This window comes from Tenacibaculum retecalamus (assembly GCF_027941755.1).
Lineage (GTDB): Bacteria > Bacteroidota > Bacteroidia > Flavobacteriales > Flavobacteriaceae > Polaribacter > Polaribacter haliotis_B.
Map to the genome: position 1 here is coordinate 1478017 of NZ_CP115916.1, position 57671 is coordinate 1535687.

At 29.7% G+C, this 57671-nt stretch carries 60 protein-coding genes, 1 other RNA gene and 2 pseudogenes (1 of these 63 running past the window's edge); 35 read left to right on the forward strand and 28 right to left on the reverse strand.

All coding sequences use genetic code 11. The features are described from left to right. Positions 1-234: 234 nt before the first annotated feature. The 4 genes from PG912_RS07035 to PG912_RS07050 form a co-directional block, all read right to left on the reverse strand. Entirely contained in the window at positions 235-699 is a 465-nt protein-coding gene (locus PG912_RS07035; RefSeq protein WP_275686959.1) for a cold-shock protein, read from the reverse strand. A gap of 251 nt (positions 700-950) precedes the next feature. Further along, entirely contained in the window at positions 951-1142 is a 192-nt protein-coding gene (locus PG912_RS07040) for a cold-shock protein (protein WP_275686960.1), read from the reverse strand. Between the two features lie 136 nt (positions 1143-1278). After that, positions 1279-2607: a DEAD/DEAH box helicase gene (locus PG912_RS07045; protein WP_275686961.1), complete on the reverse strand. Its 1329-nt coding sequence runs from the start codon at positions 2605-2607 to the stop codon at positions 1279-1281. A 121-nt stretch (positions 2608-2728) separates the two neighbouring features. Then, complete coding sequence (locus PG912_RS07050; RefSeq protein WP_275686962.1) at positions 2729-3280, reverse strand: 1-acyl-sn-glycerol-3-phosphate acyltransferase; 552 nt, start codon at positions 3278-3280, stop codon at positions 2729-2731. Between the two features lie 103 nt (positions 3281-3383). Between PG912_RS07050 and rmuC the strand changes: the two genes are divergently transcribed. Beyond that, positions 3384-4727 carry a DNA recombination protein RmuC gene (gene rmuC, locus PG912_RS07055; protein WP_275686963.1) on the forward strand — a complete coding sequence of 448 codons (1344 nt, stop codon included), beginning with the start codon at positions 3384-3386 and terminating at the stop codon, positions 4725-4727. Between the two features lie 89 nt (positions 4728-4816). Here rmuC and glyA read toward each other — a convergent pair whose 3' ends face one another. After that, the gene (glyA, locus tag PG912_RS07060) at positions 4817-6091 is read right to left on the reverse strand and encodes a serine hydroxymethyltransferase (protein WP_275686964.1); all 1275 of its coding nucleotides are present in this window, start codon (positions 6089-6091) and stop codon (positions 4817-4819) included. 191 nt (positions 6092-6282) lie between these two features. Here glyA and fahA point away from each other — a divergent pair, with 191 nt between their 5' ends. Then, positions 6283-7566 (forward strand): fumarylacetoacetase, encoded by a 1284-nt coding sequence (gene fahA / locus PG912_RS07065; RefSeq protein WP_275686965.1) that lies wholly within the window; start codon positions 6283-6285, stop codon positions 7564-7566. A gap of 179 nt (positions 7567-7745) precedes the next feature. Here fahA and fabG read toward each other — a convergent pair whose 3' ends face one another. From fabG to PG912_RS07110, 9 genes are all read right to left on the reverse strand, one after another. After that, entirely contained in the window at positions 7746-8492 is a 747-nt protein-coding gene (fabG, locus tag PG912_RS07070; RefSeq protein ID WP_275686966.1) for a 3-oxoacyl-[acyl-carrier-protein] reductase, read from the reverse strand. 92 nt (positions 8493-8584) lie between these two features. Continuing rightward, complete coding sequence (locus PG912_RS07075; protein WP_275686967.1) at positions 8585-11554, reverse strand: M16 family metallopeptidase; 2970 nt, start codon at positions 11552-11554, stop codon at positions 8585-8587. A 104-nt stretch (positions 11555-11658) separates the two neighbouring features. Further along, positions 11659-12537: a succinate--CoA ligase subunit alpha gene (gene sucD / locus PG912_RS07080; RefSeq protein WP_275686968.1), complete on the reverse strand. Its 879-nt coding sequence runs from the start codon at positions 12535-12537 to the stop codon at positions 11659-11661. A 65-nt stretch (positions 12538-12602) separates the two neighbouring features. Next, a complete protein-coding gene (locus PG912_RS07085) occupies positions 12603-13529 on the reverse strand; it encodes a UDP-3-O-(3-hydroxymyristoyl)glucosamine N-acyltransferase (RefSeq protein WP_275686969.1) in 927 nt (308 codons plus the stop codon). 37 nt (positions 13530-13566) lie between these two features. After that, positions 13567-14133: an elongation factor P gene (gene efp / locus PG912_RS07090; RefSeq protein ID WP_260586008.1), complete on the reverse strand. Its 567-nt coding sequence runs from the start codon at positions 14131-14133 to the stop codon at positions 13567-13569. 64 nt (positions 14134-14197) lie between these two features. Beyond that, positions 14198-14983, reverse strand: coding sequence for an acyl-ACP--UDP-N-acetylglucosamine O-acyltransferase (gene lpxA / locus PG912_RS07095; protein WP_275686970.1), 786 nt, complete (start codon positions 14981-14983; stop codon positions 14198-14200). 4 nt (positions 14984-14987) lie between these two features. Continuing rightward, on the reverse strand, positions 14988-16379 hold the full coding sequence (locus PG912_RS07100) for a bifunctional UDP-3-O-[3-hydroxymyristoyl] N-acetylglucosamine deacetylase/3-hydroxyacyl-ACP dehydratase (protein WP_275686971.1): 1392 nt from the start codon (positions 16377-16379) through the stop codon (positions 14988-14990). Continuing rightward, on the reverse strand, positions 16372-17412 hold the full coding sequence (gene lpxD / locus PG912_RS07105) for a UDP-3-O-(3-hydroxymyristoyl)glucosamine N-acyltransferase (RefSeq protein ID WP_275686972.1): 1041 nt from the start codon (positions 17410-17412) through the stop codon (positions 16372-16374). The genes PG912_RS07100 and lpxD overlap by 8 nt, the downstream gene beginning before the upstream one ends. Before the next feature lie 61 nt (positions 17413-17473). Continuing rightward, on the reverse strand, positions 17474-18706 hold the full coding sequence (locus PG912_RS07110; protein WP_275686973.1) for an HD domain-containing protein: 1233 nt from the start codon (positions 18704-18706) through the stop codon (positions 17474-17476). A 150-nt stretch (positions 18707-18856) separates the two neighbouring features. On the opposite strand from PG912_RS07110, the gene porX reads away from it, so the two are divergent. The 4 genes from porX (at position 18857) to PG912_RS07130 (ending at position 22468) form a co-directional block, all read left to right on the forward strand. Then, positions 18857-20404 carry a T9SS response regulator signal transducer PorX gene (gene porX, locus PG912_RS07115; RefSeq protein ID WP_275686974.1) on the forward strand — a complete coding sequence of 516 codons (1548 nt, stop codon included), beginning with the start codon at positions 18857-18859 and terminating at the stop codon, positions 20402-20404. 38 nt (positions 20405-20442) lie between these two features. Next, positions 20443-20787, forward strand: coding sequence for a tRNA (adenosine(37)-N6)-threonylcarbamoyltransferase complex ATPase subunit type 1 TsaE (gene tsaE / locus PG912_RS07120; RefSeq protein WP_333780641.1), 345 nt, complete (start codon positions 20443-20445; stop codon positions 20785-20787). A 73-nt stretch (positions 20788-20860) separates the two neighbouring features. After that, complete coding sequence (locus PG912_RS07125; protein WP_260586015.1) at positions 20861-22057, forward strand: alanine dehydrogenase; 1197 nt, start codon at positions 20861-20863, stop codon at positions 22055-22057. 39 nt (positions 22058-22096) lie between these two features. Further along, positions 22097-22468, forward strand: a complete 372-nt coding sequence (locus PG912_RS07130) for a DUF4258 domain-containing protein (protein WP_275686975.1) — start codon at positions 22097-22099, stop codon at positions 22466-22468. Here PG912_RS07130 and PG912_RS07135 read toward each other — a convergent pair. Beyond that, a complete protein-coding gene (locus PG912_RS07135) occupies positions 22465-23058 on the reverse strand; it encodes a YdeI/OmpD-associated family protein (RefSeq protein WP_275686976.1) in 594 nt (197 codons plus the stop codon). The two genes, PG912_RS07130 and PG912_RS07135, sit on opposite strands and share 4 nt — an antisense overlap. Before the next feature lie 12 nt (positions 23059-23070). Further along, positions 23071-25269, reverse strand: coding sequence for a DNA helicase RecQ (gene recQ, locus PG912_RS07140; protein ID WP_275686977.1), 2199 nt, complete (start codon positions 25267-25269; stop codon positions 23071-23073). A 143-nt stretch (positions 25270-25412) separates the two neighbouring features. Here recQ and PG912_RS07145 point away from each other — a divergent pair, with 143 nt between their 5' ends. The 4 genes from PG912_RS07145 (at position 25413) to lptB (ending at position 27563) form a co-directional block, all read left to right on the forward strand. Next, positions 25413-25598, forward strand: a complete 186-nt coding sequence (locus tag PG912_RS07145; RefSeq protein ID WP_260586019.1) for a hypothetical protein — start codon at positions 25413-25415, stop codon at positions 25596-25598. Position 25599: 1 nt separating this feature from the next. After that, positions 25600-26424 carry a twin-arginine translocase subunit TatC gene (gene tatC, locus PG912_RS07150; protein ID WP_275686978.1) on the forward strand — a complete coding sequence of 275 codons (825 nt, stop codon included), beginning with the start codon at positions 25600-25602 and terminating at the stop codon, positions 26422-26424. Then, positions 26399-26746, forward strand: a complete 348-nt coding sequence (locus PG912_RS07155; RefSeq protein WP_260586021.1) for a carboxymuconolactone decarboxylase family protein — start codon at positions 26399-26401, stop codon at positions 26744-26746. Before tatC ends, PG912_RS07155 begins: the two co-directional genes overlap by 26 nt. A 76-nt stretch (positions 26747-26822) precedes the next feature. Continuing rightward, entirely contained in the window at positions 26823-27563 is a 741-nt protein-coding gene (lptB, locus tag PG912_RS07160; protein ID WP_275686979.1) for an LPS export ABC transporter ATP-binding protein, read from the forward strand. A gap of 172 nt (positions 27564-27735) precedes the next feature. Here the strand turns inward: lptB and PG912_RS07165 are convergent, their stop codons facing one another. After that, entirely contained in the window at positions 27736-28470 is a 735-nt protein-coding gene (locus PG912_RS07165) for a CDP-alcohol phosphatidyltransferase family protein (protein ID WP_275686980.1), read from the reverse strand. A 100-nt stretch (positions 28471-28570) separates the two neighbouring features. Here PG912_RS07165 and PG912_RS07170 point away from each other — a divergent pair, with 100 nt between their 5' ends. Further along, positions 28571-29548: a YheT family hydrolase gene (locus PG912_RS07170; RefSeq protein WP_275686981.1), complete on the forward strand. Its 978-nt coding sequence runs from the start codon at positions 28571-28573 to the stop codon at positions 29546-29548. 83 nt (positions 29549-29631) lie between these two features. Continuing rightward, on the forward strand, positions 29632-30816 hold the full coding sequence (locus PG912_RS07175; protein WP_275686982.1) for a lipoprotein N-acyltransferase Lnb domain-containing protein: 1185 nt from the start codon (positions 29632-29634) through the stop codon (positions 30814-30816). Here PG912_RS07175 and aroQ read toward each other — a convergent pair. Together aroQ and PG912_RS07185 are read right to left on the reverse strand one after the other, a co-directional pair. Continuing rightward, entirely contained in the window at positions 30793-31209 is a 417-nt protein-coding gene (gene aroQ, locus PG912_RS07180) for a type II 3-dehydroquinate dehydratase (RefSeq protein ID WP_275686983.1), read from the reverse strand. The two genes, PG912_RS07175 and aroQ, sit on opposite strands and share 24 nt — an antisense overlap. Positions 31210-31306: 97 nt before the next feature. Beyond that, positions 31307-31828 (reverse strand): hypothetical protein, encoded by a 522-nt coding sequence (locus PG912_RS07185; RefSeq protein ID WP_275686984.1) that lies wholly within the window; start codon positions 31826-31828, stop codon positions 31307-31309. A 198-nt stretch (positions 31829-32026) separates the two neighbouring features. Here PG912_RS07185 and PG912_RS07190 point away from each other — a divergent pair, with 198 nt between their 5' ends. Then, positions 32027-32944 carry a tyrosine recombinase gene (locus tag PG912_RS07190; RefSeq protein WP_275686985.1) on the forward strand — a complete coding sequence of 306 codons (918 nt, stop codon included), beginning with the start codon at positions 32027-32029 and terminating at the stop codon, positions 32942-32944. A 97-nt stretch (positions 32945-33041) separates the two neighbouring features. Here the strand turns inward: PG912_RS07190 and ffs are convergent. After that, positions 33042-33140, reverse strand: an RNA gene (gene ffs / locus PG912_RS07195) — signal recognition particle sRNA small type. A gap of 172 nt (positions 33141-33312) precedes the next feature. Between ffs and PG912_RS07200 the strand changes: the two genes are divergently transcribed. The 4 genes from PG912_RS07200 to PG912_RS07215 all read left to right on the forward strand — a co-directional run bounded on the left by PG912_RS07200 (position 33313) and on the right by PG912_RS07215 (position 38445). Further along, the gene (locus PG912_RS07200) at positions 33313-33834 is read left to right on the forward strand and encodes a DUF4199 domain-containing protein (protein WP_260586030.1); all 522 of its coding nucleotides are present in this window, start codon (positions 33313-33315) and stop codon (positions 33832-33834) included. A gap of 79 nt (positions 33835-33913) precedes the next feature. Continuing rightward, the gene (locus PG912_RS07205) at positions 33914-34870 is read left to right on the forward strand and encodes a glycosyltransferase family 2 protein (protein ID WP_275686986.1); all 957 of its coding nucleotides are present in this window, start codon (positions 33914-33916) and stop codon (positions 34868-34870) included. 32 nt (positions 34871-34902) lie between these two features. Beyond that, complete coding sequence (locus PG912_RS07210; RefSeq protein ID WP_275686987.1) at positions 34903-36612, forward strand: phospho-sugar mutase; 1710 nt, start codon at positions 34903-34905, stop codon at positions 36610-36612. Beyond that, positions 36613-38445 carry an ABC transporter ATP-binding protein gene (locus tag PG912_RS07215; RefSeq protein WP_275686988.1) on the forward strand — a complete coding sequence of 611 codons (1833 nt, stop codon included), beginning with the start codon at positions 36613-36615 and terminating at the stop codon, positions 38443-38445. A 52-nt stretch (positions 38446-38497) separates the two neighbouring features. On the opposite strand, the gene PG912_RS07220 is transcribed toward PG912_RS07215, so the two are convergent. The 6 genes and pseudogenes from PG912_RS07220 to PG912_RS07245 form a co-directional block, all read right to left on the reverse strand. After that, complete coding sequence (locus tag PG912_RS07220; RefSeq protein ID WP_275686989.1) at positions 38498-39919, reverse strand: CCA tRNA nucleotidyltransferase; 1422 nt, start codon at positions 39917-39919, stop codon at positions 38498-38500. A 4-nt stretch (positions 39920-39923) separates the two neighbouring features. Further along, positions 39924-40467, reverse strand: a pseudogene (locus PG912_RS07225) (L-threonylcarbamoyladenylate synthase). Continuing rightward, positions 40460-41119, reverse strand: coding sequence for a hypothetical protein (locus PG912_RS07230; protein WP_275686990.1), 660 nt, complete (start codon positions 41117-41119; stop codon positions 40460-40462). The pseudogene PG912_RS07225 and the gene PG912_RS07230 overlap by 8 nt, the downstream one beginning before the upstream one ends. Position 41120: 1 nt before the next feature. Beyond that, entirely contained in the window at positions 41121-42071 is a 951-nt protein-coding gene (locus PG912_RS07235) for a Stealth CR1 domain-containing protein (protein WP_275686991.1), read from the reverse strand. Positions 42072-42075: 4 nt separating this feature from the next. Continuing rightward, complete coding sequence (locus tag PG912_RS07240; RefSeq protein WP_275686992.1) at positions 42076-42969, reverse strand: ATP-grasp fold amidoligase family protein; 894 nt, start codon at positions 42967-42969, stop codon at positions 42076-42078. A gap of 9 nt (positions 42970-42978) precedes the next feature. After that, positions 42979-43794 (reverse strand): 2,3,4,5-tetrahydropyridine-2,6-dicarboxylate N-succinyltransferase, encoded by an 816-nt coding sequence (locus PG912_RS07245; RefSeq protein WP_275686993.1) that lies wholly within the window; start codon positions 43792-43794, stop codon positions 42979-42981. A gap of 117 nt (positions 43795-43911) precedes the next feature. Here PG912_RS07245 and ruvX point away from each other — a divergent pair. The 12 genes and pseudogenes from ruvX (at position 43912) to PG912_RS07305 (ending at position 51991) form a co-directional block, all read left to right on the forward strand. Further along, positions 43912-44321, forward strand: a pseudogene (gene ruvX, locus PG912_RS07250) (Holliday junction resolvase RuvX). 54 nt (positions 44322-44375) lie between these two features. Next, entirely contained in the window at positions 44376-44963 is a 588-nt protein-coding gene (gene def, locus PG912_RS07255) for a peptide deformylase (RefSeq protein ID WP_260586046.1), read from the forward strand. Positions 44964-44990: 27 nt separating this feature from the next. Further along, positions 44991-45413: a DUF5606 family protein gene (locus tag PG912_RS07260; RefSeq protein ID WP_275686994.1), complete on the forward strand. Its 423-nt coding sequence runs from the start codon at positions 44991-44993 to the stop codon at positions 45411-45413. 3 nt (positions 45414-45416) lie between these two features. Next, the gene (mazG, locus tag PG912_RS07265) at positions 45417-46196 is read left to right on the forward strand and encodes a nucleoside triphosphate pyrophosphohydrolase (RefSeq protein WP_275686995.1); all 780 of its coding nucleotides are present in this window, start codon (positions 45417-45419) and stop codon (positions 46194-46196) included. A 143-nt stretch (positions 46197-46339) separates the two neighbouring features. After that, positions 46340-47065: a (S)-benzoin forming benzil reductase gene (locus PG912_RS07270; RefSeq protein WP_275686996.1), complete on the forward strand. Its 726-nt coding sequence runs from the start codon at positions 46340-46342 to the stop codon at positions 47063-47065. Positions 47066-47302: 237 nt separating this feature from the next. Further along, positions 47303-48052 carry a hypothetical protein gene (locus PG912_RS07275; protein ID WP_275686997.1) on the forward strand — a complete coding sequence of 250 codons (750 nt, stop codon included), beginning with the start codon at positions 47303-47305 and terminating at the stop codon, positions 48050-48052. Positions 48053-48121: 69 nt separating this feature from the next. Beyond that, positions 48122-49177 (forward strand): sensor histidine kinase, encoded by a 1056-nt coding sequence (locus PG912_RS07280; protein WP_275686998.1) that lies wholly within the window; start codon positions 48122-48124, stop codon positions 49175-49177. Then, positions 49170-49943: a LytR/AlgR family response regulator transcription factor gene (locus PG912_RS07285; protein WP_275686999.1), complete on the forward strand. Its 774-nt coding sequence runs from the start codon at positions 49170-49172 to the stop codon at positions 49941-49943. Before PG912_RS07280 ends, PG912_RS07285 begins: the two co-directional genes overlap by 8 nt. A 59-nt stretch (positions 49944-50002) precedes the next feature. Further along, on the forward strand, positions 50003-50581 hold the full coding sequence (locus PG912_RS07290; protein ID WP_275687000.1) for a hypothetical protein: 579 nt from the start codon (positions 50003-50005) through the stop codon (positions 50579-50581). Positions 50582-50585: 4 nt separating this feature from the next. Then, complete coding sequence (locus PG912_RS07295) at positions 50586-50864, forward strand: phosphatase PAP2 family protein (protein WP_275687001.1); 279 nt, start codon at positions 50586-50588, stop codon at positions 50862-50864. 7 nt (positions 50865-50871) lie between these two features. Then, entirely contained in the window at positions 50872-51255 is a 384-nt protein-coding gene (locus tag PG912_RS07300) for a hypothetical protein (protein ID WP_275687002.1), read from the forward strand. Next, positions 51233-51991 carry a hypothetical protein gene (locus PG912_RS07305; RefSeq protein WP_275687003.1) on the forward strand — a complete coding sequence of 253 codons (759 nt, stop codon included), beginning with the start codon at positions 51233-51235 and terminating at the stop codon, positions 51989-51991. Before PG912_RS07300 ends, PG912_RS07305 begins: the two co-directional genes overlap by 23 nt. A 243-nt stretch (positions 51992-52234) precedes the next feature. Here the strand turns inward: PG912_RS07305 and PG912_RS07310 are convergent, their stop codons facing one another. Continuing rightward, a complete protein-coding gene (locus PG912_RS07310) occupies positions 52235-52963 on the reverse strand; it encodes a LytR/AlgR family response regulator transcription factor (RefSeq protein ID WP_275687004.1) in 729 nt (242 codons plus the stop codon). A 6-nt stretch (positions 52964-52969) separates the two neighbouring features. Further along, the gene (locus PG912_RS07315) at positions 52970-54001 is read right to left on the reverse strand and encodes a sensor histidine kinase (protein WP_275687005.1); all 1032 of its coding nucleotides are present in this window, start codon (positions 53999-54001) and stop codon (positions 52970-52972) included. A 226-nt stretch (positions 54002-54227) separates the two neighbouring features. On the opposite strand from PG912_RS07315, the gene PG912_RS07320 reads away from it, so the two are divergent. The 6 genes from PG912_RS07320 to PG912_RS07345 all read left to right on the forward strand — a co-directional run. Continuing rightward, positions 54228-54857, forward strand: coding sequence for a hypothetical protein (locus tag PG912_RS07320; RefSeq protein WP_275687006.1), 630 nt, complete (start codon positions 54228-54230; stop codon positions 54855-54857). Continuing rightward, positions 54824-55726: a serine hydrolase domain-containing protein gene (locus PG912_RS07325; protein ID WP_275689026.1), complete on the forward strand. Its 903-nt coding sequence runs from the start codon at positions 54824-54826 to the stop codon at positions 55724-55726. Before PG912_RS07320 ends, PG912_RS07325 begins: the two co-directional genes overlap by 34 nt. Positions 55727-55760: 34 nt before the next feature. Further along, positions 55761-56294 carry a GNAT family N-acetyltransferase gene (locus PG912_RS07330; RefSeq protein ID WP_275687007.1) on the forward strand — a complete coding sequence of 178 codons (534 nt, stop codon included), beginning with the start codon at positions 55761-55763 and terminating at the stop codon, positions 56292-56294. 119 nt (positions 56295-56413) lie between these two features. Beyond that, on the forward strand, positions 56414-56863 hold the full coding sequence (locus PG912_RS07335; RefSeq protein WP_275687008.1) for a GNAT family N-acetyltransferase: 450 nt from the start codon (positions 56414-56416) through the stop codon (positions 56861-56863). A 171-nt stretch (positions 56864-57034) separates the two neighbouring features. Then, positions 57035-57388 (forward strand): DoxX family protein, encoded by a 354-nt coding sequence (locus PG912_RS07340; RefSeq protein ID WP_275687009.1) that lies wholly within the window; start codon positions 57035-57037, stop codon positions 57386-57388. 56 nt (positions 57389-57444) lie between these two features. Further along, a protein-coding gene (locus tag PG912_RS07345) for an SDR family oxidoreductase (RefSeq protein ID WP_275687010.1) crosses the window boundary here: on the forward strand, positions 57445-57671 show its start. The gene runs 529 nt beyond the window's last position; 227 of the gene's 756 nt are visible here — the first part of the coding sequence; it begins with the start codon at positions 57445-57447; its stop codon lies beyond the right edge, outside the window.

The window sequence follows — 57671 nt, forward strand, 5'->3', positions numbered from 1 at the left end:
CTTCGATATCTAGGTTATAGCTTTAAAATAAAAATCTCTGCTATACTCTTTATATCTAGGCGCGAAATTACCTATTTTTAATGAATTTATTTTATCTATTAAAGAATAAAAAATACTTTATAACAGCTATTATTTAATGCTAAAATCAAAAAAAGAGATTTACCAATATTGGTAAATCTCTTTTTATATTTATAGTTGCTCTTAAAAAAGCAATAATCATTAAAGTAAGATTAATTATTTAACCAATGTTACTTTTACAGCATTCATACCTTTCATCCCTTTTTCAAGTTCGAAACTTACTTTATCGTTTTCTGAAATCTGATCAATAATACCACTAACGTGTGTAAAGTATTTTTCTTGATCTGCAGAATCGATGATAAATCCAAATCCTTTAGATGAATCGAAAAAAGAAACAGTTCCTTTTCTAACAGGATCAAATGCTTCTTTATCTCCTTCTAAAGTTTTAGGTACACTTACTTGAATATCCTCTAAACTGATTTCTTCTATTACTTGATCTGGATCAGGAGGAGTAGCACTTAAATTTCCATAAGCATCTGTATATGCAAATTCAATTCCAGTTGATCCATTTTCCCTTATATCAGCCTTTCGAGCTTCCATTTTCTTTCTTTTATCTTCACGTTTTTTTAAACGCTTTTTCTCTTTTTCATTCTTATTAAATGATTGCTGAGATTTTGCCATAAGATTAATTAATATATAATTTTAATACTAGTTATAATTTAGAGTATTGATAAATACCTTTCATTGGAGATTATCATAATCGCCCCAATATAATCCTAAATTACGTATTTTTTTTGATTTTTTTTGATTTTTTCACTTAAAAATTCTTTTAAACCTAAATTTAAAAGAAAAAGTATTACTTCTAATTACATTCTATGAAAATAAAAAGTCCATCAAAGAATGATGGACTTTTAAAACTTAAAGTATATTTTTTAGATAACTTTTACGTTAACCGCATTTGATCCTTTCTTTCCTTCTTCTAAATCAAATTCTACTTCGTCTCCTTCGCGAATTTCATCGATTAAACCTGAAACGTGTACGAAATGATCTTTTGTTACTCCTTCTTCAGTGATGAAACCAAATCCTTTAGTGTCATTGAAAAACTTTACTATTCCTTTACTCATTGTAATGTAATTAAATTTATAATACTTATTCAGTTTGCAAAGATGGTGCCATATTTTTGATAAAATACATATTAATTGATTTATTTTTAATAAATCTTATATGTCATATTAGTTATCGCTCATTTAAACCAACTTATTATTTTCTTTTTTTATCTTTTTCCACTTTCGTAGTATTAGATTGTGCTAAATAATTAGCTAATACTTTATCTACTAATTCGTCTTTTGTTAAATGATGAAAGATTGTTTTTATTTTTGCTTTAAAATCTTCTGAAACGTTACGGTTAGGTTTGGTTTTAAATATTTTATTAGCCCATATTAAGCCATTATTTTCTTCAATACTTTTAGCATCTGCCTTTTTAAATGGCTTGAAACTAATCCCTAGTTCCTTTTCAAAATCTGCAATATCTTTTACTTCTTCCTCTTGCAATATAGTTAACGAAAGTCCGGTTGCTCCTGCCCTAGCCGTTCTACCACTTCTATGTACGTAAACATCATAAGTATCTGGTAAATGATAGTTTACTACATAAGAAACTTCTTTTACATCAATACCACGAGCTGCTAAATCGGTAGCAACTAATATATCTATATGTCCTTCTCTAAATTGCCCCATAATTCGATCACGAATTCCTTGTGTTAAACTACCATGAATGGCTCCTGAAGAGAATTTGTTTATCGCTAAATTCTTAGCCAATTTGTTAACTGCAGCTTTCGTTTTACAAAAAATAATACCTCGCTGACCAATTTTTGAATTTAAAAAATGAAGTAATACTTCTAATTTTTCTATTGGTGCTACTACAACATATTGATGATTGATACCTTGGTGACCAACTGTTGTCATGTCTGCTTCAACATTAATTACATGTTTTGACATATAATTTTGCACCAATTGTTTTATCGTTCCAGGCATTGTTGCCGTAAACAATAATGTTCTTCTCGATTTCGGAATTTCTTTAATAATACTATCTAATCCTTCTTTTAAAGCACTTACCATTTCATCAGCTTCATCTAAAATAAAATGCGTTATATGTTTAACATCTATCGCGTTTCTTTTTATTAAATCGGCCAAACGACCTGGTGTTGCCACAACAACATGTGTATCAGACTGTAAACGTTCTATTTGTGGTTTAATAGGTATTCCTCCACAAACTGCTGCGATTGATATTTTTGGACTATTAGCTGAAAATGATATAAGATTATTATATATCTGTTGCCCTAATTCTCTCGTAGGAGCAAGCACAATTGCTTGTACTTTAGATGAAGTTACATCAATTAATTGTAATAAAGGTAAACCAAAAGAAGCTGTTTTACCTGTTCCTGTTTTTGCCAATACAACTACATCTTCTTTTTGATTTAGTATCACAGGAATTGCCTTTTCCTGTACATCTGTTGGTACAGAAATTTGTAAATCGGCTAAACTCTGTTGTAATTCTGTATTAATTCCTAAATCTGAAAACTGTTTTGGCATAAAATATTTTTTATGCAAAGATAATCACACTTATAAGAAATACTATCAATTAATATTCTTATTCCTTTTATTCCAATAACTACTTATAAATAGTGTTATTATTAAAAATAAAAACCTGCTTTTAAAGCAGGTTTTTGTTATTAAATAGTTCGGGTTTTGCACCTTTAATGTCTTTATAAAATTCATAAAAATGAGCAAAATCAGCTTTTATATCATCCGTTACATAAAACGGCTTTGATAACTTTACTTGCTTATTTTCAAAATCGAAACCAAGCATTACAATTGGTATATTAGCACCTTTAGCAATGTAATAAAATCCTGTTTTCCATTTATCTACATATTGCCTTGTACCTTCAGGAGAAATTGCTAATTTAAATTCTTCTTTTGAATTAAAAATATCAATAATTGCATCAACAACATTTGTACTTTTAGTTCTGTCTATCGGCGCTCCACCTAAAGCTTTAAAAAAAAAGCCAAAAGGAGGTTTGAATAATGATTTTTTTCCTACAAAATTAAGTTTGGTTTTTGTGATGTTTCTAGAGAATAAACCCACATAAAAGTCCTCCCAACTAGTGTGTGGTGCTCCTATTAATACGTATTTTTTAAGTTCTTTCGGAAACTCTCCGTCAAACTTCCATCCTAAAATTTTTGTAAATATAAATTTAGATATCATCTATTAATTATAAAGTTCAAAATTACGCTTTTCTATATAAAGTTCAAACAAAATTAACCAATCTTACGTTATATTTGTTAGCATATAAACTTACGAAATTCTAATGAATACTTCTCTTTTAATTGGCATTGTTGCCTTGTGCACCTTAATTTTTGGTTTTGTTATCGGTTATCTTTTATCAAAATTAAAAGTTAAACAACAGTTTGCAGATTTAGAAAAAAAAATAACAACTCAACAAATAAATTCTTCTAATTTAGAAATTCAAAAAACTGAAATTCAAGGTCGTTTCACTGATAAAGCAAAAGAAACGGAAGAAATCCGCAGAGAAAAAGAATTCTTAAATATTGAGTTAGCTAGAAAAAATGAGGAATTAAAAAACCTTCAAATAAAGCTTAACGAAAACAAAATTGAAGTAGAAAAACTACAAGATAAATTTACCAAAGAGTTTGAAAACTTGGCTAATAAAATTTTAGAGGAGAAGTCAAGTAAATTCACAGAACAGAATAAAGAAAATATTAAAAACATCTTACATCCGCTTCAAGAAAAAATTAAAACTTTTGAAGATAAAGTTGATAAAACACATAAAGAAAGTATCGACTATCATTCAGCTTTACGTCAACAAATTGTAGGTTTAAAAGAGATGAACCTACAAATGAGTAAAGAAACTATCAATTTAACAAAAGCCTTGAAAGGTGATAATAAAATTCAAGGAAATTGGGGGGAGTTAGTACTAGAACGTGTTTTAGAAAAGTCTGGATTAGAGAAAGATAGAGAATATTTTGTGCAACAGTCTTTTGTAAATGATGAAGGTAAACGTGTTTTACCCGATGTGGTGATTCATTTACCTGATAATAAAAAAATGATTGTCGATTCGAAAGTTTCACTAACCGCTTATGAACAATATGTAAATACAGATGATGATTTAGAGAGGGAACGTTTTTTAACAGCACATATTAATTCTTTAAAAAGGCATGTAACCCAACTATCTGAAAAAAAATATGAAGATCTTTATAAGATAGAATCTCCTGATTTTGTATTATTATTTGTACCGATAGAACCAGCATTTGCCATTGCTTTAAATCAGGATAATTCATTGTATAATAAAGCATTTGAAAAAAATATTGTTATTGTTACGCCAACTACGTTATTAGCTACTTTACGTACTATTGATACCATGTGGAATAATGAAAAACAACAGCGAAACGCATTAGAAATTGCCAGACAAGCAGGTGCTTTATATGATAAATTTGATGGATTACTACAAGATTTAATAGGCATAGGAAAAAAAATAGATGCCTCTAAAGATGATTACAATGCTGCTATGAACAAGTTAGTAGATGGTCGAGGTAATCTTATAACGAGTGTCGAAAAACTGAAGAAAATGGGTGCGAAAGCTAAAAAAACATTGCCCGAAAATATTGTTGAGAGAGCTCGAGAAAATGAATAAAAAGCAACATTCTTTTTTATAAAAATTAAACACAAAAAAGTCCACCTAAATCGGGTGGACTTTTTTATATCTAATAACCACTTAGTGGTTTACATTACGAATAATCTTTTGTCATGCATTAAATCGTATACCTTCTCTCCTACTTGCTTTAAAACATCGTCGTTTCCAACATTCATTAACGCTTCGTCAATTAAATCTACAATAGTTTGCATATCTTCTTCAACCAAACCACGAGTAGTTACAGCAGCAGTACCTACACGAATACCAGAAGTTACAAACGGACTTTGAGTATCGAAAGGAACCATGTTTTTATTAACTGTAATATCTGCTTTCCCTAAAGTATCTTCCCCTTCTTTACCTGTAAGATTTTTATTACGTAAGTCAATTAGCATACAGTGATTGTCTGTTCCTCCAGAAATAATATCGTATCCTTTAGCAACAAAAGCTTTCGCCATAGCTGTTGCGTTTTCTTTTACCTGTAATTGATATTCTAAAAACTCATCAGTTAATGCCTCTCCAAAAGCAATTGCTTTTGCTGCAATAACATGTTCTAATGGTTCACCTTGATTTCCTGGGAAAACCGCAGAGTTTATCAAAGTTGACATTTTCTTTAATTTTCCTGATTTTAATTTTAATCCAAACGGATTTTCAAAATCTTTCCCAATCATAATCATTCCACCACGCGATTCACGTAACGTTTTGTGCGTTGTTGTAGTAACAATATGACAATGTGGTAAAGGATCAGATAAAATACCTTTTGCAATTAAACCTGCCGGATGCGAAATATCTGCCATTAAAATAGCACCAACACTATCAGCAATCTCTCTAAATTTTTCAAAATCCATATCACGAGAATATGCCGAAGCTCCTGCAATAATTAATTTTGGTTTATGTTCTTTTGCTTGCTGCTCTAAATGGTTATAATCAATTTTTCCAGTTGCTTTATCTACACCATAAAAAACTGGATTGTATAATTTACCCGAAAAATTTACAGGAGATCCATGAGTTAAATGCCCTCCATGAGATAAATCAAAACCTAAAATAGTATCTCCAGGATTTAAACACGCTGCAAATACAGCGGTATTTGCTTGTGAACCAGAGTGTGGTTGCACATTTACATATTCAGCGCCAAATAATTCTTTAGCTCTATCAATTGCAATTTGCTCTACAATATCTACCACTTCACATCCACCGTAATAACGTTTACCAGGATATCCTTCAGCATATTTATTAGTTAAAATAGAACCTTGCGCTTGCATTACTTGTTCGCTCACAAAGTTTTCAGAAGCAATCAACTCTAAACCATTTAGCTGACGTTCTTTCTCTTCTTGAATTAAATCGAATATTTGATGATCTTTTTGCATCTTATGTGTTGTTAAATAAGTAACCAAAAGTACTAATTTTATTAATTAATTTTTATGCAATTCTTATCTTATTTTAAACAGAAATTAACTTCTTAATTATTTCTATAAAATTTATAAATTCTTATGCTGATATTGGTTTTAATTGAAAAAAATATGTAGGTTTGATTCTAAAATTAAACACAACTACTTCGATGAAAATAACTGCAAATAATCCTAATAGAAAATCTTGGTTAAATGTTGAAAAAAACTCTGATTTTCCTATACAAAATATTCCTTTCGGAGTATTCATTACGAAAGATGATATTATAACAATTGGTACAAGAATTGGTGATTTTGCTATTGATTTAGGTGCTTTACATCAATTAGGTTACTTTGAAGGTATCCCTTTAACAGATGATATTTTTTTACAAGATACCTTAAATGATTTTATTGCTGACGGACGTAAAACTTGGCGTTTAGTTCGTAATAGAATTGCGGATATTTTTGATGTTACTAATGGTAAATTACGTGACAATGCCGAACATAAAGCCGAAGTAATCTTTAGAATGGATGAAGTTGAAATGCAGCTTCCTGTTTCTGTTGGTGATTATACCGATTTTTATGCAAGTAAAGAACATGCAACCAATGTTGGTTCTTTATTTAGAGATCCTGAAAATGCATTGTTACCAAACTGGTTGCACATTCCTATTGGGTACCATGGTAGAAGTTCTTCTATCATTCCATCAGGAACACCAGTACGTCGTCCTGTTGGACAACAACGCCCTAGTGAAGGAAGTACAACGCCTAACTTTGGACCTTCAAAATTATTAGATTTTGAATTAGAAATGGCTTTTATTACAACGGTTGCTAATGATTTAGGAGATAGAATTCCGATTGAAGATGCAGATGAATATATTTTTGGATTAGTTTTATTTAATGATTGGTCTGCTCGTGATATACAAGCTTGGGAATATGTTCCTTTAGAGCCTTTCTTAGGTAAAAACTTTGCTTCTACAATTTCACCATGGATTGTTACTTTAGATGCTTTAGAGCCTTTTAGAGTTGATAACCCAAAGCAAGTACATGAACCTTTACCTTATCTTAAGAAAGAAGGTAAAGATAGTTTAGATATTAATTTACAAATGGCTATTCAACCAGAAGGTAAAGAAGAAACAGTTGTTTGTAATTCTAACTTTAAGTATATGTATTGGACTATGGCGCAACAATTAGCGCATCATACCGTAAACGGATGTCCTATTAATGCCGGAGACATGATGGGTTCTGGTACTATTTCTGGATCTACAAAAGATAGTTTTGGTTCGATGTTAGAATTAACTTGGAGAGGTCAAAATCCTATAAAAATGAATGATGGTTCTGAGCGTAAATTTATCAACGACCACGATACTGTTATTATGCGTGGTTATTCTCAAAATGATGATGTTCGTATCGGATTTGGAGAATGTACTGGTAAAATTTTACCTGCCACTGAATTATAAAATCTATTTTTGATCTTAAATAAATTAGGCCTGAATAATAAAATAATTATTCAGGCTTTTTTATATATCTTCCAAAAAACATTTTGGCTTTTTAATAAATCTTGCCTCAGAAATAAAGCTCATAAAAACAAAAAAGCAGCAATTTAAAATTGCTGCTTTTTTGTTTTAATATGTATATCTTAAGTTAACATTCCACCATCTACAGATAATGTTTGTCCTGTAATATATGCACTCATATCAGAAGCTAAAAACACACAAGCATTTGCAATATCTTCTGGAGTTCCTCCTCTTTTTAAAGGAATTTCATTACGCCATCCTTCCACTACTTTTTCATCTAATTTTGCGGTCATTTCTGTTTCAATAAATCCAGGAGCAACTACGTTACTTCTAATATTTCTTGAACCTAACTCTAATGCTACTGATTTAGAAAATCCTAAAATACCAGCTTTTGATGCTGCGTAATTAGCCTGGCCTGCATTTCCTCTTAATCCAACAACAGAACTCATATTAATAATAGATCCTTTACGTTGTTTCATCATTGGGCGAATAACAGCTTTTGTTAAGTTGAAAACCGATTTTAAATTCACTTCAATTACTTTATCAAAATCATCTTCAGAAATACGCATTAACAAATTATCTTTTGTAATACCAGCATTGTTTATCAATACATCAATACTTCCAAATTCTGTATGTACTTCTTTCGCTAATTCCTGAGCTGCATCAAAATCTGCTGCGTTTGACTGATATCCTTTCGCTTTTACACCTAAATCTGTCAATTCTTTTTCTAATGCATTTGCCGCATCAACTGAAGAACTGTATGTAAAAGCAATATTTGCACCTTGTTTTGCAAATTCTAAAGCTATTCCTCTACCGATTCCTCTAGAAGCTCCGGTTATAATAGCTGTTTTATTTTCTAATAATTTCATTATCTAGTTGTTTTGATAGATCAAATATAAAAATAAAAATCCTGCTAAAGAATACTCTTTAGCAGGATTTTAAATAGTTATAAATTATTTTATTAAGATTTTATCTTTTTCTCATTTACATAATTAAATAAATAGTCGATATCTAGTTCTTTAATTTTACCTAATTTCTGCAAAGACTCAACATTTAAATCTTTTTTATTACCAATTACCATTACGTTATAAGATTCACCTTTTACATTTTTATCAAAAAATGCTTTTAAATCTTCCATTTTCATGTTCTTAATGGTATTGTACATTGCTTCTCTATGGTCATTGTCAATTCCACGTTTCTTTAAACCTTCATAAGTCCAAAAAATGTTTGATTTAGTAATACGTTGCGCTGCTAACTTTTTTAATGTAGATTCTTTTGCTGCATTAAATTGCTTTTCAGCCTCTGGCATGTTGTTCATTAAATCCATCATAGCATCTACAGCTTGCTCTAATTTATTAGCTTGTGTACCAACATATGCCATAACATAATTAGAATTTCCTTTTTTAGAAGCGTTACTATACGATGCAAATGCAGAGTATGCTAAAGATTTAGATTCTCTAATTTCTTGAAAAACGATTGATGATAATCCGCTACCAAAATAGGTATTAAACAATGTTGAGGCTGCTAAATTTTCAGCTTTAAAAGGTGCTCCTTTTGCTAAAAAAATCAATTCAGTTTGCACCATATCATAATTTGTAAAGAAAACATTTCCACCTGTTTCAGTTTCTTTGTATTCTTTTGCTACTGGATATTCTTTTAATTCACCATATAATTTATGATTCGTATTTAAAGAAGCTACTGCAGCATTTACATCTTTACCGTAGTAAAAAATACGTTGCTTATAGTTTTTCATGTCTTTAACTATTGCAACTAACTCTTCAGGATTTATAGCTTTTAATTCATCAACTTGCATGATGTCTCTTAATCTTGAGTTTTCACCATACTTACCATAGTTCATTAAACCTGTAAATAAAATATTCCCTTTTTGAGTTTTTCCATTTTCACGACCTTTCTGAATTTTTGCTACATATTTATCATATGCTTCCGGATCTGCTTTTGCATTGTCCCATAAATGCTCTAGCAACTCTAACCCTTTAGATAAATTTTCTTTTAAACCATTTAAACCTACGTAAGTTTTATCGTTTCCGGCATTTACATAATAAGAAATACCTAATTTATAAAACTCTTTTTTAATTTCTTCATTCGTATATTTATCAGTACCAACATATTCTAAATATCCTGCAGCTAAAGATAATTTCTTATCATTATCACTACCCATATCAAAAATAATATTCATATCAAATAAATCATTATTTTCATTTTCTACATAAGAAACTTTAATTCCGTTTTCAGTTGTAGTTTCTTTAATTGCAGTCTTATAATCTACAAATTTAGGTTGTAATGGTGCTGATTTAATTTTATTAAATTCGGTGATAAATTCAGAACTCTTCCCTCTATTTAAATTTACTGGTGTAATTCCTGGATTAGAAACTTTTACAATATTTTCATCTTCTCCTTTACGCTTATAAGTTACCACGTAATTATTTTGATAAAATTTATTTGCAAAATCAACCAATTCTTGTTTAGATATTTTTTTTAAATCATCTAAAAAACGCACTTTATTATCCCAATTTTCATGGTGAATAAATGCATTAAAATAAGCGCCTGCCAAAGCAGTATTATTTTCATACTGACGTGTTTGACTTAATTTTAAATCATTTACAACAGCATCAATCATCCATTCATCAAATTCTCCTTTTTTTAATTTTTCAATTTGCGCTAACAATAAATCCTTAACTTCATCTAAAGTTTGACCAGATTTAGGTGCACCTGAAAAAGAATGATATCCGTAATCATTTAAAAATGTTGGAGAACAACCAGCATATTGTACAGCTTGTTTTTGATTTAAATTTAAATCGATTAAACCAGCATTACCGTTTGCCATAATCATATCACAAAGTGTTACAAACTTCTCATCTTCAGTATTTACACCACCAGAACGGTATGCTATAGAAATACTTTCTGATGTTGGTCCGAAAACTTCGCTCATAATAGGAGTTGTAATCGCTTCTTCTTTAGGTAATGTTGGATGTGTTAATTCTTTCTTTTCGAATTTACCAAAAGTAGCATCAATTTGTTTCATGGTTGCATCAAAATCTAAATCACCTACTAAAACAATTGCCATATTATTTGGCACATAGTATTTGTTAAAATAGTTATGAATATCAACCATTGACGGGTTTTTTAAATGTGCAGCTGTACCAATAGTAGATTGTTGCCCATATGGATGTTTAGGAAATAAATCTTTTAACATCATTGCATAACGCTTTCTTCCATCGTTATCCTGCCCTCTATTAAATTCTTCAAAAACAGCTTCTAATTCTGTATGAAATAAACGTAATACTAACGTACTAAAACGCTCAGATTCTAAGTTTAACCATTTGTTTAATTCGTTTGCAGGTATTTTATTTTTGTATACCGTTTCTTCAAACCAAGTGTGTGCATTGGTACCTGTAGCACCTAAAGATGATACCATTTTATCATATTCATTAGCTATTGAATAATTAGATGCTTCTAAAGAAATTTTATCAATCTCTTTATACAATGCTAATTTTTTATCAGCATCTTTTTCTGCTCTGTGTTTTTCATATAAATTAGAAATAGTATCTAAATAGCTTTTTTCTTTTTCCCAGTCGGCAGTACCAACCTTATGTGTTCCTTTGAACACCATGTGTTCTAAATAATGTGCTAATCCTGTTGATTCTTTAGGATCGTAATTAGATCCTGCACGAACAGCAATATAGGTTTGAATTTTAGGCTCATCCGTATTTTTACTTAAATATACTTTTAAACCATTGTTTAAAGTATATAAACGTAATCCTGTTGGATCATTTGTAACCGTTTCGTAATTGTAACCGCTAGCATCTGACTGTTGCTCGGTTTTAATTTCTTTTTCTGAAGTTTTTGTTTGCTTACATCCTACTGCGATAGTAAGTAACATACTAATAAATAGCAATTTAATTGTTTTCATGAAGGTTTATTTTTTTATTAAATGTAAAAATCCGTTGAATTTACAAATTCAACGGATTAAAAAATAATATATTATGAAAATTTAACAGTTTTTATACTGATAAATTATTTAGATAACACTTTTGCTACCATTTCACCAATCTTAGCTGGAGATTCAACAACGTGAACTCCGTTTTCAGCTAAAATTTTCATTTTTGCTTGAGCAGTATCATCATCACCACCTACAATTGCACCTGCATGCCCCATTGTTCTACCAGCTGGTGCAGTTTGTCCTGCGATAAAACCAATAACTGGCTTACGGTTACCGTCAGCTTTAATCCAACGAGCAGCTTCTGCTTCTAAGTTTCCACCGATTTCACCAATCATAACGATTGCTTCAGTTTCTTCATCGTTCATTAATAACTCAACAGCTTCTTTTGTTGTAGTTCCAATAATTGGATCTCCACCAATACCAATTGCTGTAGTAATACCAAATCCTTGTTTTACAACCTGATCAGCAGCTTCATATGTTAACGTTCCTGATTTAGAAACAATACCTACTTTACCTTTTTTGAAGATAAAACCTGGCATAATACCAACTTTAGCTTCATCTGGAGTAATAACTCCTGGACAGTTAGGATCAACTAAAGTACAACCTTCTAATTGATCGATATAAGATTTAACTTTTACCATATCAGCAGTAGGAATTCCTTCAGTAATACAAATAATTACTTTAATTCCTGCTTCAGCAGACTCCATAATAGCATCAGCAGCAAATGCTGGTGGTACAAAAATAATAGAGGTATCTGCTCCTACTTTTTGCACAGCTTCATCAACTGTATTAAAAACTGGTTTACCGATATGCTCTTGACCTCCTTTACCTGGTGTTACACCTCCTACGACATTTGTACCGTAATCGATCATTTGACCAGCGTGAAAAGTACCTTCACTACCTGTAAATCCTTGAACTATAATTTTTGAATCTTTATTTACTAAAACACTCATTGGTATATTTTTATTTAATTTTAAGCTTCACAAAAATAGTTTTTTGTAATCGATTTGTAAAGCTTTTATTTCTTTTTTTGTTCTCTAAGCAGATGTTTAATTCCTGCTAACTCTTTTAACTTTTCTCTTGATTCTGAAATTGGTGTACCAAAATACGATTTTCCTCCTACTACAGATTTTGTTACGCCTGTTTGTCCGAGTATTACAGCGCCTTTTCCTATTGTAATTCCGCTATTGGTTCCTACTTGTCCCCAAATTGTTACTTCATCTTCAATAATAACACAACCTGCAATACCTGTTTGAGATGCGATTAAACATTTTTTACCGATAACCGTATCATGACCAACATGTACTTGATTATCTATTTTTGTTCCTGCACCAATTCTAGTATCTCCTGTTACTCCTTTATCTATGGTACAAGAAGCTCCTAAATCTACATTATCATTTAAAACAACTCTTCCTCCTGAAATTAATTTATCAAATCCTTCTGGTCTGTTTTTATAATAAAAAGCATCAGCTCCTAAAACAGTATTTGCATGAATTGTTACATTATTACCTATTACTGTATTGCTATAAATGGTAACATTAGGATGAATAACACAATTTTTTCCGATAGTAACATTATCTCCAACAAAAACATTTGGTTGAATAATTGTTCCTTCTCCTATAATGGCAGTGTTAGAAATACTTTCTTTTGATGCTATAAATGGATTAAAATGTTTGATAATTTTATTAAAATCACGAAAAGGATCATCAGAAATTAATAAAGATTTTCCTTCAGGGCAAGCTACTTCTTTGTTTATTAAAATAGTGGTTGCCGCCGAATTTAACGCTTTATCATAATATTTAGGATGATCTACAAAAACAATATCACCATGTTCTACAACATGAATTTCATTAATTCCTTTAACAGGAAAATTTCTATCACCAACAAATTCAACCTTTAATAAGGTTGCTATTTGTTCTAAGGTTTGTGTTTGTTTAAATTTCATTGTAAAAAAGAAATTCCCGCAAAAGCGGGAATTGTTATTATTCTTTAACTCTTTCTTGGTACGTTCCTTTGGTAGTTTCTACCTTTATTTTATCTCCTTCATTAATAAATAGTGGCACATTTACAATTGCTCCAGATTCCATCGTAGCTGGTTTTGTCGCGTTTGTTGCTGTATTTCCTTTAACTCCTGGCTCTGTATGCGTAACTTCTAAAATTACACTCGCAGGCATATCTACAGATAGAGGCATATCGTCTTCAGAGTTTATGATAATAGTTACCACTTCACCTTCTTTCATTAAATCAGGTGAATCTAAAGCACTTTTCTCTAATGTAATTTGAGAATAATCAACTTGATTCATAAAATGAAACGTTTCTCCTTCTCTATATAAATATTGAAATTTATGTGTTTCAACTCTAACATCATCAATTTTTCTTCCTGATGGAAATGTATTATCAACTACTTTACCGTTAGTTACACTTTTTAATTTTGTTCTTACAAAAGCAGGTCCTTTACCTGGTTTTACATGTAAAAATTCAACAACTTTATATATATCGTTGTTGTATCTCATGCATAATCCGTTTTTAATATCTGATGTTGTAGCCATTCTTTAATTTATTTTTATGTTGAAATAATTATTTACTAACTTTTCAACTATTTAATTTTTATGCTTAATTTGATTTAAAGTATCCTTTCATAATACCACGATGCGAATCTTTTATAAACTGTATAATTTCATCACGTTCAGAAGTTGCTCCCATTTCTGCTTCTATAATATCAATCGCTTGTGAATAATTATAGTTTTGTTGGAATAATATTCTGTATATATCTTGAATTTCTCTTATTTTCTCAATTGCATAGCCTCTTCTTCGTAAACCTACCGAATTAATACCTACGTATGATAATGGTTCACGAGCTGCTTTTACATATGGCGGAACATCTTTACGAACCAAAGACCCTCCGGTTACAAAAGCATGATTTCCTACTGATGCAAATTGGTGTACTGCAACCATACCTGCTAATACTACATTATTGCCAATAGTAACATGACCTGCTAAAGTAGTATTATTAGAAAAAATACAATTCTTACCAACAAAACAATCGTGTGCAATATGACAATATGCCATTATTAAACAATTGTCTCCAATAACAGTTTTCATTCTATCAGAAGTACCTCTATTTATAGTAACACATTCTCTTATAGTAACATTATCACCAATTACAACAGTTGTTTCCTCATCATCAAATTTTAAATCTTGAGGAATTGCTGAAATTACTGCTCCTGGAAAAATTCTACAATTTTTACCGATGCGAGCTCCTTCCATAATTGTTACGTTAGAACCTATCCAAGTTCCTGAACCAATTTCAACATTAGAATGTATGGTTGTAAAAGGCTCTATTACTACATTTCTAGCAATTTTAGCTTGTGGATGTACGTATGCAAGTGGTTGATTCATAAAACTATTGTTTTTTTGCTATTTGTGCCATTAATTCTGCTTCTGCCACTACCTTTCCGTTTGCATAAACATAAGCCTGCATATGACAAATACCTCTTCTAATAGGTGTTATCAACTCACATTTAAAAGTTAATGTATCACCTGGTAATACTTTTTGCTTAAATTTAACTTTATCCATTTTCATGAAGTAAGTTAAGTAATTTTCAGGATCTGGTACCGTATTTAAGACCAAAACCCCACCACATTGCGCCATTGCCTCTACTTGTAAAACCCCTGGCATTACTGGTGCTCCAGGAAAGTGACCTGTAAAAAAAGGCTCATTCATAGTAACATTTTTCATACCAACGACATGCGTGTCTGACAATTCTAAAATGCGATCTATCAATAAAAATGGAGGCCTGTGAGGTAGTATGTCCATTATTTGGTGAATATCCATTAATGGCGGAAGATCTAAATCATATTTAGGAACGTTATTACGTTTCTCTAATTTAATAATTTTAGCCAGTTTTTTAGCAAATAATGTATTCACTAAATGTCCTGGTTTATTAGCTATAACTTTACCTCTTATACGAGTACCAACTAATGCCAAATCACCAATTACATCTAATAATTTATGACGTGCAGCTTCGTTTGCCCAATGTAATTCTAGGTTATCTAAAATTCCGTTAGACTGTATTTTAATATCTTCTTTATTAAAAGCTTTCTTTAATTTTTCAGTTGTGCTTGCTGATAATTCTTTATCAACATATACAATTGCATTATTTAAATCACCTCCTTTAATAAGATTATGCTCTAATAACATTTCTATTTCATGTAAAAAACTAAAAGTTCTTGCTGCTGAAATATGCTCTTTAAAGTCAGAAATTTTATCTAAAGTTGCATTTTGAGTTCCTAAAATTTTAGTTCCAAAATCAACCATTGTAGTAACTTGATATTCATCCGAAGGCATTAAGATAATTTCACTCCCCGTAACTTCATCTTTATATGTTATAATTTCTTTTACAACATATTCTACAATGTCAGCATCTTGCTCTACAATTCCTGCTTCTTCTAACGCTTTAATAAAAAACTTTGAAGAACCGTCCATAATAGGTGGTTCAGATGCATTAATTTCTATAATTAAATTATCAATATCTAAACCTACAGCAGCTGCTAAAACGTGCTCTGATGTTTGAATTTGTACACCTTTGTTCTCAATATTTGTTCCTCTTTGAGTATTGGTTACAAATTCTGCCTTTGCCTGTATTATAGGTGAACCTTCTAAATCAACTCTTACAAATGCAAATCCGTGATTTATTGGAGCTGGTTTAAATACCATTGTTACTTCATTACCTGTATGCAATCCTACACCAGATAATGTAATTTCGTTTTGTATCGTTCTTTGTTGCTTACTCATTTTCTATTTTTTGAGCATTTAACTCTTTTTCAATTTTATATACTGTTGACGCTAGCTTTGGTAAGTTTTTAAAATTAACGTATGATTTACTATAATCTGAATATCCAAAAGCTGGTGTTCCTTGAACTACATCATTATCTTTAATACTTTTACCTATTCCTGATTGTGCTTGTATTCGTACATTACTACCTATTGTAACATGTCCTACAATACCTACTTGGCCACCAATCATACAACTCTCACCAACTTTTGTTGAACCTGCAATACCTGTTTGTGATGCTATTACGGTATTTTTACCTATTTCTACATTATGAGCAACCTGTATCTGATTGTCTAACTTCACTCCTTTTCTAATAATTGTAGCCCCTAATGTAGCTCTATCTATGGTAGAATTTGCTCCGATATCAACATTATCTTCAATAATAACATTTCCTATTTGAGGTATCGTTGTATATTCTCCGTTTTCTGTAGGTGCAAATCCAAATCCGTCAGAACCAATAACACTTCCTGAATGAATTTTACAATTCGATCCTATTATTGTCTCTGAATAAATTTTTACTCCTGCAAAAATAGTCGTGTTATCTCCTATTTTAGTATTGTCTCCAATATACGAATTCGGGTAAATTTTCACATTCTCTCCTAAAACAACATTTTCTCCAATATAAGCAAAGGCTCCGATGTATTCATTTTCTCCTACAGATGCAGAATCAGCTATGAAATGCGGATTTTCTCTACCTTGTTTGTTGTTTTTTACTTCATTGTAAAACTCTAATAATTTAGAAAATGAAGCATAAGCATCATCAACCTTAATTAAGGTTGTAGTTATTTCACTTTCTAATTCAAAGTTTTTGTTTACTATTGCAATACTTGCATTAGTAGTATATATGTATGAATTATATTTAGGATTAGATAAAAAAGTAAGAGAACCTTCTGTACCTTCTTCTATCTTTGAAAGTTTAGATACTTCTGCATTAGAATCACCTACAATTTCTCCTTCTAAAATATCTGCTATTTGTTCTGCTGTAAATTTCATTGAATGCAAAAGTAATTATTTTTGTTTAATTACCTCTTGTTAGAATTACTTAACAATTAAATTAAACTATTTTTTTAGGGTAACACAAATAATATTTTATAACTGGTTTAGATAATGCTTTCAAATTTAATTGATCTGAAGCCTTTGCTATATCTTCTAACTCTCCCTTTTTTGTATAAATTTTAATTGGTTTATTTGTGTTATATGCCTGATGTTTAATGCTGTTTGATAAAACAAAATAATTTAACTCCTCTTTTTTTATAGTATTCTCTACTGAAGTTTTTTTGTAAATTTCATTTTTATAAAACTCCGTAAAAGGTTCATCCTGAATTTCAATCTTTAAAAGGTTTCTATGGATAATCATTTTTGCCAAAGAAGAAAGTACAAAATCTTCATGATGTATCCATTCTTTTATTGCTGACATTACATCATAATCATCTAGTTCAGAAAATGTTTTTAAGGTATCGTCTGTAAAATTATTTTCAGTAATGGGGTTGTATAGAAAATATTTTAATGCCTTTCCTGCTGGTAAATCAACGCCTTTTTGCGCTAGTTCTTTTGCTCTTTTTAATATATTAACCAACGTGTTTTCGGCAACCAAACCTGTTTTATGCAAGTAAACTTGCCAATACATTAAACGACGCGCAATAATAAATTTTTCGACAGAATAAATTCCTTTTTGTTCAATTACTAATTCATCTTTTACAACATTCATCATTGCTATTAAACGATCTGACGAAATATTACCTTCGGTAACACCTGTGTAAAAACTATCTCTTTTTAAGTAATCTAACCGATCAATATCCAATTGACTTGATATTAATTGATATAAAAATTCTCGGTGATATTTTCCTTCAAAAATTTGGATAGCTAAACTTAATTGTCCGCCAAATTCATCATTTAAAGCACGCATAAATTTTAATGAAATCTCCTCGTGTGAAACTCCATTTACAATACTATGTTCTAATGCATGAGAAAAAGCTCCATGCCCAATATCATGCAATAAAATTGCAACATACAATGCATTTGCTTCTTCATCAGAAATAACCACATTTTTATTTCTTAAAACATAAACCGCTTTTTGCATTAAATGCATACAACCAATTGCATGATGAAAACGGGTATGATTAGCACCAGGATACACCATATTAGACAATCCCATTTGTGCAACCCTTCTTAATCTTTGAAAATATGGATGCTCTATAATATCAAATATTAAAGAATTCGGGATGGTTATAAATCCGTAAATAGGATCATTTATAATCTTTAATTTATTCGTTTTTTGGTTGTTCAAAATGTATAAATACTTCAATTCTAAACAAAATAATCATAATTTATCTACAAAACCAAATTAACAAAAGCTTTATTAACGTATTTTTAGCTTTTAGAGATACAACAAATACATTTTTGAACGTTATTTTTAGTGTAAACACGTGAAATTATTATGAGAAATATAGATATACTTTGGGTTGATGATGAAATAGATTTGTTAAAACCACACATTTTATTTTTAGAAAAGAAAAATTATGTCGTAACTACCTCTACAAATGGTGCTGATGCTATAGATTTAGTTGCTGAACAAAATTTCGATATTGTCTTTTTAGATGAAAACATGCCCGGAATTACAGGTTTAGAAACCCTGGCTGCAATCAAACAAAAAAATGCAAATCTTCCTGTGGTGATGATTACAAAAAGTGAAGAGGAATATATAATGGAAGAAGCCATTGGATCTAAAATAGCTGATTATTTAATAAAACCTGTAAACCCTAATCAGATATTATTAAGTTTAAAGAAAAACTTAGATCATTCTCGTTTAATTTCTGAAAAAACAACTTCTAATTATCAACAAGAATTCAGAAAAATATCGATGGATTTAGCCATGGTAAATTCGTATGAAGAATGGGCTGACTTATATAAAAAACTTGTGCATTGGGAATTAGAATTAGAAAATATTAATGATACGGGAATGTTAGAGATTTTAGAATCTCAAAAATCCGAAGCAAATTCTCAGTTTTATAAATTCATCAAAAAAAACTATCAAAAATGGCTTACTAGTGATGATAAACCTACTTTTTCGCACACTCTATTTAAAGATTATGTAGTTCCTACGCTATCAAAAGAGCAAGGAGTTTTATTGGTGGTTATTGATAACCTTCGTTACGATCAATATCGTGTTTTAGAGCCTTTTATCAATAATTATTATAAAAAAGAAGAGGAACATTCTTATTATAGTATTTTACCTACTGCAACACAATATGCTCGAAATGCTATTTTTTCTGGATTGATGCCTTTAGAAATGGAAAAAAAACATCCTGATTTTTGGAGAAATGATACAGATGAAGGTGGAAAAAATTTATTTGAACCCGATTTTTTAGATGCTCAAATAAAAAGATTAAAATTAAACATTAAACACGAATATTATAAAATAGTTTCACTTAAAAGTGGTAAAGAATTAGCCGATAATTATAACGGTACAAAGCAAAACGATTTAACAGTGGTTGTTTATAATTTTGTTGATATGTTATCGCATGCTAAAACCGAAATGGAAGTTATTAAAGAGCTTGCTGGTGATGACAAGGCATATAGATCATTATCTGTTAGTTGGTTTAAAAACTCGCCTTTATATGATATTATTAAGAAAGCACAAAAACTGGGACAAAAATTGATTATTACTACCGATCATGGTACTATTAATGCTAAAAACCCAACAAAAGTAGTTGGCGACAAAAATATCAGTTCTAATTTACGTTACAAAACTGGCAGAAGTTTAAGTTATGAAGATAAAGATGTGTTTGCTGTTAAAAATCCGAAAGATATCTTTTTGCCTAGTATTGCTATAAATAGTCCATTTATTTTTGCAAAAGAAGATTTGTTTTTTGCGTATCCTAACAACTATAATCATTTTGTAAAATATTATAAAAACACGTATCAACATGGCGGTGTATCGCTAGAAGAAGTTATTATTCCATGCGCTGTTTATAGTCCGAAATAATTTCATAAACATATTATAGTTTTCTATTTTTGCTTTCTATGAACAAAAATTATTATTTAGACGAATTAACACAAATAGCTGAAGACATTGTTAAAAATGCTCAGAATAAAGTATTGCTTTTTTATGGTGATATGGGTGTTGGTAAAACAACTTTAATCAAAGAAATTTGCAAAGTTTTGGGTGTTGAAGATGTAGCGCACTCACCTACTTTCTCTTTAGTAAATGAGTATCAGACAATCAATAATGATATTGTTTATCATTTTGATTTTTATCGAATCGAACATGAAGAAGAAGCTTACGATATGGGCGTTGAAGATTATTTATATAGCAATAATTGGTGCCTAATTGAATGGCCGAAAATGTTAAAAATTTACTACCTTTAGATGCTGTTGCTGTAAAAATTAATCTTTTAGAGAACGGTCAACGTAATATTCAACTAACAAACAACTAGTTATAATGAGTTCTATTTCGCCTTTTACCAAAGAGCAATTAATGCCACAACCTGAAATGCTTGAAATAAAAAGACAAAAAGGCGAATTATTTATCGGTTTACCTAAAGAAACTCATTTTGAAGAAAAACGCATTAGTTTATCTCCCGATGCTGTTTCTGCCTTGGTTGAAAATGGCCATAGAGTGGTTGTTGAAACAGGAGCAGGTGATGGTGCTAATTATAGTGATAAAGAATATTCTGATGCAGGTGCAAAAATAGCCTACAATACCAAAGAAGCTTTTGGGTGTACCATTGTTTTAAAAGTTGCACCACCTTCCTTGGATGAAATTAAAATGTTAAATCCGCAAACAGTTTTAATATCAGCATTACAACTAAAAACTCAGGATAAAAAGTATTTCGAAGCATTGGCAAGAAAACGAATTACTGCCGTTGCTTTTGATTATATAAAAGATGAACACGGAGTATACCCAATTGTAAAATCATTAAGTGAAATTGCAGGAATTGCTTCTATGCATATTGCAGCCGAATTAATGACAACATCTAACGGCGGTAATGGATTATTACTTGGTAATATTGGTGGTGTGCCCCCAAGTGATGTGGTAATATTAGGTGCGGGTACTGTTGGTGAATTCGCAGCACGTTCTGCCATCGGATTAGGAGCTCGTGTAAAGGTTTTTGACAATTCTATTACCAAACTAAGAAAACTACAACACTGTGTACAATCGCCTATATACACCTCTACTGTTCAGCCCAAAACATTAACAAAAGCGTTAATGCGCTGTGATGTTGTTATAGGTGCTATTAGAGGTAAAGATCGTTCGCCTGTAATTGTTACAGAAGGCATGATTGAACAGATGAAAGATGGTGCTGTTATTGTTGATGTTAGTATTGATCGTGGTGGATGTTTCGAAACTTCTAAAGTTACCACACATAGCAAACCTACTTTTACAGAACACGGTGTAATTCATTATTGTGTACCAAATATACCTTCGCGATATGCACGTACTGCTTCCGTTTCTATTAGTAATATATTTACACCATACTTATTAAATATTGCAGAAGAAGGCGGATTTGAAAATGCGGCGCGTTTTGATAGAAGCCTGCGTAATGGAATGTATTTTTATCACGGAATTCTAACAAACAAAACAGTAGCTGATTGGTTTGACTTGCCTTATAGAGATATTAATTTATTAATTTTATAAGCTGTTTTTTACTTACTTTTGCCATCACAAAATTTCACTATGCAGTTTTTAAAACGTTTTGGGTATTATGCAATCGGATTAGGTTTCGGTTCTTTAATTGTATTATTTATATGGAAAGGTAAAGATGTTTCTTTTGACTACGGAATGGATGCGCGTACCTTAAAAACAATTAGAGTTAGAGAAAGGTTATTTTCTGATACTGCTAAACAAGTTTTAACAAATTCGGCTATTGATACTGCAACGGTATCTGCAATTTTAAATAATGGTGATGTTGATTTCGGAAAAAGTAAACCCCGTATAAAACCTTGTCCTGAATATTTTATTACAGGAAAAGACAGTTTAAAACATATCGATTTATATGTTGTTAGATGTGATTCTACCACAACTATTGATAAAATTACAATTAACTAGCAATTTTTATACTTATCGTAAAGTCCTATTCCTTTTGTAATCATCGGGATAATTTTTTGCACTCTTTTATACTTGGTTGCTTCTCTTTTTGCTTCAAAAATATAATTAGCGTATTCTCTTTTTTTACTGAGTGAAAACTGAGTAAAACTTTCTCTTAAAGCTTCATTGCTATCTATTTCAGATTGTAGTTCCGTTGGAATTATTAAAGGTTTTGTATTTTTAACAGGTTTTAATTCTTTTCCGTTTTCAGAATTCTGAATAGCTTCTAAAATATATTCTCTAACTAAAACGATATCAATATCATTTAATGCATAAAATCGCCATTGGCGCATTGCATGTGTTTTTTCTTCTTGAGCATTTTGCAACTTTTTTTTATCATCATTTAAAAATATTCCTTGAAAAAACCAAAGTCCGCAGTAATTTTTAAATGCAGATAACCCTACGATGTTTTTATTATTGTAAACATAAACTGGCGCTCCCCATTTTATAGTTTCTTCTAAAGGAAGTTCTAATAAAACAGAACGCAAGAGCTTTAACTCTTGCGTCCATTTATTCTTTGTAATAATGTAATCTAATACTTTTGCGTTCATTAACGAATTATCTTAATTTGCTATTTCGCTCGTAAATTTAATACGCATTAAACGCAGTTCATCTTCGTCATAATCACCATCAAATTCATCTAATGCTTCTTGAATTTTATCTGTTTCAGATTCCATAAAATAATCATGTATTTCTTCCTGTTGATCTTCATCTAACAAGTCTTCAACCGCATAATCAATATTTAATTTTGTACCAGAAAATACAATTGCCTCCATCTCTTTAATTAATTCAGAAATGTTTAATCCTTTTGATTTTGATATGTCTTCTAATGGTAATTTTCTATCTGTATTTTGAATAATAAATAACTTTAATCCTGAATTTACACCTGTACTTTTAACAATTAAATCATCTGGTCGTGTAATATCATTTTCAGTTACGTAACTACTTATCAGTTTAACAAAATCTTTACCAAATTTTTTAGATTTCCCTTCTCCAACACCATGAACTTTAGATAATTCTTCTAAATTTACAGGGTATTTTAACGCCATATCATCTAAAGAAGGATCTTGAAATACGGCAAAAGGAGGTACACCTAAACGCTTACCAACACTTTTACGTAAATCTTTTAACATGGCAACCAACTTCGTATCTACTCCACCACCTGTTGACTTCGTATTTGCTATAATTATTCCGTCATCATCTGTAGCATACACATGATTTTCAGTCATCATAAAAGATACCGGGTTTTTTATAAATTCTTTACCTTTTTCTGTTAGTTTTAAAACACCATATTGTTCAATCTCTTTCTTAATTAAATCGACTACTAATATTTGACGAATTAACGCCATCCAATAATGGTTTATTTTATCTTTTCCTATTCCGAAAAAAGGTTGTGCTGTGGTTTTATGAGATTTTAATAAGGCATTTTCAGCCCCTATTATAGTATTTACAACTTCTTTAGGCTTATACATTTCATTAGTATCTTTAATAACAGATAGTAATGTTTTTACTTCGTCTTTTGCTTCGTGTTGTTTTTTAGGGTTTTGCATGTTATCATCTAACATTGCGCCTTCTCCTGTTTTTGCATCAAACTCTTCACCAAAATAGTGTAGAATATACTTTCGTCTATTCATTGACGTTTCGGCATAACCAACAACTTCTTGTAATAATGCATGCCCCACTTCCTGTTCAGCTACAGGTTTGTTTGCCATGAATTTCTCTAACTTCTCAATATCTTTATATGAATAAAAAGTTAAGCAATATCCTTCTCCTCCATCACGTCCTGCTCTACCTGTTTCTTGATAATAACTTTCTAAACTTTTTGGAATATCATGGTGAATTACATAACGAACATCTGGTTTATCAATTCCCATCCCGAAAGCTATTGTTGCAACAATAACGTCACAATCTTCCATCAAAAACATGTCTTGATGTTTTGCGCGTTTTTTCGCATCTAATCCTGCATGATAAGGAAGTGCATTAATGCCGTTAACTTGTAAAACTTGTGCTATTTCTTCTACTTTTTTACGACTTAAACAGTAGATAATTCCTGTTTTTCCCATTCGTTGTTTTATAAAACGAATGATATCTTTTTCTATCTCTTTTGTTTTCGGTCGTACTTCATAAAATAAATTAGGTCTATTAAAGGATGCTTTAAAAACATTTGCATCACTCATACCTAAAGTTTTAAGAATATCTTCCTGTACTTTTTCTGTGGCTGTAGCTGTTAAACCAATAATAGGTACATTATCAATTTGTTTGATAATAGTACGTAAATTTCTATATTCTGGTCTAAAATCATGTCCCCATTCAGAAATACAATGCGCTTCATCAATAGCTACAAAAGAAATTGTTTGTTCTCTTAAAAACGAGGCATATTCTTCTTTTACTAATGACTCTGGGGCTACATATAATAACTTTGTTATACCGTTTTCGATATCTGATTTCACTTGCGCTACTTCAGATTTGTTTAACGAAGAGTTTAATACATGGGCTATTCCATGTTCCTCAGAGATACCTCTAATAGCATCTACCTGATTTTTCATCAATGCAATTAATGGCGACACTACAATCGCTGTACCTTCTTTCATTAAAGCTGGCAACTGATAACAAAGAGATTTCCCTCCACCCGTAGGCATTATAACAAAAGTATTCTCGTTGTTTAAAATACTTTTTACAACTTCTTCTTGTAGGCCTTTAAATTGGTTAAAACCAAATATTTTTTTTAATGCCTCATACAATTCTGACTGCTCCATATTCATCTTCTAATATCAAAAATTAAAAATGTAAACTAATTTACTAAAAAACTTTACACAAACTCACGTAAACTTTATTTTTATTAAAAAGTTTTTCTTCTTAAATATTCTTATTTTTACACTTTAAATTTACTTAAAACTTTTTTAACTTGAAAGACGCAAGCGCAATTCTCTCAACAGCAAAAGAAACTATACTTTTAGAAAGTAATGCTATTGCTAATTTAACAAAATTATTAGATAGTTTGTTTGTTGATGCTGTAAATTTTATACTCAATTCGAATAATTATATTGGAATTGCTCATTTTCATGGTTTAACTAAACAAAAAGTATTTTAAGATGGCTGTAAAAGAAATGTCTTTTTTAGACCATCTTGAAGAATTAAGGTGGCATTTAGTGAGAAGTTTTGCTGCTATTTTTTTTGTAGCTATAATCGTTTTCGCTAATATAAATTTTGTTTTTGATGAGTTTTTATTAGCGCATTTAAAACCAAACTTTAGTACTTATCAATTTTTTTGTAACGTCTTTACAGCAATCGGTATAGATAGCAGTTTTTGTAATATTGAGTTTGCAAGAGAATTACAAGTACTAAACCCTACAGAAGAATTAATGACAGGAATTTGGTCTTCATTGATTTTAGGATTTATTATTTCTTTTCCTTATATATTATGGGAATTTTGGCGATTTATAGCTCCCGGATTACATAGTAGTGAAAGAAAAAAATCAAGAGGATTTATTTTTACCTCTTCTTTCTTATTCTTTTTAGGAATAGTTTTTAGTTATTACGTTATTTTACCAATGTCAGTATTTTTCTTTTACAACTTTTCGATTGGTGATGCTATTGTAAAAAACTTTAAATTAGGTGCTTATATCAGTTTAATAACAAATACGTTGTTAGGGGTTGCTATATTTTTCGAACTACCTGTAGTTATCTTTTTTCTTACTAAAATAGGATTGATAACTCCAGATTTTTTACGTAAATATCGTAAACACGCGTTAGTTGTTGTTTTAGTTTTATCTGCAATTATAACTCCACCAGACGTTGCTAGTCAAGTAATCGTTTCGGTACCAATTATGATACTTTATGAAATAAGTATTTATGTTTCTCAATATGTCTTAAAAAAACAAAATAAAAAGAATGTCTCAAAAAGTCCAAGAGTTTAACGACTACCGCGCTAAAATGAATGATAAAATTTTAGCAGGTGATAATAAAATTATCAAGCGTATTTTTAATTTAGATACCAATGCATTTAACGAAGGTCATTTGCCTAAAAAAACAAAAGAGCTATTAGGTTTAGTTGCCTCTGCTGTTTTACGTTGTGATGATTGTATTGCATATCATTTAGAAACGGCACATAAAAATGGTGTAACCAAAGAAGAAATGATGGAAACGATGAGTATTGCTACGTTAGTTGGCGGAACCATTTTAATTCCGCATTTACGTCGTGCTGTTGAATTCTGGGAATCATTAGAAGAAAATAGTTAACAAACTATTAAGGAATCGGTTTGTAGTTTTCCTGTATTTTAGTGGAATCATTTATCAAAAAAAGTAATAATCATCAATGAAATTAAGAGCAGATAACATACAAAAGCTTTACGGTAGTAGAAAAGTTGTAAAAGGTATTTCGTTAGAAGTAGAACAAGGAGAAATCATTGGTTTACTTGGGCCAAATGGCGCTGGAAAAACAACTTCTTTTTACATGATTGTTGGAATGGTAAAACCAAATTTTGGGAATATTTATTTAGATGATGAAGAAATTACTGACGATGCAATGTACAAACGTGCTCAAAAAGGAATTGGGTATTTAGCGCAAGAAGCCTCCGTTTTTAGAAAACTATCTGTAGAAGACAATATCATGTCGGTTTTAGAATTTACTGACAGATCTAAAACAGAAAGAAAAAAACGCTTAGAAGAATTAATTGATGAATTTAGTTTAGATCACGTTCGTAAAAACCGTGGAGATTTACTTTCTGGAGGAGAACGTCGTAGAACTGAAATTGCGCGTTGTTTAGCTTCTGACCCTAAATTCATTTTATTAGATGAACCTTTTGCAGGTGTAGACCCCATTGCAGTTGAAGATATTCAGGGAATTGTAGCCAAACTTAAAACGAAAAATATTGGTATTTTAATTACCGATCATGATGTACAAGCTACACTTGCCATTACCGATAGAACTTATTTAATGTACAACGGAAGTATTTTAAAAGAAGGAACTCCCGAAGAATTAGCAGAAGATGAAACTGTACGTAGGGTATATTTGGGGAAAGATTTTGAGTTAAAAAAAGAAGAAGTTTTAAAATAAATTCATCAACCTGAACTCGTTTCAGGTTCTCATTATAATTAACAACTTTTATCGTTAGATGTAATTCCTAAATAAATTCGGAATGACACTAAAAAATAATTCTACACAAGAATAATCTATACAGAAAAAGGAGCTTAATAGCTCCTTTTTATTGTTCTTTATTTTAAATAAATTACACTTTCTTCAAATTATTAAATACTGATAATCCCACATATAATATTATAACTAAAGGAACTGCCACAAATTTTAATACAACTAATAATATAATAGCTAGTAGTAAGAAAATATATTTTAACGCATTTTCTTTTAATCCGAAGGTTTTAAATTTTAAGGCAAACAACGGAATTTCAGCATTCATTAAAAAAGTTAACAATAATGTAATTACTATTAAAAAATACTGATTTTTTATAAGCTCAACAAAAAATAATTGATTCGAATATTCTGCTATTATTGGTAAAGAAATTACAAATAATGTCATTGCAGGTGTTGGTAATCCAATAAACGAGTCTGACTGACGTGTATCTATATTAAATTTTGCCAACCTATAACACGCTCCTAAAGTTAAAAACAAGCCGATATATGGTAAATTACTTCCTATAGCTCCATACATATCAATTCCAAAATAACTTGCAGCATCTACATTTAAAGCACTTATTAAAAGTTGTAACATCACAATACCTGGTACTACACCACTTGTTACCATATCGGCCAAGCTGTCTAATTGCTTACCTAATTCACCCTGTACATTTAACATTCGAGCAGCAAAACCATCAAAAAAATCAAAAACAATTCCTGTAAATACTAAAATAGCCGCTCCTACAAAATCGCCTTTAACAGCAAAAATAGTTGCTATGGTACCACATAATAAATTTCCTAAAGTTAATAAATTCGGAATATGTCTTTTCATTCTTATCAATATTTATAACAAAAATAAGAAATCCTTTTATCAGTTTTATGTTTTACTTTTTTTTATCATATTTGTTAGCACTCGTTATAAACTAAAAAACATGCCTATTCTTACTTCGGATTTCAATCCTAGTTTACCTTTTAAAAGTGCACATTTTAATACGATGTATCGTCCTTTATTTATGAAGGATACTATTAAATACAAACGAAAAAGAATTACGACTTGGGATGCCGACTTTATAGATTTAGATTTTTCTTGTATCGGTTCAAAAACATTGGTTTTATTAATTCATGGCTTAGAAGGAAGTGCTCAGTCTAATTATATGATTACAACTTCTAACCACTTAAACAAAACTGGTTTCGATACAGTTTGTATGAATTTACGTAGCTGTAGTGGTGAAGATAATTTGATATTAGAAACCTATCATAGCGGAAAAACAGATGATGTAACTTTTATTATTAAACATCTTACAACCCATTACGAGTACGAAAATATAATTATTGTAGGTTTTAGTCTTGGCGGAAATTTAACGTTAAAATATTTAGGGGAATATGATACTATTCCTACTGAAGTTAAAGGCGGAATTGCAGTTTCTGTTCCTATTGATTTAACAAGCTCACAGGCAGAATTATTAAAATTAAAGAACAAAATTTATTTAAACGAGTTCCTGAAAACTTTAAAACTAAAAATATTGGAGAAAGCAGAAAAGTTTCCTGATTTTGAGTTAAATAAAGAATTACTATTCAAAGCGACAAAGTTTCGTCATTTAGAAAAACAATACACAGTGCCTGTCTTCGGATTTGAAAGTTCGGAAGATTATTGGATAAAAGCAAGCGCAAAACCTTATATACCCAAAATAAAAGTACCTTCTTTATTGATAAACTCATTAGATGATAGTTTTTTATCAAAAGAATGTTACCCTTTTGCTGAAGCTAAAAATTCCACTAATTTTCATTTATTAACACCAAATTACGGTGGTCATGTTGGTTTTATAAGTTCATTTAATGATAAAGAAGGTAAATGGCTAGAGAAAAATATTACTCGTTTTATTCAAGAAAACCTGAAAATTAGTTCTTAAAACAATACTTTTATAAACAGCATTTATTTTAATCATAATTAAGATATTTGTAAAACTTAATTATCTATTTTTTGATGCAAGTTATGATAAAAAAATACGCTAGTACCTTCCTCCTTTTATGTTGCCTAAATACTGTTTTATCACAAGTATCTAAGCCAACAACTTTATCTGAATTATCACATATAAGTATTATTACCTCAGGATCTGGAGAGGTTTTATATGAAAAATTTGGGCACACCGCAATACGCGTTAAAGATCCTGCTACGCAACTAGATTTAATATATAATTATGGAATTTTTGATTTTGACAATCCCACTTTTTATGTAGATTTCACCAAAGGATATATGAAATACAAATTAGCTAAATACCCGTTTTATTTAGCTTTAAAAAGCAGTCAACAAGATAAGCGTTGGGTAAAAGAGCAAATTTTAAATTTAACCCAAAATCAGAAGAATCAATTTTTTACTATTTTAGAAACAAATGCACTTCCAAAAAATGCAGGTTATTTATACGATCCTTATTTTGATAATTGCGCTACCAAACCTCGTGATATTATAAAAGAAGTGTTAGGAGATCATTTAATTTTTAAAGATAGTTTTATTGCTGAAAATTTATCATTAAGACAATTAATGAATAAAGAAATTCATCAAAATACTTGGGGAAGTTTAGGTATTAATGTTGCTTTAGGAAGCAGATTAGATAAAATTGCTACTGCAAGCGAATATTTATATTTGCCTGATTATGTTTTTGAAGCCTTAAATTATTCCAAAGTTTTAAGAGACGGAAAAGAAGTGAATTTAGTATCAAAAACAATTATTTTATTAGATTTTGACGAGAAAAAATCAGAAAATGATGTTGTTAGTCCGTTTTTAATAATTTTACTACTTTCTTTAATTGGCTTATTTATTACTTATAACGATTATAAAAAGAAAAAAAGAACTAAGTGGTTAGATTTTTCTTTGTTTTTTACAACAGGAATCATAGGATTATTAATTGTATACTTATGGTTTTTCACCAACCATTCTACCGCGCCTAATAATTTTAATTTTCTATGGGCATTTTTTCCAAACTTAATTATTGCTTTCTTTTTGATAAAAAAAACCACACCACAATGGATTGCAAAGTATTGTTTAGTACTACTCTTTTTTTTAGCAATCGCATCTATTATTTGGATTACTAAAACTCAGTTATTCTCTATTACTATAATTCCGTTATTAATTTTATTGGGAGTTAGATATTGGTTTTTACAAAAAACTCTGAATCGCTAACTTATAACTCTGTAAACCAAAACCAGTAATTACTCCTTTTGCATTGGGCGCAATATAGCTTCCATGACGAAAATTTTCGCGCGCATGCACGTTTGAAATATGTACTTCTACAACCGGAGTTTCAATACCTTTTACAGCATCAGCAATACCAATTGAGGTATGTGTATAAGCGGCTGCATTTAAAATAACACCATCATATTCAAAACCAACTTCGTGAAGTTTATCAATTATCTCACCTTCTATGTTAGATTGATAATAACTTAACGCTACTACTTTATATTCTTTTTTTAATTCTTTAAAAAAATCTTCAAAAGAATTAGCTCCATATATTTCTGGCTCACGTTTTCCTAATAAATTTAAGTTAGGATCGTTGATTATAATTAGTTTTTTCATTGTATCATTTTCAAAAAAAGTAAAAGTAAGTTTTTAATTTTTAAGCATAAAAAAAGGGAAGCAAAAATGCTTCCCTTTTTAGTAACTAATTTATATATTAGATATGTAAAGCAAATCCAACCATAAATTGTAAATTATTATTACCATCAGAATCTCCTAAACCTAAGTTATATCTTAATCCTGGCTCAACACTTACCATATCTCCTAAAAAGATAGCATAACCTGCTTGTAATCCTAAAAATGATGCATCATTGTTGTTTCCTGCATAATCTATTTGAACAGGAATCATACTACTAATGTAATATTTAGCTCCAATTTTATAAGAAAAAGTAGAGTCAACACCGTCAACACTAGAACCTCCAAAACCTAAACCTAATTTAATAGCTAAATCATCCATGATAAAATAACCACCTTCTAAACCTAAGTTATAAGTTGTTACAGAATCATCAACACCTTCTTGTGATCTTGAATTTAAAGAAAATCCAGTACTAGCTGCATGAGCTTCACCAAAACCAGTGTTTCCTTCAATTAAAAACTTCCCTTTAGCAGTTTGACCGTCTTGTGCGTTAGCAGTAAATCCTGCAGCAACGATAGCAATAAGTAATAATACTTTTTTCATAATTTAAATTTTAATATTTATTAATTTGTTTGGCAAAAGTATTCCTTTTTTTAATGTTCGCAAATATATTAACTAAAAAAAATGTTAAAACATATATTTAAAAATAGCATAATATCTAATTTACTTAAATTAAAATTCATCAACTAAGCATAATAATTTTAACTTTGGCTTTATAAAAATTAATTACACTCATAGTTAATGAACTGGCAGCAGGCAACATCTGATTACACAAACTATTTAAAAATAGAAAGAGGGCTTTCTAAAAACTCTATTGATAGTTATACTAGAGATATTAAAAAGCTTGTATTATTTATTGAAACTCTTAAAAACAGTCATTTACCTATAAGTATTACTACCATAACTGTTCAGCAATTTATATACGAAGCTAGTAAAAGTATAAACCCAAGAAGTCAAGCGCGTTTAATTTCGGGATTGCGAAGTTTTTTTGATTATTTAATTTTTGAAGATTATAGGAAAGACAATCCTACCGATTTAATTGAAAGTCCGAATATTACGCGTAAACTCCCCGATACGTTAGAAAAAGAAGAAGTTGACGCTTTAATTGCCGCGATCGATTTAAGTCATCCGCAGGGCGAAAGAAATAAAACCATTATTGAAACCATTTTTAGCTGTGGTTTGCGTGTAAGCGAATTAATCAACTTACAATTATCTGATTTATTTTTTGATGACGGCTACATCCGAATTTTAGGAAAAGGGAATAAATTCCGTTTTGTACCCATACATCATACTACCATAAAACGTTTAAATTTTTATATTGATGATATCCGTTCTAAAATTAATCCGAAGAAAGAAGAAGAGGATATTGTTTTTTTAAACCGACGTGGCAAACGATTAACCCGCCAAATGATTTTTATTATATTAAAAGAAGTGGCTATAAAAACAAATCTTAAAAAAAGAATTGGCCCACATACTTTACGCCACTCTTTTGCTACCTACTTATTAAAACATGGTGCCGACTTACGAGTTATACAACAACTATTAGGGCATGAAAGTATTACAACCACCGAAATTTATGTGCATTTAGATACTAGTTTTTTAAAGGAAGTTGTGGAATTGCATCACCCAAGAAGTGACATTAATATAAATGATAAATAAAGAGAATTATTTATTGCATTCATCTAATAAATTCTATACGAATCAGGAATACCTAAAAATAATTATGCCCTTTATTTAAAAAAATAAAGGGCATAAAAAAAGGCAAGCTACCTACATCACACTGCTACAACCTAATACCCTTGCTGCGTTCCCGCCCTGGGGGATTCAAAGGGAGCTAGTTGTGTAGGACTTGCCGCTGCAAAGCTACAGCCTTTTTTGATAAAAACAATGAAAAAAAAACGCTTTTTTTTGTAACATTTTTAACTATTTGAATACTAATACATTGTTGAGAATCTTTTTTTTACACAACTCGATTCGAAAACAAAATAATATATTTGTTAAACTAACTAAAAATCAATTACACAAACATGGAAAATCAAGCTAACAGTAAAAACATTATTTTAAATTACGGATTATACTTAGGTTTAATCGGAATATTTATTCACTTAGTATTTTATGCTACAGGTAACTTAATTTCATTAGGTTGGTTAACTGGTATTTTAGGTTTTGCAGCCATGATTACTTTAATTGTTTTAGGTATTAAAAAATTTAAAGCAGATAATGGCGGTTTTTTAAGTTTTGGACAAGCTTTAAAAGTTGGTGTAGGGATTGCTGTATTTAGTGCTGTTATTAGTGCTGTTTATACTTTAATTTTTACAAGTTTTATAGAACCTGATTTTCAAGCTCAAATGATGGAAGTACAAAAACAAGCTTGGATGGATTCTGGTATGAACGACGAACAAATAGAAGCTTCTGAATCAATGGCTAAAAAGTTTGGAGGTCCTGCTATTACTATTCCTGTATCAATTGTAGTTTCTGCATTCTTTGGTTTTATATTTTCTGCAATTAGTGGTGCAATCATGAAAAATAATGAAGAAGAACAATATTAAGAATACTTTAAAAAGGTAAAGCTATAAAGTTTACGAAAGACTTTGTAACTTTACCTTTTTAATTCTCTTACCAAATATTATGGATATATCGGTAGTAATACCACTTCTTAACGAAGAAGAATCTTTACAAGAATTACACGATTGGATTGCAAAAGTTATGCAATCCAATACTTATTTATATGAAATTATTTTTATTGATGATGGTAGTACCGATACTTCTTGGCAAGTAATTGAACAATTATCAGTAAAAAACAACTCGGTAAAAGGAATTCGTTTTCAACGTAACTACGGTAAATCACAAGCTTTAGACGCTGGTTTTGGTTTAGCCGAAGGGAATGTTGTTATTACTATGGATGCTGATTTACAAGACAGCCCTGATGAAATTCCTGAATTGTATGATTTAATTATTGCCAAAAATTTCGATTTAATTTCTGGTTGGAAAAAGAAACGTTACGATAATGTGGTAACGAAAAACATACCATCAAAACTATTTAATTGGGCAGCGCGTAAAACATCTGGTTTAGAATTAAATGATTTTAACTGCGGATTAAAAGCCTATAAAAACGAAGTAATAAAAACAGTAAAAGTAAGTGGCGAAATGCACCGTTACATCCCTGTTTTAGCAAAAAACGAAGGTTTTAATAATATTGGCGAAAAAGTAGTACAACATCAAGCACGAAAATACGGCGTTACTAAATTTGGAATGGATCGTTTCATAAACGGATTTTTAGATTTAATCACCATCTCATTTTTATCAAAATTCGGAAAACGACCAATGCATTTTTTCGGTCTTTGGGGAAGCTTAATGTTTATATTCGGCTTTTTTAGTGCTTTTTTTATCGGAACAATGAAAATATACCGCTTATCAACAGGTATAAAAACAATTTTAGTTACCAACAATCCTTGGTTTTATATTGCTTTAACTTCTATGATTTTAGGAACCTTATTGTTCTTAGCAGGCTTTTTAGGGGAGTTAATTATTAAAAGTAATCCGCAACAAAAGCACTACACCATTAAAGAAAAAATAAATTTTTAAAACGCGTATCTTTGTACGTTTTAATTTGACATATGCAAGATATTTTAAACAAAGCAAAATTATGGTTATCTGATACGTTCGATTCAGAAACTAGAAAAGAAATTCAACAACTAATCGATACTAATTCTGATGATTTAGCAGATCGTTTTTATAAAAATTTAGAATTCGGCACAGGCGGAATGCGCGGAATTGTTGGCGCAGGAGTTAACCGAATAAACAAATATACCTTAGGTAAAGCAACACAAGGATTAAGTAATTACTTACATCAAACGTATCCTAATAAAGAGATAAAAGTAGCTATTGGTTACGATTGTCGCCACGATAGTAAATGGCTATCAAAAGTAGTTGCTGATGTATTTTCGGCAAATAATATTAAGGTATTTCTTTTTGAAGACTTACGCCCTACTCCCGAATTATCATTTGCAGTAAATCATTTAGGTTGCGATGTTGGTATTGTATTAACGGCATCTCATAATCCGCCAGAATATAACGGTTATAAAGTATATTGGTCTGACGGAGGACAAATTGTACCGCCACAAGACACCGCTATTATTGATGAAGTAAATTCATTAGCTTATACTGATGTTAATTTTAATGCCAATGAAGATTTAATTTCAACTATCGGTAATGAAGTTGATGAAGCTTTTTGGCAAGCATCAATTAAAAACGGAACCTTTGATGTAAAAGGACGTGAAGATTTAAAAATTGTTTTCACCAATTTACATGGAACGGCGATTAAGTTAATTCCTGAAGTTTTAAAACGTGCCGGTTATACACAAGTTCATATAGTTGAAGAACAAGCAGAACCTAACGGAAGTTTCCCTACGGTAAAATCACCAAACCCTGAAGAGCCTGAAGCTTTAAAAATGGCGGTTGATTTGGCTAATAAAGTTGATGCAGATATTGTTTTAGGAACCGATCCTGATTCTGATAGAATTGGTATTGCTGTGCGTGATTTAGAAGGAAACATGAAATTATTAAACGGGAATCAAACCATGAGTATGATGACCGATTTTTTAATTAATGATTGGAAAAAGAAAGGCAAATTAAACGGAAAACAATTTGTAGGTTCTACGATCGTTTCTACGAATTTAGTAAACGAAATTGCTGCTTCTTACGATGTTGAAACCAAAGTTGGTTTAACTGGTTTTAAGTGGATTGCTAAAATGATTAAAGACTACCCGGAGTTAGATTTTATTGGTGGTGGTGAAGAAAGTTTTGGTTATATGGTTGGTGATTTTGTTCGCGATAAAGATGCTGTAACTTCTGCCCTATTGGCTTGCGAAATAGCCTCAAATGCAAAAGTAAATAATAGTTCTTTTTATAAAGAATTGTTGGCGTTATACACACGTCATCATTTTTATAAAGAACACTTAATTGCTGTTGTTAAAAAAGGAATGGACGGTGCTGCAGAAATTAAACAAATAATGGTTGATTTACGTAAGAATCCGTTTACTGAAATAGACAATGCTAAAGTGGAGTTTTTATACGATTATCAATCATCTATAAAAAAGAATTTAATTACAGGCAAAGAAACGGTTATGGATATTCCGAAATCTAACGTATTGATTTATCAAACTACAGACGGAACAAAGATGGCTGCTCGCCCTAGCGGAACAGAGCCTAAAATTAAGTTTTATTTTAGTGTAAAATCAAAATTAGATACTGCTAAAAATGCTGTTAGTATTGAAAAAGAATTAGCTATTAAAATTCAACGAATTATAAAAGAATTAAATTTATAAATGAACTATTTAAAACGTTTTTTTAAATACGCAAAACCCTATAAATCATTAGGTGCACTAAGTATTTTCTTTAATATTTTATATGCCTTGTTTACTACGCTTTCATACATTATATTAATGCCAACATTAAATATATTGTTTGGTGAAACTCCTAAAGTATATTTAAAACCTGCTTTTAAAGGTTTTAGTAATTCATTAAATAAAGATTATTTAAGCGACTTATTAAATTATTATGTTACTTATACAAATGATAATTTTGGCCAACAAAAAACATTATTGTATGTTGTAATAGCTGTTGTTATAGTTTTTCTATTTAAAAACATCTTTGGTTATTTAGGTCAGTTAACTATGGCTTATTTAAAGAGTAATGTATTAAAAGACATAAGAAATATTATTTATACTAAAATAGTATCGTTGCCATTATCTTTTTTCTCTAAACAAAATAAAGGTGATATTATAGCCCGTAGCACAAATGATGTTAAAACAATTAATTATTCGTACCTTAATTTAATAATTACTTTTATAAGGGAGCCATTAAACATTGTTTTTACTTTATTTTTTATGGTTAAAACAAGTTGGGAGTTATCTATTTTTATTTTTACATTTATACCAATTTCTGGATTGGTGATTTCTTTTATTAGTAAAAAAATTAAGCAACAATCTGGTGAGATTTCTCAAAAAATTGGTGGCCTTTTAGGTATTATTGAAGAAAGTATTTCTGGTTTAAAAATAATAAAAGCGTTTACTGCTGAACAGCTATTTTCATCAAAATTTAATAATCAAACAGATGATATTCGTGTATTAACTAATAAAATGAATACAAAAGAAACTTTAGCAAGCCCTATGAGCGAGTTTTTAGGTGTAATTACTATTGCAGGTCTTCTTTGGTATGGTGGTAAAATGGTTTTGATAGACAAAACAATGTTAGGAGGTACTTTTATTGGCTTTATGGCGGCGGCATACAATATATTAACACCTGCTAAAGCGATTGCTAAAGCTAATAATAATATTAAAATAGGAAATGCAGCAGCAGAAAGAATATTTGAAGTTATAGATACTAAAAATGATTTAATAGATATAACTAACGCTAAAGAAATAACTAGTTTTAACGATATCATAGAATTCAAAAACATTTCTTTTAAATACGAAGAATCTTATGTCTTAAAAAACTTTTCATTAACAATACCAAAAGGGGAAACTGTTGCGCTAGTTGGACAATCTGGAAGTGGAAAATCTACACTTGCAAATTTAATTACTCGTTTTTATGATGTTAATAAAGGTGATATATTTATTGACGGAAATAATATAAAAAATGTTTCTAAAAAATCTTTAAGAGGTTTAACAGGTATTGTTGCCCAAGATTCAACATTATTTAATGATACGGTTGCTAACAATATAAAACTAAGTAAACCCTCTGCTACTGATAAAGAAGTTGAAGAAGCTGCCATAATCGCTAATGCTTATGAGTTTATTAACGATTTGCCAGCAAAATATAATACAGTCATTGGAGACAGAGGTAGTTCTCTGTCAGGAGGACAGCAACAACGAATTGCAATTGCAAGAGCGGTTTTAAAAAACCCACCTATCATGATTTTAGATGAAGCTACTTCAGCTTTAGATACTGAATCGGAACAACTTGTTCAGCAAGCATTAGAAAAAATGATGCAAAACAGAACCTCTTTAATTATTGCACACCGTTTATCAACCATTCAAAAGGCCGATAAAATTGTTGTAATGAAAAAAGGAAAAATTGTAGAACAAGGTAAACATGAAGAATTACTTGCTAAAAAAGGTGAGTATTTTAAACTTGTTACAATGCAATCGTTAGCATAAGATAAAAAAGGGAAGTTTTTAAAAACTTCCCTTTTTTGTTATTTATAACTTCTTAATTATTTTCTAAACCTAGCTTCTTACCTTTTTCTATCATATATTGATAACAAGCTTCGTGTTCATTTGGAATTTCACCTTCTAAAATAGCTTCTTTTATAGCTTCTTTTATTTGACCGATTTCTCGACATGGAGTTAAATTAAACTCCTTCATAATTTCTTCTCCAGTAATTGGTGGTTGAAAATTACGCACTTTATCACGCTCTTCTACTTCTTTAATTTTTTCACGAACAAGTTCGAAATTCTTATGATAACGGTTAAATTTTTTAGGATTTTTAGTGGTGATATCTGCCTCACATAAGGTCATTAAACTATCTACATCTTCACCTGCATCAAAAACTAATCTTCTTACTGCCGAATCTGTTACATCGCTTGCTAAAACAATTGGTCGAGAACTTAACATAACCATTTTCTGAACAAACTTCATTTTATTATTCAATGGTAGTTTTAATCGCTTAAATAGTTTAAACACCATTTTAGATCCTACAAATTCATGTGCATGAAATGTCCAACCTTGTTTTTTATGATAACGTTTTGTTGGTGCTTTACCAATATCGTGCAATAAAGCAGCCCAACGTAGCCAAACATCATCTGTGTTTTCTGATATATTATCAACAACTTCTAAAGTGTGATAAAAATTATCTTTATGCTTCTGTCCTTCTACCTCTTCTACTCCTTTTAATGCTGTTAATTCAGGTATAATTCGCTCTAAAAGTTCAGTTTGTTCTAGAAGTAAAAATCCTACAGATGGTTTAAGCGATTCTAATATCTTATTTAATTCAACAATTATTCGTTCTTTGGTAATAATATTTATTCTTTTCGAATTCTTAGCAATAGCGCTTAAAGACTCTGCTTCAATTACAAAGTTTAATTGAGAAGCAAAGCGAATGGCACGCATCATACGTAACGGATCGTCAGAATAAGTAATATCAGGATCTAGAGGTGTTTTAATAATTTTAGCCTCTAAATCTGAGATTCCATCAAAAGGATCTAATAAAAGTCCAAATGATTCTTTATTTAAACTCAATGCCAAAGCGTTAATAGTAAAATCACGTCTATTCTGATCATCTTGTAAACTACCAGGTTTTACTTCCGGATTTCTACTATCTTCAGTATACGATTCTTTACGAGCGCCTACAAACTCTATTTCAATATCTTTATAACGCAACATTGCTGTTCCGTATGTTTTAAAAACCTGAACTTTTGGTTTGTTTGGCAATAAAGAAGCTACTTTTTCAGCTAATTCAATTCCACTTCCAACAGCAACAACATCAATATCCTTTGCTACACCTCTTTTTAAAATAAAATCACGTACAAAGCCACCAATCACATAACTTTTTAGTTGTAATTCTTCAGTTGCTTTGGATATGTATTGAAATATTTCGGCAGAAATTGCCTCTTTAAAATATTGTTCTTGCATCTAATTATTCTCTTATCACAATAACAGAATCGCCTTCTATTTTTAAAATAGTAGATGATTTTTCTGTCATCTTATCTTGATGCAAATCTACTACATAATCTACACTCTGTAAAATAGCTTTGCTTATTTCTGAAAATGATTTTGGGGTTTCTTGCCCACTAATATTCGCAGAAGTAGATACAATAGGTTTCCCAAATTGGTTTATCAACTGTATACAAAATCATCTTGTGGAATCCGAATAGCAATGGTGTTATCAAATGCTATGGTATTTTTTGCTAAATTTATCGGATTCTTATAAATAACTGTTGTTGGTTTCTCTGAACTATTTAAAATCTCAATTGCTTTCTTAGGGATGTCTTCAAGATATTCTTTTAACATTTCAATTGAAGAAACTAAAATAATTAAACTTTTAGATTCTTCTCTTTTTTTAATCGATAAATATTCCCTACTGCTTTTTCATTTGTAGCATCACAACCTATACCCCAAACAGTATCAGTTGGATAAAGAATTGTTTTTCCTTCCTTAAGATTTTTAATTATTTTATTCATGTAACCTGTAATCCATACCGTCTCTTACGAGTTGTTTACATGGTGTACATTCTTTACAGGGTTTAACATCTGAAGCGTGGCAAAACCATGTTTTATGCATGATATCAATAAAATTTTCTTTTTCAGCGATTAATTTCATATCTAACTTAGTAAGATTATAGATAGGAAATCTCATTTTTCCAAAAATCTTCTTTAAAAAAACATCTTTAACTTTAGGATCCAATATTGCATAACTACCAATGTTTTCATCCGTTATTATAATTGTTTTTCCTTTTAAAAATGAAAAATCTTTACTGTGTACAGATAATTCTAAATTTTTCATTTTTAGTGCTAAACATGATAACCAGTAATATTGTTTACCTAAATGCCTTTTTCTCTTAAGAATCTTATAAGAAATTTTTTGAATTAAATTAAATTTCAATTCTTTTCTGTTGAGCGTAATTAAATCTAATATTTTTCCTCCATTGGATCCATACCTATCTAAAATTTCTTTAGACAATATTTTTATCGTTTCTAACTCTTTATTCCTCGAAGTTCTCTTTTCATGAAATACATAAATTGGCTGTACAACAGCTCCTTTTTCTATTAGTTTTAAAACTCTAAAAGTAGAATCCCATCCACTTGTCCATAACACATTTTGAATATCGCTCATATTATTTTTTTAACCTATATTTTTTTTCCAACCAATTTAACAAGTATACTAATTTTTTTTCAGGACGTTGATCTAAACTTTGCATATTTAAAAATAATTTATTCTCTTTTTTACTTAGAATATTTAATTTAAATTTTGCCCAAAAGTAAGGTTTACACTTATGTATATATATTAATTTATAATCTTTTTTTAAAGTACATGTATTGTTTTTAATCTCAATATGATTAGCAAGACCTTGAGCCGTAAATTGACTTACATCCCTAAATTTATGCTTAACATTATCTATTTCAATATCACGGTTATTTTTAAAAAAAGTTTTAAATGTAGATTTTCTTAATGGCGCAGGAATATGTTGAAATCTATAAAATTGTTTTTTAAACCCTACAACTTCTGCTGCTTTTTGTTGTGCTCGTTTATGTTTAGGCTTAGTTTTATCTGAGTCTGGAAATATTTTTTTATAAATTTTTTCTTCTTCAAATTTTAACCACTTACCTCTTATTACAGGCTTACCATCAATAAAATAATCAGACATTTTAGTTTCTTTAAGCAAAAACATATCATCATTTAGGTAAATAAAATGTTCTGCTAAGCCAGGTATATTATATAACTTAGCTTCTATAGGTCTGTTAGAAAATACTGGTAAGTATATACTATCTTCTTTAAAAATATCTTTATGATCTATTATAAAAACATTTTCGTAGGTGCCCTCTTCTTTATTTTTTATAAACTTTGGCACTTGATTATCTGTTACTATAAATATGTTTCTAATAAAACCGGCATATTTTAAAATTGAATTAACAGCATATTTTATCTCCTCGACCTGATCTAAACGAGTTCTAAATTCTTTATTTTTGGTTACAGATTTATTTTTTAAATAAGGCAACATTTTTTGATGATGTAAATCATCTTTACCATCAACCCAAGTTATAACAGCATCAATAGGAAAGCTCATTCTATTATTTTTTATTCCCCTGATTTAAAGAAGGTAGATTAAACATATCGCCGAAAATTTTATTGTATTTATCTGGATAATATTCACTTCTACCATCGCCAGGATAAAAAGTCAATTCGCCAAATAATGTTTTTCCTTTTATTGAATATAAATCAACTCTAACAAAAGGAAAATCATCAGATAATTTTGATGCAATAGTAATCATTTCATCAAAATTATCTGGTTTTTTTATTGTAGACTCAAAAACATCACTTTTTGTTCCTTTATTTACAGGAATCCTTTTAAAAGATAAATCATAAATTTCTCTTTTATAATCCTCACCTGCCCCTCTATCTATATGCACTTCAAGATACTTTGGTTCACCATTAAAACAAAAAAACTTATAATCTGTTAAATCTTCTTTACCTTTTTCTTTAATAAATTCTTCAGCAATAATTTTTGGTTGTATATCTTTATACCCCCACTCTTGTCCTGTTCTATAATATTGATTAGATCTTAACCATCTTCTCAGTTTTGTCTTAGCTTTTCGTAAATTTAACTTTTTTTTATCTTTAACAATAATACTATGCCTATTAGTATGAACAGCTTTAAGTACAAATTCATTTGGCAACTCTTCTAACTTTAATTGATTTGCTTTAGTGTAAACTTTTAATGTTTTAATTAAATATTGTCTTCCTATTTTATTCTTGATGTATTCTTTAACAGTATATTTATCTATTAACAGGTTCAATAAACTTGAACGGTAATACATTTTATACCATTGGATTTTCTGATTAAATTCAACAGGATTATTTAAATTTAATTTTTTTCTTGTAGAATATTCGTAAGAAAAAGGTAAAAAATACTTTTGAGGCAAAAAAGTCATTTTCTTTAAAAGCCATAAAACTGTTCTATTCATTATATCTCCTTATACAGCTACATCATACTCTCTAAGAGCATCGTTTAGCGAAGTTTTTTTATTTGTACTTTCTTTACGCTTACCAATAATTAATGCACAAGGTACTTGATATTCACCTGCGGCAAACTTTTTAGTATAACTACCTGGAATTACTACCGAACGTGCAGGAACAACTCCTTTTGTTTCAATAGGTTCATCACCAGTAACATCAATAATTTTTGTACTCATTGTTAATACAACATTGGCTCCTAAAACAGCTTCTTTTTCTACTCTTACTCCTTCAACAACAATACAGCGAGAACCTATAAAAGCTCCGTCTTCTATAATTACTGGAGCAGCTTGTAATGGCTCTAGAACGCCACCAATTCCTACTCCACCAGATAAATGTACATTTTTACCAATCTGAGCACAAGAACCTACTGTTGCCCAAGTATCCACCATTGTTCCTTCATCAACATAAGCACCTATATTTACATAACTAGGCATTAAAATAGTTCCTGATGAAATATATGCTCCATGTCTTGCAACCGCATTTGGTACAACACGTATTCCTTTTTCTTTAAAATTTCTTTTTAACGGAATTTTATCATGATACTCAAAAATACCAGCTTCTAAAGTTTCCATTTTTTGAATCGGAAAATATAAAACTACCGCTTTTTTAACCCATTCGTTTACTTGCCATCCATTAGCTGTTGGTTCTGCTACTCGCAACTCTCCAGCATCTAATAAATCAACAACTTTTCTAATGGTGTTAATCGTATTTTCTTCTTTTAATAAATCACGATTATCCCATGCTTTCTCTATAATTACTTGTAATTCTGTCATCTTTAAAATTTTCTACAAAGATAAAATCTCTCTTTCAATATAGTGCGAAGATACATTTTTTAAACAGATACTTCAATCCTGTTTAAAATCTGTATTTTTGCATAAAAACAAACTAGTTTGGGAAGAGTTTTAGCCATAGATTTTGGAAAAAAAGAACAGGTATTGCTGTTACTGATGAATTACAAATTATAGCATCAGGATTAACAACTATTAGTACGAAAGAGTTAATTCCTTTTTTAAAGGAGTATGTAAAAAAAGAAAACGTTGAGCTATTTATTATTGGAAAGCCAAAACAAATGGACAATTCTGATAGTGAAAGTGAAGCTTTAATTTTACCTTTTTTACAAAAATTAGCAAAAGCCATCCCAAATATTTCAATAAAAAGAGAAGATGAGCGTTTTACTTCTAAAATGGCTTTTCAAACTATGATTGATAGCGGACTGAATAAAAAACAACGTCAGAACAAAGCTTTAGTAGACGAAATAAGTGCTACAATCATTTTACAATCATATTTGTACAACAAATAATTTTATTGCAAAACGATTCTTTGTATTTTCGCATTCGTTAAAAAAAATAAAAACATGATTTTACCCATTGTTGCTTACGGAGATCCCGTATTACGTAAAGTAGGAAAAGAGATCGATAAAGACTATCCGCAGTTAGAAAAACTAATTGCCGATATGAAAGAAACAATGTACAATGCACAAGGTGTAGGTTTAGCTGCTCCGCAAATAGGAAAAGACATTCGTTTGTTTTTAATTGATGCTTCTCCTTTTGCAGATGATGAAGATTTATCAGAAGAAGACAGAAAAGTTTTAGAAACCTTTAATCGTGTTTTTATAAACGCAAAAATAATTAAAGAAGAAGGTGAAGAATGGGCTTTTAGCGAAGGCTGCTTAAGTATTCCTGATGTTCGTGAAGATGTTTTTCGTCAAGAAACAATTACGATTGAATATCAAGATGAAAATTTCGAAAAGCATACTGAAGTTTTAGGCGGTTTAGCTGCGCGTGTTTTTCAGCATGAATACGATCATATTGATGGTGTTTTATTTACGGATAAACTTTCTTCTTTAAAGAAGAGATTGATTAAAAAGAAATTAGAAAACATATCAAAAGGAAAAGTACAAGCAGGTTACAGAATGCGTTTTCCTAATGCCAAAAGAAAATAGTCTAATAAGACATTAAAATATTATAATATGGAATTTAACAAAATTATTGCAGTTACTGGTAAACCAGGATTATTTCAAATTTTATCTCAAACAAAAACAGGGGTAATCGTAAAATCTATTGTAGACGGAAAACGTTTTCCTATTACAGCTACTCATAATGTAAGTTTATTAGAAAATATTGCTATCTATACGTACGAAGAAGAAGTACCTTTAGCGAAAGTTCTTAAAAACATGGCTGATAAAGAAGATGGTAAAGAAGGAATTTCTCACAAAGAAAGTGCTGCTAAATTAACAGCTTATTTTAGTGAAATTTTACCAGGTTATGATGAAGAACGTGTGTATGCTTCTAACATTAAAAAGGTAATTCAATGGTATAATACTTTAGCACAGTCTGATTTTGACTTTAGTTCTTTAGATAAAGTAGCAACTACCGAAGAAGAAGAAAAATAAATCATGAATACTCGTAAGCAGCAATTAGACGCCTTTAACCGTTTGTTAGATATTATGGATGAACTTCGTGAGAAGTGTCCGTGGGATAAAAAACAAACCTTAGAAAGTCTCCGTCATTTAACTATTGAAGAAACTTACGAACTAGGAGATGCAATTCTAGACAATGATTTACAAGAAATAAAAAAAGAATTAGGCGATGTGTTACTACACATCGTCTTTTATGCTAAAATAGGTAGCGAAAAACAAGCTTTTGATATTGCCGATGTTGCCAATTCTATTTCTGATAAATTAATTCACCGTCATCCACATGTTTATGGTGATGTTGAAGTAAAAAATGAAGAAGAAGTAAAACAAAACTGGGAAAAACTCAAGTTAAAAGAAGGTAAAACTTCGGTTTTAGAAGGTGTCCCTAAAAGTTTACCTGCATTGGTAAAAGCAAGTAGAATTCAAGAAAAAGTTGCCGGTGTTGGTTTTGATTGGGAAGAACCACAACAGGTTTGGGAAAAGGTACAAGAAGAAATCTCTGAACTCAACGAAGAGATAAAAGCAGGGAATAAAGAAAACATCGAAAAGGAATTTGGAGATGTCTTATTTTCTATGATTAACTACGCACGCTTTATTAAAGTGAATCCCGAAAATGCTTTAGAAAAAACGAATAAGAAATTCATCAATCGTTTTCAGTATTTAGAAGCAGCAGCTAAAAAAGAAGGCAAAGAACTTTCTGACATGACTTTAGGTGAAATGGATGTTCATTGGGAAAACTCGAAAGAATTTTTCAGATAACACTTTCTTATTGCGAACGCAGTGAAGCAATCTCTTTATATCAACAAAATAAACTTTCTTAAACTGCTATTTAACCTTCTCTAGTAAAAAGATTACTTCGTTATTCTTCCTTGTAATAACATATCATTTTGTATTTTTACTTTATGAACATCATAATTATTACAGGCGGAAGTAAAGGAATCGGAAAAGCATTGGCAAATAAATATGCCACAGAAAACTACAAAGTATACTCTTTAGCTAGAACATTTTCTGGTTTAGAAAATATAACTAATATTGCTATAGACTTATCGAATCTTACTGAAACAGAAAACACTTTCACTGCTCTTTTAAAAGAAATTGTTAGCACCAATGTTTCCTCAATTACTTTAATTAATAATGCTGGACGTTTAGGAAAAATATCAAATCTAGAAAATTTAAATCCAAACGATATTTCTAAAACAATTCAATTAAACACTACTACTCCGCTTATATTATCTAGTTTATTTATCAAAATAACAAAACAACTAAGTTGTAAAAAACAGATTATTTCTATTTCATCGGGAGCTGCGAAAAGTCCGTATCAAGGTTGGTCTATATATTGTACGTCAAAAGCTGCCATAGACATGATGACTAAAGCTATTGCTACGGAACAGATTGAAGTAGAAAATGGTGTAAAATGTAATGCTATATATCCTGGCGTTGTAGATACCAATATGCAATCTGAAATTAGAAGTACTAATAAAACTGACTTTGAGAGCTTGCAACGTTTTGTTGATTTAAAAGAAAATAACGAATTATATACGCCTGAATTTGTAGCTAAAACTATTTACAAAGTAGATACTGAAAACCAATTAAAAAGCGGAGATATTGTTGATATTAGAAATTTTTAATAACACATTAATTTAAAAAAAAGAAAAAATCTGTCTTACCTCAATTTTTTGAGGTGATAATTTATCAGTAAATTATTATAAACATTACACATTTTGGCTAAGTCTTATCACACTTCTCATTCCCTTTATTTCTATTATTCCTTAGTTTAATTCCGTTTTTCCTGCATTCATCAGAAACAGTTTTACAGAACGTTACCTTTCTTTTAGTTTTGTGGTATAATTTAAAAACTAATTATCATGAAAAACATAAAAAGAGAATTAATTTTTTTACGAACATTTTCATTTACTCTAGCAATAGGAATTCTTATGTTTGTTTTTGTTTCTTTTAAACATTCTAAGAATCAAAAATTTGGTACTATTGACGTAGAACGTATTAATATTGTAGAAAAAGATGGTACTACAAAGATGATTATTACGAATGTACAAGAATTTCCGAATGGAAAGGATTCTATAAATAACAGAGCAACAAATAATAAACGTAAAAAACGCGCAGGTATGCTTTTCTTTAATGAAGACGCTATTGAATGTGGAGGGTTTATTTATGATGGAAATAAAAAGGAAAACGGACATAGTGCTGGTTTATCACTTACTTTTGACAAATATGATGGTGATCAAGCAATACAACTGTTAAATACTGATGTAAAACGAAATGGAAAAAGAAGTATTAAAAGTTCATTAGTTTTTAACGATTTACCAGAAAACTCAAACCAAACAAGCACAGCTAAAGTTTGGGCAGAATTAAATGCAATAAAAGATAAAAAAATAAGGAGAAAAAAATATAATGAATATGTAAAAAAAGGCTTGGTTGGTATTACCAAAAGACTTGAGCTTGGTAACCGTGGTAAAGGTCGTCCAAACGGATTGTTTCTTTATGATAATCAAGGAAAAATGAGAGCAATGTTTTGTATTGATTCTGAAAATAATGTTCGCTTAGAAATGTTTGATCAAAAAGGTAACATGATAAACTCATGGCCAACAAAAAAATAAAGCTTATAATTTTGGTAAATATTTTCACTAAAATATTTACCAAAACTTTATATATTTACCAGTATAATTATGAAAAAAACAATTCAATACCTACAAAAAAATCAAACTTTAATTGTTTTCTTGTTTATTTTTAGCTGGGTATTAACTCTTAAAAACAAAATAGGTTTTGCGACCTCTTGGAATAATTTTGTTTTTCATCCTGATGCTCCTTTTTGGGTTTTTATAGACGGTTTTATTATTTTTATTTTTACCGATTTTATTAAAAGAAAAACTAAAAATAACATAAAAAAAGAAACGCCGTCTGTATGGAGTTATTTAAGATTTTTTGGTATAAGTTTTATCTGTTATATATTTATCATAAATATCTTTGGCCTTTTTATTTCGTTCATTTTTAATACTATTCCAAGAAACTATAGCTCTTCCTATCAAATAACTTATAGAATTTTTACACAAATTATTGACTTTATAGTTTTTGGAGGTTTTTCTTTAGCTTATTTATATTTTAAAGAAAATAAAAATTATAAAAAGAGACTAAATGCCTATGAAATTAGCAATTCTAAAAGTAAAATACAGCAACTTAAAGCACAATTAAATCCACATTTTCTTTTTAATAATTTAAATATTTTAGATCAACTTATCGAAGAAAACCAAGAAAAAGCATCTAATTTTTTAAACCATTTTTCAGAATTATATCGTTATGTTCTTAAAAACTCAACCAGAGAACTTATTTATATTAAAGAAGAATTAATATTTATTCAAAATTATTTTGAGTTAATGGAGAAAAAATACCAAGGATATTATCAATTAATTATCCAAAATGATATAAAAAATTCAACTCTCATCGTTCCTCCATTTTGCCTTCAAATATTGGTAGAAAATGCTATTGTACACAACCTAGGGACATTTAAGAAGCCTGTAATTATAAATATTTCAATAGAAAACGGAATTAAAATTACTAATAACAAAATAGATAAAGAAAGTAGAAATAAAAGAAATAATGGTATAGCCTTAAAAAACCTAAATGAACAATTTAAACTACTCACAAATAACCCTATTACTATTAAAGATTCTGATGATTATTTCACTATTATATTACCACTTATTAAAATAAATAACGATGCTTAAAATAGTAATTATAGAAGATGAAGTTCCTGCTAGAAAGAAACTTAAAAACTATTTAGATAAAATTGAAGTATCATATAAAATTGTAAAAGAAATTGAAACTACAAAAGAAACTCTTTCTTTTTTTGAAACAAATCCTGATGTTGATCTAATTTTTTCAGATATTGAATTACGTGACGGTAATGTTTTTGAAATCTATAACCAAATTAAAATTAATGCACCAATTATTTTCATATCAGCTTATGATACTTTTTGGATGAATGCTTTTGAAACTAGCGGTATCGAATACTTACTAAAACCTTATTCGTTTGCTCGCTTTGAAAAAGCATGGTACAAGTATATGTCTTTGAAAAACAAAATGGAAATTAAACAGACTGATATCTTTAATAAATTAGATGCCTATTATCAGAGTAAGTTAGAGTTAAAACTCGTTTATAAAGATTTTATTCCTGTAAAATCTAATAATGGTATTTACTTTTTAAAAGTAGAAAATATTGTTTTTATTCAATCAGATTACGGAGTTCTTTTTGCTTATGATTCAGCCAATAAAAAACACTTATTAAACCAAACTTCTCGTAAAGAAATACATGAAATATTTAACCCTACACTATTCTTTAAGATTAATAGAAGTGAGATTGTTAATAGGGTTTTTATTGAAAAAATAAATCGTTATACTAAAAACACTGTCGCTATTCAGCTAAAATCTCATTCTTTAAAAACGAGTCAAAAAAATACAGCTGCATTTAATTCTTGGATGGGAATAAAGTAGTTGTATTTTTAGAAACTTCTAAAAAATATAATATATTAGTTTAGTCTAAAATTAATTACGTGCTCAAAAAAATTGATTTCCTTTTCTTCGGATATGTGTTTATAACCACTATCCTCTTATTTTTCTCATGGAATCAATCTACAAACTCTTTGAATTTGTTACTGGTTAGAGGATTCATTGTTTTAGGAGTTATCAGCTTACTCTTTTTAAATTCTAAAGTAAAATCAGCTATTTTAGAACTCTTAAGAAATATATACCCGATAATAATCAGCGGTTATTTTTACTCTGAAACTGTTTTTTATAATAAATTTATTTGGCAGAACTTAGATCAAAAATTAATAGATTTAGATCAGTTAATATTCAATTTTCAGCCAAGTTTAGCATTTTCTACTACATTTTCTAACAAACTATTTAGTGAGTTAATGTATTTCGGATATTTTTCATTTTATCTACTAATCACAGCATTTGTAATCATCGCTTATTACAAGTTAAAAAACGAATCAGAGATATTACTGTTTAAATTTTCAGCAGCAATGTTGTTATTTTATTTATTCTTTGCTATTGTTCCTTCTGCTGTAGCCTCAGTTTTATTTATCCTCACCAGAAAAAGACTTACCTGTCGCTTTTATTTTCGATAAAATAATGCATTTTATACAAGCTAATGCAGAACAACCTACCGCAGCTTTTCCGAGTTCACATGTCGGAATTTCAATCATTATAATACTTCTTTTACGTAAAAAAACTCCTTTATTTATTAAAATAATTTTTCCGTTGGTAATTGTTTTAATTTTATCAACCGTTTATATAAAAGCACATTATGCTATTGATGTTATAGGTGGAATTATATTTGCACCAATTATGTTATATTTAGCATCCATCTTATATAAAATTCCTATTTATAATAAGAATATCAAACTTTAACCACTCTATGATTCAACTTAAAGAAATTACCTCTAAAAAGGATTTAAAAAAGTTTATACTATTGCCTTTTAAAATTCACAAGAATCATAAAGAATGGTTACCTCCTTTAATTTCTGATGAATGGAAAGTATTTGATAAAAACAAAAATCATTCTTTTAACCATTGTGATACCATAATGTTGTTAGCTTTAAAAAACGATGAAGTTGTTGGTAGAATTATGGGGATTATAAATCATACTTACAACAACGGAAATAACGAAAAAAATGTTCGCTTTTTCGGGTTAGAATGTTATGATGATACCGAAGTATTTACTATTTTGATAAAAGCTATTGAAGATTGGGGAAGAAAAAAGAAAATGAATACAATTATTGGCTACTTTAGGTTTTTCTGATAAAGATCCTCAAGGTTTTTTAATTGATGGTTTTAATGATCCGATAAGTGTTATGGTTACCAATTGTAGCTATAAATATATGGTAGATTTTACCGAACAAAATGGATTTAATAAAAAACTAGATATTTTTCAATACAGAGCTCAAATTCCTGAAAAAACACCTAAAATTTACGATAAAATTGCAGACAGAGTTAAAAGAAGAGGTTTTAAAATATTAGAGTTTAAAAAATCGAAACATGTACGTCCTTACGTAAAACCAGTTTTCGAATTAATAAATTCAACATATAAAAACATTTACGGCTTTGCTCCGTTAGAGGATATAGAATCTAAAGAGTTTTCTGAACGTTTTTTACCTTTACTAAAACCTCAGTATATAAAAGTTGTTGTTGACACTAACAGTAAAGTAGTTGCTTTTGTTGTGGCAATGCCAGATATAAGTAACGGATTTAAAAAAGCAAAAGGGAAATTATTTCCTTTCGGATTTATTCATATTCTTAAAGCTTTTAAACAAACCAATCAACTTAATTTATTGTTAGGTTGTGTCAGTGAAGAATTACAAAACTCCGGATTAATTGCTTTAATGGCGCAATCTATGTACAAATCGGCTAAAGAAAACGGATTAACAGTTTTAGACAGTCATTTAATTTTAGAGGATAACAAAAAAATGCGCGCTGTTATGGAACGTATGGAGCATACAATTTATAAAAAGTATCGAATTTTCGAGAAAGAATTGTGAAAAAACACTTCACTTTGTTAGTAATGACCTTAATTTATAATAATTAAAATTGATTCTTAACCTAATTAATAATATCTTTCACTAACCTTGAATATAAATCATTAAAACGGATTCATATTCTTAAAAAAAACTGGAGATAATTGTAAAAACATTTCCTAAACCACTACATAAGATATTATTAGCAATATTTCAGACAGATTAATTTTATTTTTATTTCTAATTTCATCTGCCAAAATAGCAAGTTTAACTTTTATCTTTACCCAATTCATCAATAACACCTAACAAATTTTCTCTATAATTACTACTTAACGGAATTTCACGATCATTTATAACCACACAGTGTTTTTTGACAGTTTCTATATATTTTAACGCCACAATATAAGAACGGTGCGTTCTTATAAAATACTCCTGTGGAAGCATTTCTATAACTTCAGAAATTTTATATCGTGCTAAAATAGAACGAGTAATGGTTACAAAAGTCACGTAATTACCATCACTTTCTATGTATTTAATTCCCTGAATAGCAACTTGATGATACTCTTGCCCGCTTTTAATAAAAACAGTTTGCCCGTTTGCTTTTGGAATAAGCGGTAAACTGGTCGTAACTGCCGTTATTTTTTTATCTAATACTTCTTTTGCTTTCATAATTGATTGCAGTAATCTATCAAACCCAATGGGTTTTAATAAATAATCTATAGCATTAAGTTGATAACTCTCAATAGCATATTCAGTATAAGCAGTTGTAAAAATAATTAATGGCGGGGTTTTTAAATATTTTGGTAAGTTTATTCCAGACAATTGCGGCATATTAATATCTAAAAAAATTACATCTATTTCATGTTCTTGCAAATACTCCAGTCCTTTTAAAGGATCCCTAAAAGTGGCTCTCAATGTAACAAAAGGAATGTTTTTTAAATGAAATTGTAACACTTCAATTGCAGCAGGTTCATCATCAATAATTACATAGGTCATAAATACTTAATTTAGTTGTAGGCATAATTCCGCAATAAAAGTACCGCTTTCTGTTCTTGTTTCTATAGTATGTGTATTTGGATACAGAATTGCCAGTCTTGTTTTTAAATTATCCAATCCAAAACCAGATGAATCATCGACAATACCATTAGTAATTTTTGCTATTGGATTGGTTACTTTAAAGTACAACGTTTGTTGCTTTATTTCTATTAGAATATTTATTTCAGACCTTTCTTGGGGATTGATACCATGTTTTATTGCGTTTTCAACAAAAGGAATTAATAACATAGGACATATTATTACAGAATATATATCTCCAATTATATCAAAATTCATAATTACATCATCTTCTTCAGCAATTCTTAATTGATATACTTCTATAAAATTCTTAAGATGACGAATTTCTCTTTCTAGTAATACTTTGTCTTCATTTGTTTCATAGACCATATATCGTGTTAATTCTGCTAATTTCAATAATCCATCAGATAATTCTGGCACATTATGTTTTAAGGTTTTGGCATAAAAACTATTTAGGACGTTAAACAAAAAATGAGGATTAATTTTAGATTTTAAAAAAGCCATTTCTGTAGAGAGTTTCTCTTCAAGCAATACCCTTTTTAATTTTTCATTCTCCACCCAATTATTAAACAAAGCGTAAGACAATGATGCCAATAACACGATAAATCCAGTCAGACAATTTTGAAGTGCATGTTCTAAAAAACTTGCTTCATTGCTAGGAAAAAAACTAGCAACAAAACTATAATCAATATAACTTTCTAATAAACAAACACCCAAAAAACCTATAATTAATGAGATGATGAATGTCATTCTTTTTTTTAGACGTAACATTCTTGGAACAAGAAAGAATGCTGTAGTGTAAAAAATTACCATGTTCACTAAAGTTCCAAATAATACTGCTGCTCTATAAGGCTCTTCACCTTGCTTAAAACTTCCAGCAGAAGTAGAAAGGATAGACAACATATAGTATCCTAACCCCCATAAAAGTAAATGAATAATCGGTTCTAAATATTTTCTCATGAGATATTGATTAAAAGCTCTTCAAAGTAAAGGAATTGAAACGACATAAAAAGCGCCTAGTGACCAACTTAGTTTATTTAGTGTTCAAAGTATCTAATTTTGTGAAACACCTGTGATTTCACAAAAATAATGTTCTCCGACACATTTAAATAAGCGCCTATCACATTCATTTTTTTATGTTTAGGATTCGTCTTAATCTTGCCAAGAACATTACAAACATATTCATATGAAAAAATTAATTCTACTTATTTTTATACTTACAGCAACCATTAGTATATCCCAAGAAAAAAACAGTTTTGAATGGCCAAACCATGCAGTTACACCCGTATTTAAAGATTTATTAAAAGCATACAATACAAATGATTTTAAAACAATTTCTGCTTACTCTAAAAAATACTATTCAGAAAAGAAAGCAAAAAAGAAAGCAATTTATTGGATGAAAATTTTCACAGAATATGGTGTATTAAAACCCTATAAACTTGCTGATAAAAAATTTCGAGGACAACCTGCAATATGGTTTCAAGGTAGCGACACCAAAAACTGGGCTAAAATAGTTATCATGTTAACTAAAGATGGTAAAAACATTTTAAATGCTGGAGTTTTTAAAGGTATGCGACCTATTGGATTACTTCCTCCATATAAAGAGATGCCTACTAAAAATGTAAAAAAACACCTTAACAAATATCTTAAAAATTTAAGTGAGCTAGATTTATTTTCTGGTGCGGTTTTAGTTGCTAAAGGTGATAAAATACTTTATAGGAAAGCATACGGATATCGTAATAAAGAAAAAGGAAAAAAAACAACGCTAACACAGTTTTTGGAATTGGATCTACTACAAAAACATTTACTGCGATAGCAATAGCGCAATTAGCCGAACAAGGGAAGCTAAATTTCACAGATCCATTGAGTAAATTTATTACAGAATACCCAAAAGATATTGCAGATAAAGTTACTATTCATGATTTATTAACGCATACTTCAGGTTTAGAATTTGATGATTATGATCCATTTTATTACGAAACGAAAAAAGCAAAAAGTATTAGCGAAATGTTAGCTATTCAATTAAAATATATCGATCATATGAATAATAAAAGGCGAAAGAACTTTACTGTATTGGGTAAGTTTGATTATTCTAATGACAATTATATTTTGTTAGGTGCAATTATTGAGCGCATTACTGGAATACCGTACGCAGAGTATATTGAAAATAATATATTTAAACCAGCAAATATGTCTCACGCTATTGTTGATAATAATAAGTTATCAACTTATAAAAACAAAGCAAATGGGTATAGTCATAATAATGCCGAAATGAGATTTCAGTTAGGAGAAAGACGCAAAGTAATTGGTAGTGCCGTTTGTGATATTATTATGCCTGCAGGAGGAATACGTGCTAGTGTAAAAGATCTATACCATTACTTTAAAGCTATCAATCAACAAAAAATAATCAATAAAAAAACTAAGGAAATTCTTTTAAAGAAACATACTATTAAAAGATCATCTGAAGAAGCACAAACGCATATTCATTATGGATACGGTTTCATGACAAACCAAAATGGTAAAGCTATTTCTGTTGGACATAATGGAGTTGATTACGGTGTTGGGAGTCGTTTTGAATATTACCCAAAGCAAGACATGTATGTAATTGTATTAAGTAATTATGGAGGAATGGCAGGAAGCAATGTTGCTGATCACATAAGAGATCTTATTGAACCAAATGATTAATAGTTCTTTTAAAAGAACAAAAACTAAATTTTGAATGATAGAAACTGAACGATTAATTTTGAAACCATTAACCTACAATCAATTAGTTAAATATATTAAATGCGATAATTCTTTAGAAACTGAATTAAACCTAAATGAAACTTCAAGAACAATAAATCCTGAATTAAAAGAAGCATTTGAGCAAACAATTCTTCCTAATGTGGCTAACAAAAGTAAAAACTATTTGTATTCTACACTTTGGACTGCTATTTCAAAAACAGAAAATAAAATGGTAGGAGATTTATGTATTATTGATGAGCCAAATGCTAATGGAGAAATTGAAATTGGGTATGGAACTTATGAGGAGTTTCAAAATAAAGGTTACATGACAGAAATAGTTAGTGGAATACTAAAATGGGTAAAAACTCAAGTAAAAGTAACAGCGGTAATTGCTTCAACTAACAAAATTAATACTGCTTCTTTTAAAGTTCTAGAGAAAAATGGTTTTATTAAAACTGGAGAAACAGTAGCGCTATTCAACTGGAAATCAAAAACAAAACAAATAGTAAATTGTCAACAATGCATCTAAAAAAGTAGCAGTTAAGAATTAAACTTAAAGCTTGGTTCTTTCCTGCTATTTTTTAAATCTGAAGAAAAATCAGGTTTTAATTTGTATTTTCACGTATATACATTCGCTGAAATTAAAATATGAAAAAAGAAATAGATACAATAAATAAGACTGAATATCAGGAAGTAATAAATGTTTGGGAATCTTCGGTTAGAGCAACACACAACTTTTTAAGTGAGGAAGATATTGCATACTTTAAGCCACTAATCTTAAATACATATTTGGATGCAGTTGAATTACGCTGTATTAGAAACAATAAAAAAGAAATAGTTGGTTTTCTTGGTGTTGCTGAGCAGAATTTAGAAATGCTATTTATTTCTCCCAAATATAGAGGTAAAAAAATAGGTAAAACATTATTAAATTATGCTATTAATAATTTAAATATTACCAAAACTGACGTTAATGAGCAAAATGAACAGGCAGTTGGGTTTTACAAATATTGCGGATTTGAAACAAAAGGACGTTCTGAATTTGATTCCTCAGGTAAACCCTACCCAATTTTACATATGGAATTAAAAGAATACAATTAACTCCTAAGAAATTCCACACGAATTAATTGCCTTTTCTAACCTATCTCTATTCAATAATATTAAGATAACATGAAACCATTAATTGTATTACTGTTAAGCTTTACAATCACGATTTTTCTAATTATTTTTTTTAAGAAAGAATATAAATTTGCTTTATCAGCAAGAACTGCAATGGCTATAATACTTGTATTTACTGCAATTGGACATTTTATCTTTACAAAAGGAATGTCAATGATGATTCCTAAATTAATTCCTTTTAAAGAAAGTTTTGTTTATTTAACAGGAATCTTTGAGATACTCTTAGCAATAGGCTTATTAACACCTAAATTTCAAACAATATCTGGTTGGTTACTTATTATCTATCTCCTACTAATGTTACCTGCTAACATATATGCTTCAATGAATAATGTGAACTATAAAAAAGGGACATTTGACGGGAAAGGCATTATATATTTGTTGTTTAGAATTCCTTTACAAATTCTATTTATTGCATGGACATATATCAGTGCAATCCGATTTTTTTAATCAAAAATTCAGTGATTTAAACTATTAATCCTAATTTAAAAAACTAAAAATTCGAAATGAAATTTATTAATAAAACGATACTTATTACAGGAGCAAGTAGAGGTATTGGAGCTTCAACTTCCTTATTAGCAGGAAAGAAAGGATATAATGTCTGTGTCAATTTTTTAAACAATGACCATTTAGCTAATAACATTGTTAATGAAATCAAATCACAAGGAGGAAAAGCAATTGCATATAAGGCCAATATTTCTATTGAAAAAGGAGTAATACAATTATTCAAAAA

What these genes read in the sequence shown, in the direction of transcription:
- PG912_RS07230 (WP_275686990.1), bottom strand. Translation starts at nt 41,119, where the DNA reads ATGAGCGATATTCAAAATGTGTTATGGACAAGTGGATGGGATTCTACT.
- PG912_RS07285 (WP_275686999.1), top strand. Translation starts at nt 49,170, where the DNA reads ATGCTTAAAATAGTAATTATAGAAGATGAAGTTCCTGCTAGAAAGAAA.
- PG912_RS07320 (WP_275687006.1), top strand. Translation starts at nt 54,228, where the DNA reads ATGAAAAAATTAATTCTACTTATTTTTATACTTACAGCAACCATTAGT.
- PG912_RS07220 (WP_275686989.1), bottom strand. Translation starts at nt 39,919, where the DNA reads ATGCAAGAACAATATTTTAAAGAGGCAATTTCTGCCGAAATATTTCAA.
- recQ (WP_275686977.1), bottom strand. Translation starts at nt 25,269, where the DNA reads ATGAATATGGAGCAGTCAGAATTGTATGAGGCATTAAAAAAAATATTT.
- fabG (WP_275686966.1), bottom strand. Translation starts at nt 8,492, where the DNA reads ATGAAATTATTAGAAAATAAAACAGCTATTATAACCGGAGCTTCTAGA.
- tsaE (WP_333780641.1), top strand. Translation starts at nt 20,443, where the DNA reads ATGAACAAAAATTATTATTTAGACGAATTAACACAAATAGCTGAAGAC.
- PG912_RS07135 (WP_275686976.1), bottom strand. Translation starts at nt 23,058, where the DNA reads ATGAACGCAAAAGTATTAGATTACATTATTACAAAGAATAAATGGACG.
- PG912_RS07335 (WP_275687008.1), top strand. Translation starts at nt 56,414, where the DNA reads ATGAAAAAAGAAATAGATACAATAAATAAGACTGAATATCAGGAAGTA.
- glyA (WP_275686964.1), bottom strand. Translation starts at nt 6,091, where the DNA reads ATGCAAAAAGATCATCAAATATTCGATTTAATTCAAGAAGAGAAAGAA.
- fahA (WP_275686965.1), top strand. Translation starts at nt 6,283, where the DNA reads ATGAAAATAACTGCAAATAATCCTAATAGAAAATCTTGGTTAAATGTT.
- PG912_RS07340 (WP_275687009.1), top strand. Translation starts at nt 57,035, where the DNA reads ATGGCTATAATACTTGTATTTACTGCAATTGGACATTTTATCTTTACA.
- PG912_RS07165 (WP_275686980.1), bottom strand. Translation starts at nt 28,470, where the DNA reads ATGAAAAGACATATTCCGAATTTATTAACTTTAGGAAATTTATTATGT.
- PG912_RS07100 (WP_275686971.1), bottom strand. Translation starts at nt 16,379, where the DNA reads ATGAGTAAGCAACAAAGAACGATACAAAACGAAATTACATTATCTGGT.
- tatC (WP_275686978.1), top strand. Translation starts at nt 25,600, where the DNA reads ATGGCTGTAAAAGAAATGTCTTTTTTAGACCATCTTGAAGAATTAAGG.
- PG912_RS07300 (WP_275687002.1), top strand. Translation starts at nt 50,872, where the DNA reads ATGATTCAACTTAAAGAAATTACCTCTAAAAAGGATTTAAAAAAGTTT.
- PG912_RS07200 (WP_260586030.1), top strand. Translation starts at nt 33,313, where the DNA reads ATGGAAAATCAAGCTAACAGTAAAAACATTATTTTAAATTACGGATTA.
- PG912_RS07155 (WP_260586021.1), top strand. Translation starts at nt 26,399, where the DNA reads ATGTCTCAAAAAGTCCAAGAGTTTAACGACTACCGCGCTAAAATGAAT.
- PG912_RS07310 (WP_275687004.1), bottom strand. Translation starts at nt 52,963, where the DNA reads ATGACCTATGTAATTATTGATGATGAACCTGCTGCAATTGAAGTGTTA.
- PG912_RS07240 (WP_275686992.1), bottom strand. Translation starts at nt 42,969, where the DNA reads ATGAATAGAACAGTTTTATGGCTTTTAAAGAAAATGACTTTTTTGCCT.
- rmuC (WP_275686963.1), top strand. Translation starts at nt 3,384, where the DNA reads ATGAATACTTCTCTTTTAATTGGCATTGTTGCCTTGTGCACCTTAATT.
- PG912_RS07075 (WP_275686967.1), bottom strand. Translation starts at nt 11,554, where the DNA reads ATGAAAACAATTAAATTGCTATTTATTAGTATGTTACTTACTATCGCA.
- def (WP_260586046.1), top strand. Translation starts at nt 44,376, where the DNA reads ATGATTTTACCCATTGTTGCTTACGGAGATCCCGTATTACGTAAAGTA.
- mazG (WP_275686995.1), top strand. Translation starts at nt 45,417, where the DNA reads ATGAATACTCGTAAGCAGCAATTAGACGCCTTTAACCGTTTGTTAGAT.
- PG912_RS07280 (WP_275686998.1), top strand. Translation starts at nt 48,122, where the DNA reads ATGAAAAAAACAATTCAATACCTACAAAAAAATCAAACTTTAATTGTT.
- PG912_RS07190 (WP_275686985.1), top strand. Translation starts at nt 32,027, where the DNA reads ATGAACTGGCAGCAGGCAACATCTGATTACACAAACTATTTAAAAATA.
- PG912_RS07270 (WP_275686996.1), top strand. Translation starts at nt 46,340, where the DNA reads ATGAACATCATAATTATTACAGGCGGAAGTAAAGGAATCGGAAAAGCA.
- PG912_RS07130 (WP_275686975.1), top strand. Translation starts at nt 22,097, where the DNA reads ATGCAGTTTTTAAAACGTTTTGGGTATTATGCAATCGGATTAGGTTTC.
- PG912_RS07315 (WP_275687005.1), bottom strand. Translation starts at nt 54,001, where the DNA reads ATGAGAAAATATTTAGAACCGATTATTCATTTACTTTTATGGGGGTTA.
- PG912_RS07085 (WP_275686969.1), bottom strand. Translation starts at nt 13,529, where the DNA reads ATGAAATTTAAACAAACACAAACCTTAGAACAAATAGCAACCTTATTA.
- PG912_RS07040 (WP_275686960.1), bottom strand. Translation starts at nt 1,142, where the DNA reads ATGAGTAAAGGAATAGTAAAGTTTTTCAATGACACTAAAGGATTTGGT.
- PG912_RS07045 (WP_275686961.1), bottom strand. Translation starts at nt 2,607, where the DNA reads ATGCCAAAACAGTTTTCAGATTTAGGAATTAATACAGAATTACAACAG.
- PG912_RS07260 (WP_275686994.1), top strand. Translation starts at nt 44,991, where the DNA reads ATGGAATTTAACAAAATTATTGCAGTTACTGGTAAACCAGGATTATTT.
- PG912_RS07245 (WP_275686993.1), bottom strand. Translation starts at nt 43,794, where the DNA reads ATGACAGAATTACAAGTAATTATAGAGAAAGCATGGGATAATCGTGAT.
- aroQ (WP_275686983.1), bottom strand. Translation starts at nt 31,209, where the DNA reads ATGAAAAAACTAATTATAATCAACGATCCTAACTTAAATTTATTAGGA.
- PG912_RS07170 (WP_275686981.1), top strand. Translation starts at nt 28,571, where the DNA reads ATGCCTATTCTTACTTCGGATTTCAATCCTAGTTTACCTTTTAAAAGT.
- PG912_RS07235 (WP_275686991.1), bottom strand. Translation starts at nt 42,071, where the DNA reads ATGAGCTTTCCTATTGATGCTGTTATAACTTGGGTTGATGGTAAAGAT.
- PG912_RS07275 (WP_275686997.1), top strand. Translation starts at nt 47,303, where the DNA reads ATGAAAAACATAAAAAGAGAATTAATTTTTTTACGAACATTTTCATTT.
- porX (WP_275686974.1), top strand. Translation starts at nt 18,857, where the DNA reads ATGAGAAATATAGATATACTTTGGGTTGATGATGAAATAGATTTGTTA.
- PG912_RS07210 (WP_275686987.1), top strand. Translation starts at nt 34,903, where the DNA reads ATGCAAGATATTTTAAACAAAGCAAAATTATGGTTATCTGATACGTTC.
- sucD (WP_275686968.1), bottom strand. Translation starts at nt 12,537, where the DNA reads ATGAGTGTTTTAGTAAATAAAGATTCAAAAATTATAGTTCAAGGATTT.
- PG912_RS07175 (WP_275686982.1), top strand. Translation starts at nt 29,632, where the DNA reads ATGATAAAAAAATACGCTAGTACCTTCCTCCTTTTATGTTGCCTAAAT.
- PG912_RS07185 (WP_275686984.1), bottom strand. Translation starts at nt 31,828, where the DNA reads ATGAAAAAAGTATTATTACTTATTGCTATCGTTGCTGCAGGATTTACT.
- PG912_RS07215 (WP_275686988.1), top strand. Translation starts at nt 36,613, where the DNA reads ATGAACTATTTAAAACGTTTTTTTAAATACGCAAAACCCTATAAATCA.
- PG912_RS07050 (WP_275686962.1), bottom strand. Translation starts at nt 3,280, where the DNA reads ATGATATCTAAATTTATATTTACAAAAATTTTAGGATGGAAGTTTGAC.
- PG912_RS07125 (WP_260586015.1), top strand. Translation starts at nt 20,861, where the DNA reads ATGAGTTCTATTTCGCCTTTTACCAAAGAGCAATTAATGCCACAACCT.
- PG912_RS07330 (WP_275687007.1), top strand. Translation starts at nt 55,761, where the DNA reads ATGATAGAAACTGAACGATTAATTTTGAAACCATTAACCTACAATCAA.
- efp (WP_260586008.1), bottom strand. Translation starts at nt 14,133, where the DNA reads ATGGCTACAACATCAGATATTAAAAACGGATTATGCATGAGATACAAC.
- lptB (WP_275686979.1), top strand. Translation starts at nt 26,823, where the DNA reads ATGAAATTAAGAGCAGATAACATACAAAAGCTTTACGGTAGTAGAAAA.
- PG912_RS07035 (WP_275686959.1), bottom strand. Translation starts at nt 699, where the DNA reads ATGGCAAAATCTCAGCAATCATTTAATAAGAATGAAAAAGAGAAAAAG.
- PG912_RS07205 (WP_275686986.1), top strand. Translation starts at nt 33,914, where the DNA reads ATGGATATATCGGTAGTAATACCACTTCTTAACGAAGAAGAATCTTTA.
- lpxD (WP_275686972.1), bottom strand. Translation starts at nt 17,412, where the DNA reads ATGAAATTTACAGCAGAACAAATAGCAGATATTTTAGAAGGAGAAATT.
- PG912_RS07295 (WP_275687001.1), top strand. Translation starts at nt 50,586, where the DNA reads ATGCATTTTATACAAGCTAATGCAGAACAACCTACCGCAGCTTTTCCG.
- lpxA (WP_275686970.1), bottom strand. Translation starts at nt 14,983, where the DNA reads ATGAATCAACCACTTGCATACGTACATCCACAAGCTAAAATTGCTAGA.